The organism is Peribacillus tepidiphilus (genome assembly GCF_009466385.1).
Lineage (GTDB): Bacteria > Bacillota > Bacilli > Bacillales > DSM-1321 > Bacillus_BN > Bacillus_BN tepidiphilus.
Genome location: NZ_WIAQ01000002.1, coordinates 286,720 through 344,390, shown reverse-complemented (window position 1 = coordinate 344,390; position 57,671 = coordinate 286,720). Strand labels below are relative to the sequence as shown.

Sequence of the window (57,671 nt, the reverse complement as noted above, 5' to 3'; positions counted from 1 at the left end):
TGTGGAACCCCCTTTACACAGCCTGCAATTTCAGAGCGCTCGTCCACAATTCCGACTTTTCGCGGTGGAATATCAAGTTTTTCATATCCAGTAGAAACAACTCTAGCTAAATCCCGTAGAAGAGTGGTTTTACCAGTTTGCGGCGGTCCTATGATCATCGTGTGACGCCAATGATTCGTATATAAATAGGGTAAAATGTGATGGGCAACACCAATTTTTTCCCTTGCAATCCGAATATTAAAAGAAGATATTTCCCTGATCGCTTTCACACGCCCATTCTCCAATATAACTTTCCCTGCAAGCCCAACCCGATGACCACCTTGAATGGTGATATATCCTCTTTTCAATTCCTCATCTAATGTATAAAACGAAAACTGACTTAAATTATTGATTAGTTGTAAGGCATCTTCTTCACTTACATACACAGATAAAAAAATAGGCTGCCCTGAAACGGAAACTTCAATAGGTTTTCCGATACGAATTCTAATCTCTTCTATGTTGCTTCGGATATCCGTAGGAAGAATATCAAAAGGCAGAGACAATTTGCGTGGTAAAAAGCGTAAAACGGAATCCATACTGGTTCCTCCTATAGCCTGTCTTTCAATATTTAAATGTATGGCTTGTCACGAAAGAATATGACAGAAACGAATAGAAGGTATGAACGGATCGTACTGCAGATCTAAAAAGGTAAATATTCAGAAAACGGAATGGAAATACAAGATTCAAAACCGAGGCTCATAGCAGAAGATTTAATGAAACAATTAGCAGTTATAAAAGGATGCAAATAAAAATGTGACAACATTGTTCAACTTGAATCGATTGTGACAGGAATATAAAAAAAGGACCGGAAAAAATCCGATCCTTCTTTCATTATGCACGTGATACGTAAGTACCGTCTGTTGTATTGATAATTAATTTGTCTCCTGTATTGACAAAGAAAGGAACTTGTACCACTAGTCCCGTTTCTAATGTTGCAGGCTTGGAACCACCAGAAGCTGTATCTCCTTTAATACCAGGCTCCGTGTCTGTCACTTCAAGTACAACCGTGTTTGGAAGCTCGACACCAATCGTCTCACCTTGGAACATCATAATATAAACTTCCATGTTTTCTTTTAAGAATTTCAATTCGCGTTCGATTTGTGCAGAAGAAAGCTCGATTTGCTCATAGGTTTCGTTATCCATAAAAACATGGTTGTCACCACTAGCATATAAATATTGCATTTTGCGGTTTTCAATGTGTGCTTTGCTAACTTTTTCACCAGCACGGAATGTTTTTTCTTGGATAGCGCCTGTTCTTAAGTTACGTAGCTTTGAACGAACGAAAGCGGCTCCTTTACCTGGCTTAACGTGTTGGAATTCGATCACTTGCCAAATTCCATTGTCCACCTCAATGGTTAGACCTGTACGAAAATCATTTACAGAAATCATGTCTTTTCCTCCTAAAGCTTTTACAAAATGATAAGTTCCTTTGGTGAATGAGTAAGAGATTCGTTGCCCTCTGCCGTTACAATCGTATCATCTTCTATACGGACACCACCAACCCCAGGCAAATAGATGCCAGGCTCAACCGTTACAATCATACCTGGTTCTAATACAGTATCAGATTTATAGGAAAGAGCTGGACCTTCATGAACCTCTAATCCAATACCGTGACCAGTGGAATGCCCAAAGTATGAACCGTACCCTTTTTCCTCAATGTATTTACGAGTTAAAGCATCCGCTTCTTTTCCAGTCATTCCAGCTTTAATTCCAGCCATCCCGCGAAGCTGAGCTTCCAATACGATGTTATATATTTTTTTTAATTCATCGCTCGGTTCACCAACAGCAATCGTACGAGTGATGTCTGAAACATATCCGTTGAAATAAGCACCATAGTCCATGGTTACAAAATCACCTTTTTCAATGACTTTGTCACTCGCAACACCGTGTGGAAGAGCTGAACGATATCCTGAAGCGACGATAATATCAAATGAAGACGAGGTTGCTCCCTGTTTTCTCATAAAAAACTCAAGCTCATTAGAAACTTCAAGCTCTGTTAAGCCCGGTTTGATAAATTCGAGAATGTGCTTAAATGCTGCATCGGCAATTTGGGCAGCTTCCTTTAATATCTTAATCTCTGAATTAGTCTTAATCAAGCGTAAATTCTCTATTAGACCGGATAACGGAACGAATTCACCCTCAAATACCTTCTCGTAGCTCTTATATGCCGCAAATGAGAGATGATCTTGCTCAAATCCAAGTTTTTGTACTCTCATTTGCTTAGCCTGCTTTGCTACTTCTTCTTGGATTGTGCCAACATGTTGGATGATTTCATACCCTTCACATTGCTTTTGGGCTTGTTCTACATATCGGAAATCCGTAATAAATTTCGCCTCAGATTTAGAAATAAGTACAACTCCCGCAGAGCCCGTAAAACCTGTCATATATCGTCGATTGTATGTATTTGTTATTAATAGTGCATCTACATTAACCTTTTCAAGTGAAGCACGCAGTCTCTCTAGCTTTTCCATTATCCTTTCCCCTTTTCCATTCTATCAATTGCTTGAAGTGCAAGCTCGTATCCGTGAAAACCTAAACCTACGATTTGCCCTTTTGTCACAGGTGCGGTAACTGAGTGATGACGAAACGTTTCTCGTGCATGAACATTTGAGATATGAACTTCAATCACAGGGACCGAAATACTAGCTATTGCATCACGAAGCGCATAGCTATAATGCGTAAATGCCCCTGGGTTTAAGATGATCCCGCAAAATCCTTCATCTTCGCACCGATGGAGCTCATCAATCAATTCTCCCTCGTGATTGCTTTGAAAACAAGCGACTTCATACCCTAAAAGATTTCCTGCTGACTTGATTTTTTCTTCTAAATCCAAAAGTGTTTCAGTACCGTATAAATGTGGTTCCCTTTTTCCTAATCGATTTAGGTTAGGACCATTCAACAGCATGATTTTTTTCATAGCCATCACCATATAAGAATTTTTTTTATAAAACTAATATGAACATTCTATCATATTCCGAAAAATTCTTACTACTTTTTTAGGCGATTCTTATGATTGTGCTTCAGCGTTTTGATTCCCCTCTTCCTGCTTATTTGTCTGATTTTGTTCTTTCCGTTCACTTTCTTCATAGGAAATACTGTAACCGACAAAAACACCATACAATATGTATAAGCAAACAGTCGTTATAATAGTATTCCTATCAAGTTCTTTAAATGGTTTTATTTCTGAAAAAATGGGATTTAAAGCAAACATGACAATTGCCCACAATGCTAATCCAAAAAGGATTCCTGCAAAAATTCCATTCACCTTTCTAAGCGTCAGGTAATATACTAATGCTACAATAATAGAAAGTACACTCAAAAGCAGGATACTAATTAATGCACCGGTCCAGCCTTGACGGACATTCTCTGTTGTCCATGTTGACAGAATAACTGTTGGACTAAATTCAGAAAAATTGAAGTAAAATAGAAATAATCCAAATGTACTCCAGATCAATCCTCCAAAAAAACCAATTAATGCAACATTTCCAATAAATGAAATAGGCTTCTCCCTTTGATTTTGTTCCAATTTTTGAGAATCGTTTTCTTCCTTTTGATTTGTCGTTTTATTTTGTTCTGCCAAATTGGACACCTCCTACTATTAAGTATGTCCTTTTTTGAAGGGAATATTTTTCAATTGAAAAGAAATGCTGAAAGCGCTTAAATCTGGACAATACAAAAGCAAATTCATAACTGTGATCGGTTTCATGTAGAGCTTTTCTTAAAATTTCTGTAAAATATTTATATCGACACAGCAGCTTATTTATTTTTTGGTTAGATTTTAAAAGATTCGCATCATTTTTCAATTGTTTCTTAAATATAGTATTCTAATCACGAATTTCGAAAAGCTTGCCGTGAATAACAGCATAGGTTGGTGTAATACATGTCTAAGGAAGTAAAACCAGTATACGGTGGTCAAGCCGTAGTAGAAGGTGTAATGTTTGGAGGAAAAAAACATACCGTTACTGCAATTAGGAGAAAGGATGGGACTATTGAATACTTTGAGCTACCGAGGCAATCATCAAAGGCCATAGCTTCGCTTAAAAAGATTCCTTTTTTAAGGGGGATTATTGCTATTATTGAAGCGAGTGCAAACGGCTCTAAGCACCTGACTTTTTCCACTGAAAGATATGAGGTAGATCCGTCTGAAGACCATGCCATAGAGGAGCAAGAGCCCTCTAAATTGGCTTTAATACTAGGGGTAGCTACAATAGGGATTTTGTCGTTCTTATTTGGAAAATTCGTATTTACATTAATTCCTGTTTTTTTAGCAGAGCTTACACGTCCATTATTTAAAAGCGATCTTGCTCAAATCTTGATTGAAGGTTTGTTCAAGTTGCTCTTATTACTAACATACATATACTTTGTATCTCTGACTCCGATGATTAAGCGGGTTTTTCAGTATCATGGTGCAGAGCACAAGGTTATTAATGCTTTTGAAAACGGTTATGAATTGACTGTTCAAAATGTTCAAGCCGCTTCAAGACTGCATTATCGCTGCGGCAGCAGCTTCATCTTATTTACGGTAATTGTCGGCATATTCGTTTATATGCTGGTGCCAACAGAACCGTTATGGGCACGTGTGTTGAATAGATTAGCCCTCATACCTGTCGTGCTTGGAATTTCCTTTGAGGTCCTGCAGCTTACGAATAAATTAAGAGATTTTCCGGTGCTAAAGTATTTAGGATATCCTGGTCTATGGCTTCAGCTTTTGACAACTAAAGAACCGAGTGATGACCAGGTTGAAGTTGCGATTGCATCGTTTAATAAACTATTGGAAATAGAAAAGGTAGCAGAGGAAGATGTAGAAGCTGAAGAAATTGTGTGAAAAATAGAGACCTTCCAAAGTATGAAAAGCTCTCATTTTGTTTACAATTACAATAAAATGCTCAGGATGCTTTTAAGGAGGTGGCTTTGTTGAATCGTTCATTTTCATATATCTTTTATGGCATTGTAATATTGGGTGTTATTGGTATGGTTAGTAGATTGTTTGCCGACCCCGTCGGAGTTCTTAGGAACTTACTGATCTTTGCTGCTGTAGCGGGAATTATCTTTTTTGCATTCAAACGATTAACAAAGAATCAACCAGGAAAAAGAGATCAAAGAGCTTATGTAAAGGCTGCAAAAGAATCGAAGAAACGGTTCAAGCAGCGTAATCAATCCAAGGCCTCAGGAGATAAAGTGGCAAGCTTTTCTGTAGCTCAAAATGTAAAAAAAAGTAAAAACCGAAAAAATTCGGATATTCATTTAAAGGTAATTGAAGGAAAAAAAGGCAAAAAGAAAAATCGGGCTTAAAACTAAGTCCGATTTTTTATGTTTTCCCCCTTTAATAAAAAGCTCTTGATCAGTACGTCCATCTTCTTAGAAAGGCTTGGGTACTCTTTCGCCCTCTGTCTATAAGCAGCTTCTTTTTTTCATCAGTCAGCTGAAACTCTGTTGCTAATACACCGTTCATTGGTATAAAAACAATATTTCTTTCATGCTTTCTGGAAATATATCTTGAATCATGGGCATCCTTCATCGTTTCAAACAGTGCCGCAAACATTTCAATTGCATTGTCTACTTCCTTTTTTGGCCGCAAATCGTCTTCAGCACTGAGTTTAATTCCAATAACCGGCCTAACCTTTTTTACGTTCTCTTGATCAAAAAGCCACATTGGAAAATTACTTAATACTCCTCCATCAACAATCAGATTTGTATGTTTATGCATTCTTACTTTTACTGGTTCAAAAAAGTATGGAATACTGCAGCTCATCCGGACTGCTTTTGCTATGGAGAACGATTTTGCATCCAGCCCGTACTTTTCCAAATCATCTGGTAGAACCACGAGCTTACCGTTGGTAATATCGGATGCAACTACTCGAAGAGCATCTTTTGGTAAATCACCGAATGTTGTTATTCCTTTTTCAGCAAGCTTACTTGCTATCCAAAACTCAAAAAAATCACCTTTAAATAATCCCATCTTCCAATACAGCATAAGCCATTTGATAATTGGTAGCTTGAATACAGATCGTGAATCTAAAAATGCTTCTATATCTACTTCATTCATGATTTTTTCGATTTCTTTACTGGTGTATCCTGCTGAAATAAATGCTGCGATAAGTGAACCTGCGCTTGTTCCTGCTGTTCTCTTGAAGGAAAAACCATTCTCCTCTAACACTTGATATGCTCCAATCAGCGCAAAACCTTTGATGCCTCCTCCGGAAAAAACGCCATCTATTAACATGAAAGCCCTCCCCTATTTTCCGGTATCTTTTACATATTTAATCGTGAAGGAAGGTTTTTATTACTATTATTAATGGCTGTTGTTCTTTACCTGAGTTGTTTAATCGGCATGAGGATTTTTACATATGAAAGTCTTTCCTTTATAGGCGATTTGCTACTTGTCCTGTCCGAATAACCTTCGTATTCGGACCCCCTTAGGCGATTTGCTACTTGTCCTGTCCAAATAACCTTCGTATTCGGACCCCCTTAGGCGATTTGCTACTTGTCCTGTCCGAATAGCCTTCGTATTCGGACACCTGCAGGTTATTTTTTGCAAGTCCTGTCCGAATACCCCTTTTATTCGGACACCCCAAGGCGATTTGCTACTTGTCCTGTCCGAATAACCTTCGTATTCGGACACCCTTAGGCAATTTCCTACATGTCCTGTCCGAATAACCACCGTATTCGGACCCCCTCAGGCGATTTGCTACATGTCCTGTCCGAATAACCTTCGTATTCGGACACCCTCAGGCGATTTGCTACTTGTCCTGTCCGAATAACCTTCGTATTCGGACACCCTTAGGCAATTTCCTACATGTCCTGTCCGAATAACCTTCGTATTCGGACACCCTTAGGCGATTTGCTACTTGTCCTGTCCGAATAACCTTCGTATTCGGACACCCTTAGACAATTTCCTACATGTCCTGTCCGAATAACCTTCGTATTCGGACACCCTTAGGCGATTTGCTACTTGTCCTGTCCGAATAACCTTCGTATTCGGACACTCGCAGTCTAACAATAAAAAGGGTTAACCATCCGTCAAATGACTAGCAGGTTAACCGGTTATCATGTGAAATATTGAATTTCTGCGCTTGGAAAAAAATGTCCAATGTATCCACGAATCGTTTGTTCCAACTCATTAGCCTCTTCATCTTTATATACATATTTTCCGATTCCATATTTTCCCCATTTGTACTTCCGTTTCGACTCATCTAGTTCGAGCTTTGTTTTTGGGTAATGCTTCTGGATGACTTTCTTTGCCGGAGCAGTAAATCGATGCTGAATCAATTCAAATGACAAATGAGGCAAGTCCATGCCCTTTAGTGCTTCTTCAAGGCGCTCAAAAAGTTCAAAATATCCCTCTTTCCATTCCTCATGCATATAGATCGGAGCCACAATAAAACCTAACGGATAGCCAGCATTCGCCACCTTTCTTGCTGCTTCCAGCCTTTCATCAAAAGAGGAAGTACCAGGCTCGAAATTTTTTATGACATAGCGGGAATTCACACTGAACCTAAATCTTGTTTTCCCATTATGTTTAGCGTCCAATAGATGATCGACATGATGAAATTTCGTTACGAAGCGAAGTCTCCCATACTCACTATTCCCAAAAAATTCAATGGCTTTCTTTAATGAGTGGGTTAAATGATCGATTCCTACAATATCAGACGTACAGGCCGCTTCAAACCTTGTAATTTCCGGCTTCCTTTCATCCATGTATTTTTGAGCTTGATCAAAAATCTCATCTACGTTTACGTAAGTTCTAATATAGGGCTTACTCCCCAAGGTCGTCTGCAAATAGCAATAATGACAATGCCCCATACAGCCTGTAGCGAGTGGGATTGCATATTCAGCAGATGGCTTAGACGTATCGAATTTAAGGGTACGTCGCACACCTACAACAAGTGTTGATTTAGCTATACGATATTTCTGTAAATCAGTCTCACCCGGCAGCCCTCGAATTTGATTATGAGAAGTTGTTTCCCTTATCTCAATATTCATATCCTCAAACTTTTTCTTTAACTCACGACCGAGTGGATATTCAAGAGCTCTCGGCTCAATATATACCAATTGTGGAATAAAAGGCTCCATAATGATCACCATTCTATCAGTTATTTGCTCTTGTTTAGTATTCCAAAACTTGTGATTTACCATGAAAAAAATATCTGGAAATCAACTTTAGTAAAAATTCAACGAGTAGAATAGTATGTGTTTATTAATCACTACAGCTTTAAAAAAGACCTGGCTAGGCCAGGTCTTTACAATCCGCATTTTAATTGGGCGCCGCAGTTTGTACAAGTGTTACAGCCGCCGATTTCTTTTACTTCACCTTTCCGGCATACTGGACAAGTGTTACCTACTTCAGAACCAATTTTTACATTAGTTGAGCGAAGTTCATGAATCGTATCTACTAATACAACTTTTTTCTTCTCAGTTGTTTGTGTTTCTACTATGTCATCTTCAAAGCTGTTTTCTTCTGCTTTCAAAGTTAAGACTTGGGAGTCACGGCTACCATCGACATAAACTGTTCCACCTTTTGCTCCGCCTTTGTAAAGACGTTCGTACACTTTTTCCACCTGTTCAACCGTATACCCTTTAGGGGCATTCACCGTTTTACTGATCGAGCTGTCAATCCAGCGTTGGATGATGCATTGTACATCTGCATGGGCTTCTGGTGATAATTCCATAGCAGAAACGAACCAATGCGGAAGATTATTTGGATCAGCATCCGGATTTCGATCTAAATATTCTTGAACAATATCTGCTTTTACTTCAATAAATTTCCCTAAGCGACCGCTACGGAAATAAGTAAAGGAGAAGTAAGGCTCTAAACCTGTTGAAACACCAACCATCGTTCCTGTACTTCCTGTTGGTGCAACTGTTAATAGGTGTGAGTTACGGATTCCGTATTTCTTAATATCTTCACGAATATCCTCAGGCATTTTTTTCATAAATCCTGTATTAATAAATCGTTCACGAAGTGTAGCTGTTTCTTCTTCTGTTTCACCTACTAAGAATGGGAAGCTGCCCTTTTCCTTCGCCAATTCGATGGAAGCTTTATAGGCAGAAGTAGCGATTACTTCAAAAACTTGGTCAACCAACTTGTTTCCTTCTTCACTGCCGTACTCTGTTTCACAATAAATGAGCAAATCATGAAGCCCCATAACGCCTAATCCTACACGGCGCTCCCCTAGGGCTTGCTTTTTATTCTCTTCTAAAAAGTACGGTGTCGCATCGATGACGTTATCTTGCATACGCACACCCACTTCAACGGTGCGTCGTAGCTTCTCAAAATTAACTGTTTTTGTTTCTTTATCCGCCATCTGAGCTAAGTTGACCGCGGCCAAGTTACAAACAGAATAAGGTGCTAGCGGCTGCTCTCCACAAGGGTTGGTCGCAACCACTTGCTGTCCGTATGCTTTGGCGTTTGTCATGTCATTAGCATTGTCAATAAAGAATATACCAGGCTCTGCAGAATATGTTGCACAAATGTTGATCAAGTTCCAAAGCTCTCTAGCCTTAATTTTACGATAAACACGAACTCTGTTTCCTTGTTTTTCCCATTCACGTACATCCCCAACTTTATGCCAGTTTTCATTATAATGTTTCATTTCTTCGGCATTATAGCTCTCAACATCCGGGAAGCGAAGTTCATACTCACTGTCATTTTCTACAGCTTCCATGAATTCCTTCGTCAAGCAAACCGAAATATTTGCGCCTGTTAAAAATTCAGGGTTATGAACACTGTAATTTCCACCTGTACGCAGCTTTTCTTCTGCTTCTTTTATAATTTTATCGTTGAATCCGCCTTGTCCAGGAATGTTTTTATAATTAATGATCCCTTGATACATCGCTTTTTCCTGCTCCGTCAGCGGAGTAAATTTCAATTTTTCAGTTGCATGCTTTTTGATGCTTTCGTCTTTTGTATTTTCTATAAGGTAACGAAGAATGCGTGGATTTTGCATTTTTGAAATGATGAACTCCACAATATCTGGATGCCAGTCGGCAAGCATGATCATTTGGGCACCGCGTCTTGAGCCCCCTTGTTCAACTAGATGAGTCAGCTTTGCGATATCATCTAGCCACGATACGGAACCGGAGGATTTTCCGTTTACTCCCTTTGCAAGTGTATTACGCGGTCTTAATGTAGAACCGTTCGTACCAACACCGCCTCCACGGCTCATAATTTCCATGACCTGCTTTCTATGCTCTGAAATCCCTTCACGAGAATCCTGCACAAACGGCATGACATAACAGTTAAAATACGTTACGTCAGTATCAGCACCTGCACCGTATAATACACGACCAGCCGGAACAAAGTTCATGGATACAAGTTCTTCATAGAACTTTTGGAACCATTCTTGCCTTTTTTCTTCCGTCTTTTCAACGGAAGCCAAACCCGTCGCGTTCCGTTTAGCGATTTGTTCATAAAAAATTTCAAGCGGTTTCTCAATGACATCTAAGGATCGGTTAACAATCCCTGTTTCCACTTCTTCCTGCTTGTCCAATACGCCTCGATATTCTTCCTCGACAAGAACTTTAGCTTTTTTGTTTTCCCAATCAATTTCAACAATGTATCCAAGTCCACGAGCAGGAAATTTCGGATCTTCTTTAATCGTTAGGACAACAAAATCCCCATTCGTTAAAGTAATTTTCTCTGTGTCTTTAAAAGAATACCTGTCAATCATAACGAGTCTTGATACACCCTTATGAGTAATCTTCATATCAGGTGTGATCGGATGTACCTGTGGAAACAACTTAATATCCTTATTTAGCCTATCAATGTTTAGTTTCATTGTTTGCTTAAACGCAACAGACATGTTATACCTCTCCTTTATATCTAATCCCCTAAATAAACCTATATGTAGTGCCTGGTGTGAAGCATCATTTAACAAAGTACCCTTAACTTAACACACTAAACCCTCAAAATCAATATATAGTATTAGAATTATTTTCGAAAACACTATATATTGTGTTTTTGTAAAAATAAATATGATTTTGTCAAACTGCAAATATGTGGAATAAATGAGAAAAATGGAGATAAATACTGATTTCTTTCGATTAATTGCCAATAATCGACTATTTTCAGACTTGCATTTTTTGGCTTTAGAAAAAGTCCTTTTCTTTTAAGGCTTGAAGAAGAATCAATCAAAAAAGTTAAAAAAATTTTTTTATAGAAAAGGGGCTGACTCAGTGAATCAGACACCCTTTTTGTTTACTTTTATTTTGAATAATCGTAACTATCGGCTATTCACTTACTTTCTACCAACAAAATCTAGCGCATAAAATTCCATTCGTCACTTTCATATTTTTGGGCAGCAAGTTGCTTTATTTCATCCATTTGTGCATCTGTCAATTGAAAGGGCTCCAATTGGATGTTTAAGCCCTCTTCAAAACCTGTCTTGAAAGCCATTTTTGCTTCGTCCAGATGAATTGTTCGACTCGAAACATCATTGATGGCTACAGCTTTATTTTTAAAAGCTTGCATCATTCTTTCTTTTATCCGATCATTGGAGAATGTAAAAAGACTAAACAACTTTTCTTCATCTAGATCTAATAGGATCGATCCGTGCTGAAGGATCACTCCCTTTTGTCGGGTTTGGGCGCTTCCTGCAACCTTCCGTCCTTCTACCACAAGCTCGTACCAGCTAGGGGCATCAAAACAGACAGAAGAACGTGGAGCCTTTAATGCAGCCCTGTCTTCTTCTGTTTTCGGTACAGCAAAATATGCATCTAAACCTAAATTTTGAAATCCTTTTAAAATACCCTCTGAAATGACGCGATAAGCTTCAGTCACATTTTTTGGCATATCCGGATGTTCTTCAGAAACAATTACACTGTACGTAAGCTCATGTTCATGTAATACTGCTCTACCGCCTGTAGCTCTTCGTACAAAACCAAGACCTCTTTTTTTTACTTCTTCTAAATTGATTTCTTTTTCAGCTTTTTGAAAATAGCCAATCGACAAGGTGGCTGGATTCCAACCATAAAAACGGATCGTAGGAGGAATAAGACCTTCGCTATGCCAGATCATCAGCAGCTCGTCCATCGCCATGTTGAAAGATGGTGAGCAATCACCTGAATCGATAAATGCCCATGTTTCTTTTTTCATATATAGATCCTTTCTTTAATAACTTTTTGATTACACTTTTTTTAGAATAACAAAAATACTAAAAAAGAAAAAGAATAAAGGCACCTAGAAAATGTAAGAAAAATGTCAACCATTCATACAAAAGAAACACAAAAAATTTTTTGATATTATAACGAAGGAATACTATAATAAATAATGCTTGTATTGTTTTTGGAGAGGAGAATTCTACTGTGCTTTATTACTTTTTGGTGATCGTTTTTGCAATATTGGCTTATTCAGCATTCACATGGTGGCAGCAGCGCCGCGTTGTGAAAACATTGACTCAAGAAGAGTTTATTGAAGGATACCGAAAAGCTCAGCTCATTGATGTGAGGGAGCCAAATGAATATAATGCCGGTCATATTTTAGGTGCAAGAAACATCCCACTTTCACAATTGAAATCGAGATTAAAAGAAATCCGTCCTGACAAACCCGTATATCTTTACTGCCAAAGCGGTATACGAAGCGGACGAGCAGCCCAGATGCTTCACAGAAAAGGCTATCGTCAGCTTTACCATCTAAAAGGTGGTTTTAAGCAATGGACTGGAAAAATTAAGGTGAAATAATTAGGAATCTCTTCATAGCGTTATAAAAATATACGATAAATGTATAAAGGAAAAAGAAAACGAATCCCAAATAAAAAAGCATATGCCTACAGGAATTTTGAATTCCCGTCATGCATATGCTTTTTTATTATTTTGTTGATTCGAATGTTTCTTCTTTTACGTAGCGAAGAATCGGCTTTCTTGCTGCCATCGTTTCATCCAAACGTTTAATAACCGTCGTGTGAGGAGCCTCTTGAACGATTTCAGGATGTTCTTCTGCTTCCTTTGCAATTTGAATCATCGCATCTATAAAGGCATCCAATGTTTCTTTTGATTCGGTTTCCGTCGGCTCGATCATGATACATTCTTCCACATTAAGAGGAAAATAGATAGTAGGTGGATGATACCCGAAATCTAAGAGACGCTTTGCAATATCGAGCGTACGTACACCAAGCTTTTTCTGGCGCTTTCCACTTAAAACAAATTCGTGCTTACAATGTCTGTCGAATGGCAGATCATAATATGGCGCAAGCTTTCTCATCATATAATTTGCATTTAGCACAGCGAATTCCGTAACGGCCTTTAACCCTTCAGGACCCATCGAGCGGATGTACGTGTAGGCACGAACGTTAATACCAAAGTTCCCATAAAATGGTTTTACACGCCCGATCGATTGCGGACGATTGTAATCCAAAGTAAAAGTGTCACCATCTTTTGTGATAACCGGTGATGGAAGAAACGGAATCAGGTCTGCCTTTACTCCTACAGGACCAGAACCAGGACCTCCTCCTCCATGAGGACCGGTAAAGGTTTTGTGAAGATTCAAATGCACAACATCAAATCCCATGTCCCCTGGTCGAGCTTTTGATAAAACAGCATTTAGGTTGGCTCCGTCATAATATAGCTTTCCACCCGCTTCATGCACAATTTGTGCCATTTCTAAAATATTTTCTTCAAATAAACCTAAAGTGTTCGGGTTAGTAAGCATAAGAGCTGCCGTATCCGATCCGACTACTCTTCTTAAATCGTCTAAATCTACTAATCCATTTTCATTTGACTTAACCGTTACCGTTTCAAGACCGGCTACAGTGGCAGATGCAGGATTTGTGCCGTGTGCGGAGTCAGGTACGATTACCTTAGTTCTATTAAAGTCACCGTTCGCTTCATGAAACGCACGGATCATCATTAGACCTGTCCACTCACCGTGAGCCCCTGCTGCAGGCTGAAGCGTCACTTCATCCATACCAATAATTTCCTTCAAATGCTCTTGAAGATCATACATTAATTCCAATGCACCCTGCACTGTGCTTTCATCCTGATACGGATGAATATGGGCAAATCCATTAAAACGAGCGACAGTTTCATTGATTTTCGGATTATACTTCATTGTACAAGAACCAAGTGGATAAAAGCCTGAATCAACACCATGGTTTCTTTTTGAAAGAGCTGTATAATGCCTCATAATATCCAGCTCTGAAACTTCCGGTAAATCCGCTTCCTCCTCACGAATGTAATCATTTGGGAGGATTTCCGATAAGTCTATATCTTCTATGTCCAATTCAGGAAGGCTGAAGCCGATTCTTCCAGGAGTACTAAGTTCAAAAATTAACGGTTGGTCTTGCTTATTCATGGCCATCCCCCAATTCTTTCACGAACATATCGATTTCTTCTTTTGTACGTAATTCTGTAACAGCAACAAGCATGTGCTTTTCTAATTCAGGATAGGTTAGACCTAAATCATACCCTCCAATGATTCCTTTTTTAATAAGCTTTTCGTTCACTTTCTTTACAGGGTTCGCTAACTTAATGACAAATTCATTAAAGGAAGGTCCGTTAAAAACAACTTCAATTCCTGCGTTCTGAAGAGCTCTCTTCGCATAGTAGGCTTTTTTTATATTTTGTGCCGCCATTTCTTTTACACCTTTTTTGCCAAGAGCTGTCATCGCCACAGATGCTGCAAGTGCGTTTAACGCTTGGTTGGAACAAATGTTGGAGGTAGCTTTTTCACGACGAATATGTTGCTCACGGGCTTGAAGTGTGAGAACGAATCCACGTTTTCCATCTTCATCCACTGTTTGACCAACAAGGCGGCCAGGAAGCTTTCTCATTAAATGATTTGTAACAGCAAAATAACCACAATGAGGTCCTCCAAAGCTTTGAGGAATTCCAAACGGCTGAACATCACCAACAACAATATCCGCTCCAAATTTTCCTGGCGGTGTCAAGGCCCCGAGTGATAATGGATTGCTTGAAACAATCAACATCGCCTTCTGCTCGTGCGCAATTTTTTCAATCGCTTGCAAATTTTCAATACGGCCAAAGAAGTTTGGATATTGTATGATCACACCGGCTACGTCAGGTCCCGTCTCTGTTTGTAGCTTTTCAAGATCTGTTATTCCATCACGGTAAGGTATTTCAACTACTTCAATATATTGTCCGTCCGCATAAGTTTTTAGAACATCTCTTGATTCAGGATGTACAGTTGCTGAAACAAGAATTTTCTTACGTCTCGTTTGACCTGCACTTAACATCGCTGCTTCAGCGAGAGCTGTCCCTCCATCATACATAGATGAGTTTGCCACATCCATTCCCGTTAATTCACAAATCATCGTCTGGAATTCAAAGATCGCTTGCAGCTCTCCCTGAGATATTTCTGGTTGATAGGGTGTATAAGCTGTATAAAACTCAGATCTTGAAATAACATGATCTACAATGGTAGGAATATAGTGGTCATATACACCTGCACCTAAAAAAGAAGTATATTGCTTAGTATCTGCATTCTTATTAGCTAATTGAGAAAGTTCTTTAAGTAGAGCAGACTCGGATTTAGCCGGTTTAATAGTATATTCCCCTTTGAAACGAACGCTTTCTGGAATATCAACAAACAAGTCATCTATACTTTTAACGCCGATTGTCTGAAGCATTTCTTTTTGATCTTCTTCAGTCATCGGTAAATAACGATGCTTCATCATGCAGGAATCCCCTTTCTATTTTTTCGCTCTTTTATAAAATGGAGTAGCGATCACTTTAGCTTTTAATTTTTTTGACCGGACCTCTACATCAACCTCGGTTCCCAGTTCGGAAAACTCTTTCTTCAACAACGCTAACCCGATATTTTTCTTGAGTGTAGGGGATTGAGTTCCTGATGTTACCTCTCCAACTCTTTCCTCGCCTACATAAACAGGATATCCGTGTCTAGGAATACCGCGATCAATCATTTCAATACCGACAAGCTTTCGATCAGGACCATTTTCTTTTTGTTGCTTCAATACACTTTTACCGATAAAATCTATTTCTTTATCCGTTTTCACAGCGAAGCCGATACCCGCTTCAATTGGTGTAATGTCCGGTGCAAGCTCCTGACCGTATAGTGGAAGTGTTGCTTCAAATCTCAACGTATCACGTGCCCCAAGACCGATTGGCAACAAGCCTTCTTCTTTACCGGCATCTAGAATTTCTTTCCAAAGATGAATGACATCCTGAGACTCACAGTAGATTTCAAAACCATCTTCTCCTGTATACCCTGTTCTTGATACAAGTGCTTTTATACCGTTTAACTCAACATTTTCTTTAAATTTAAAAAATCCAATTTCTTTTAAATCCAAATTTCTAGATAACTTTTGAAGAATTTTCTCGGAAAGAGGCCCCTGAAGAGCCAACTGAGCCACTTCATTCGAAATATTCTTTATTTCAACATCTTCTGTCTGATGTTGTTTCAACCATTCAAAATCTTTCTCAGTATTAGCAGCATTTACTACTAGTAAGAAGTCTTCATTATTTCGTTTATAAATGATCAAATCATCGACTGTACCACCATTTTCATAGCAAAGGGCAGTGTATTGAGCTCCTCCGTTTTTCAACTTGGATACATCATTTGTGACCAGCCTTTGTAGAAAAGCTTCACTGCCTTTTCCTTTGACAGTAATTTCACCCATATGAGATACATCAAATAAGCCTGCTTTGGTTCTCACAGTTTCGTGTTCTTCCCTAATGCCTGAAAATTGAACAGGAAGCTCCCAGCCACCAAAGTCAATCGTTTTTGCCCCATAATCTTTGTACACTTCAAAAAGCGGAGTTCTTTTTAATTCAACCAACATAATACCCCCTTTACTTTTTAGAAAACCTTTTACGCTTTCAAAAGAATCAAAAATACCCCATATTGTTTGAGTACCACGCGCCACATATTTCTTACCATTTCCAAAGAAAACATAAAAAAGGACAGAGATGCTCCATATAAAAAGAGCAATCTCTGTCCTGGTACCTGAAAGTTTACCTAAATAAGGCTTTCCCCTTTGGTGGTCCGCGAAAAACGAACACTCTCCAGAGCTGCGTCCGGTAAGAGTTCTTTTGCCTGAGAGATTCGCAGCAGTCTACTTGCTCCTTCGGCGCTACACAATGTAGTCTCTCCCCTTACCTTCATTCGCTTATATAAAATTTGAAAATGGTCATACTATTACAAACTGATGAGAACTAGCTAATTTGAAAGCTATTTTCATCCTATCATTAATTCAGATTTCTCTGCAATCTTTTTTTATTCAAAAAAATAATAAAAACTTTATTATTTTATTTATTCAAAACAATAATTTTCGTCTTTTAAGCATTTTCTAATAAAAAATCCACTAAAAAACTGCAAATTATTGGTTAAATCCGATTTTCAAAAGAAGGAGATGCATTCAATGAATATCTCAATCGAATTCAAATCTGACTGGGAGGAAGGATTGCTTGAACGAATTGATCATGATGGACCATGGGGAAGCTGGGATCTTTATAAGCTGGCTGTTCAAGTAGAAAAAAACTTACTGGTTCCAGAATTTGAAGGTCTTCAGGCACCGAAGCATCTTCCACATTTGACTCCTTTGCCTCATCAGCTCGAAGCTGCAAAAGAGGTTGTAGAAAATATGAACGGTAAGGCCATTTTGGCAGATGAAGTGGGCCTTGGTAAAACGATAGAAGCGGGTCTGATCTTAAAAGAATACATGATTCGTGGTTTAGTAAAAAAGGTTTTAATCCTTGTCCCTGCTTCACTAGTTTCTCAATGGACGTTCGAACTAAATAGTAAGTTTTTCATTCCCGCTGTCGCCCAAAGAAAAAGCTATGTCTGGGAATCTTGCGATGTAGTCGTCTCTTCCATTGATACTGCAAAACGTTCTCCACATCGGGAAATTATTTACTCCCAAAATTATGATTTTATTATTATTGATGAGGCTCATAAATTAAAAAATAATAAAACAAAGAACTATGAATTTGTGCAGAATCTCAAAAAAAGGTTTTGTTTATTGCTCACAGCCACACCGATCCAAAATAAGGTTGAAGAAATTTTTCACCTTGTGTCTTTACTAAAACCCGGTCAATTAGGAAATGCCACATATTTTTCCGAAAAATTTAAAGGCAAAGGTAGAAACATTAATGAAGACAACTATCTAAAAGAACTTGTAAATAAAGTGATGATTCGAAATAGACGTGGAGATACGGGGATCGAGTGGACGAAACGAAAGGTTCAGACGGTTGTTATCGATTTTTCTGATGATGAAAGAGAACTCTACGACGCTGTTTCTAAATTTAAGCCATACGGGGGTGAATCAATCGGGAGTGTATTTTCCACTTTAACTTTACAGAGGGAAGCCTGTAGCAGCCGCGAAGCAGTCTTTCAAACTTTGAAAAATATGCTAGAAAAAACGGACACTCCATCTCACAGCATAAAAGAGAAGGTTCATTTTCTAGCAAAAAAAGTTGAAGGCGTTACCTGTAATTCCAAAGCAGAAAAAGCATTGGAACTCATCAAGCAAATCAATGACAAAGTGATTATTTTCACCGAATACAGAGCAACACAGCTCTATCTGCAATGTTTTTTAAAACAGAATGGTATTACGTCCGTCCCATTCCGGGGGGGCTTTAAGCGTGGGAAAAAAGATTGGATGAGAGAGCTTTTTCAGAAGCATGCACAGGTTCTGATCGCAACAGAGGCTGGTGGTGAAGGAATTAATCTGCAATTTTGTAACCATATTATCAATTTCGACCTTCCTTGGAATCCAATGAGGCTCGAGCAACGAATAGGACGTGTTCATCGTTTAGGACAGGAAAAAGATGTGAACATCTATAATTTTGCTGTAAGAAACACTATTGAAGAACACATTTTAAAGCTGTTATATGAAAAAATCAACTTATTTGAGAGAGTTGTCGGTGAGCTTGACGAGATTCTAACAAGATTGGATATCGGAAATTTGGAAGAATACCTAATAGATGTTGTCGGACTTTCCAAAAGTGAAGGAGAGATGAAAATTAAAATGGAAAATTTGTCATCTATCATCCAACTTGCTCAAGAAATGAAGGGAGAGGGCACTCGTGCAGCAACGTGAAATCCATCAATTCCTTTTGAAATATTTTCAATCAAACGGGTGTGAAATCCTTTGTAATGCCCCTTCTTATCTCATTGTCCAGTTAACAGCAGAATTAGATAAGCTTTTGATGAATCGCCCTTTTTATTGGCACTACTTAGAAAAGACTGGTGGAACGCCAAATCCTATGAAATTGACACTCATTACAGATCATGAAAATGTACCGGAAGGCATCCAAGGAGAATTTATCCACTTTGGCTCTCCTCGTCTACATCAAATCTTCCAATCCACAAAAAACTTAGCAAGCTATATACGGTTATACGAAAATACAATGCCAAGTCATAATCCTTTATTCCCTTGGCTTAGTGCGAACATTAAAGTGTCCTTTGTATGTGACCGAAAAAAAGAAATGTTTTTCTCACTCGGAGTCAATTTAATAACTGGGCAAATAGCCAATCATTTTCACGATAAAATTTTAGCATTGAGAGTTACACCGAAAATCCCAGATTACTCATTTACCCTTTCACCACTCATTATGCCGAAAAGCGGATTGAGAAGATTAGACCGGTATGTACGTTTGCAGCTGGAAGAAGAGAATCACGATTGGGCAATTAGGGCAGTAGAACGATGGGAAAATGATTTACTGCTTTTGGAGCATTTTTACGGAGAATCGGATGAAAAAGGCGAAAGTTATGAAACAGAAAAAGAAGCGCTTCGGGAACAATATGAACCAAAAATCAAAATAGCCGTTATTAACGGAGGAATGTTTTATCTGTCAGAGAAAGCGATTTAATGCAAAACAAGTCATAAAGCTAACCAAACGTTTTTAAAAAAAAAACAGACTGGGATTTTACGGACCTTTATTGCATATGATTCGTCCATCCTAGTCTGCTTCATCTCATATTTATTTTTTTATAAACAGCATCATAATCGCAAAGGGGATCACCCCAAACCATTCACTAATAAAATCCGTTCGATTTTCTTTTCTTTCTAATCTATGCTTTTTGCGCTGTTCCTTTGGTTGATTATAATATTGAACAAATTGCTGTGTTAAAAACTTTACATAATCATTTGTATTCATATTCATACCACCCATTAGCAGTATGAACATATCTATACAATGATATACCTAGGTCTTCATAATATCTTGGAAGCACTCTCAATCTGTAAAGCATTTAGGATTTCTTCTACAACTTCCTGTGTAGATTTATTTGTGGTATCAACTTGTATCGGTGCCTCTCTGTATAAAGGTAACCGTTCCTCAAAGATCGACCTTAAATTGGCTCTTTTCTCTCCTGCTAATAACGGTCTAGACGTGTCATTTACTAATCTATGCTCAATCTCTTCCGGATCGCAATGCAAATAAACCCAGTAGCCATTTTTCCGGATCCATTCCCTATTTTCTTTTGCTAATATAATGCCGCCACCGGTTGTCACGATCCTATTCTCTCCGTTTAATGCTCGTAAAATTTCTGATTCCCGCTCTCTGAAATACGCTTCACCTTCTTGTAAAAAAATATCCTTGATGCTTTTGCCTTCTTTTTCTTCAACTAAAACATCTGTATCAAATACTGGCAAGCCACTTGCTTTTGAAAGCAATTTACCGATTGTTGTCTTCCCACTGCCCATAAACCCCGTTAAATAGATCGCCCTCACGTTTTCACCTCAATACTCATTCCATTTTGTAATTTTCCTTTTTGTTACATTATAATCATACAACGCCTTTGCTTTTCCATTATAAATGGAAGTAGCATAAAGCAAAAAACTGACAGTATCTCCTCTTCGTTCTATTATTTTATAATATACATCTCCTCGCGGATAGAAAAAAATACCTTCCATACCTGAAAATATTTCACTTAATGAAAGCTCCGCCGTGTCCTTCTGTGCCAATAAGAGCAAATGCTCTAAAATTAATCGACTTTCGGTTTCCCTGTAAAATTTTTTGTCAGAAATAAATTCTTCTGCCCTATAAGCAATCATGAAACAGAAAATGGAAAAAATAATCAAGACGCTTAGAAAAACCGATCCCTTTTCATTCGTAAACATACGGTTTAACTTCCCCTTTGAAAGAACGTTTGTTTTGATCTGTCACTACTATTACGATCAGTCGTCCATTTTTTATAAACTCAAGACCCGTTATTTTTTGCAGCATCACTTCATGACCTTGGTTATTTACCCTTCTTCTAATTTTATCCTGGTATTTTTCAATGGTGATGACATCGCTGTTTTGATAGAGCAACAATTTTCCGTTACTCATTTCTTGTCTCTGAGAATTAGTAATCTCTCGTTTGAATTGTGCATAAAAAATTTCCCACTCTCGAGGATGAATGAAATTTCCTTCACGCTCATACCGTTGTAAAACAATCATGGAATGTAAAATCAAAGAACAAATGATTAAAACGATACTAAGTGCAATTAACATTTCAATGAGAGTAAATCCAGCTTCCTGATTATTTAATGTCACATATTTCCTGTACACGATTTTTTGCATCTGTATACTGAATACACCCCTTTTGCCAGCTTGGATTTGTCTCATGATGGGATATGCTAAATGTGTAGATTTTCCCCTCATGTAGAATTTGTTTTGTAGCGATGGATTGAAGATCCTCCTTTTGTAATTGCTCATATAATAGATGATTTGCCATGATCTTATATAAAACATTTTGTTTCTCCTGTTTAAGGTTCACTAACATCGGAACCAATAAGAATACCAATAAGAAACACGGAGCTAACGCACCTAAAACATCAACGAGAATCGATCCTTTTTTGTTCAATGTAGTAAAATCTCCCTTTACCAATTAATAAAACAAATTCAAACAGTTGTTTGTCTGTCTGAATATACCAATTGCCAACTTTAGAAGAATTTCCATTTGGTCTTATATAAAAGTTGAGGTCGAGTGAACCTTTTTCTACTTTTATATTTGCCGGAATATCCCTTACCAGGAGTACGCCTGATTCCTCTGAACCAGCATAATATTTCCCCATCGGTGTATTCATTGTAAAATACAGTGATATATTATGACTGATTGCATACTGTTGAATATAATACAAATCATTTTCAAGCTGCTTCATAAAAGGCTCTGCGCGATCTTTTACCCTTGCAGTGGGAATTGCAGCCCATCCAATAAACTGAATTATCATAAAAATCAGTAATACGACCAATATTTCTACCATGGTAAAACCATTTATAGACTTATTTTGGGACAATGGTTACTTCTCCTTCAGTACTTAATGCAACTGAATCTCCGTTAGGACAAGAGGTTTCTTTTAAATAGCCTTCCGTTTTTAATTCTTCAATGCTATCAGGCCATTTATTTTTATCTATCTGATAAGACTGAACTTGTGCTTGCACCATTTTGGCAAAAGCTTCACAGCCTTTATGTTGAATGGAAGCCTGCTGTTTAACGATATTAGGAATTGTTATAATTAATAGTATTGAAATAACCAATAGCACAATGAGCATTTCTATTAATGTAAATCCTTTATCATTCATTTTAATTCCTCCCTAGATTTTATCCATGATTGAGAACATCGGCAGCAATACAGCTAAATATATAGAAATGACCATTAAGCCGATTATTCCAAACATAACCGGCTGAACGATCTTGATATAAGAAGAAATCTGTTCTTCTAAATTTTGCAGCAAAAATCTACTGTAGTGATATAGTTCTCGATCTAAGCTGCCATGCTTTTGTCCACTGGCAATAACCACACTCAAATTATCAACAAAAAATGGAAAGTCTTTGAATATATCTTCTAAAGCAAGTCCTTCTGTAAGTTTTCCAAAAATATGACGGCAAATCTCTTGATAAAACGGTTGTCGGTTATGGCTAGAAAAAAGAGAAATGCTATCATTAATTGAAAGTCCTCCCGATAACAAACTACTAAGCTGACAAGTAAAAAAGTACGTATCTAAAATTTTTAGCAAGGGCCCAAAGAATGGAATTTTAAGCAACAGCCTCTTCTTAGTAATCGGATCAAGCTTAGTAAACCACAAAAAATAAATGGTAACCCCCGCAATACATACAAGGGCTGCAGCATATGGAAAATACGATAGAATCTTTAGGAACATTAAAAAATGGAAGACAAAAGAGGTCTGTTCTACCTGGAAATTTTGTATGAGTTCCATAAATTTAGGAAGGAGAATATTTTGAAGAAATATAAAAAGAAGGCTCATAAAAAGAAGCATAAACAGAGGATACATGAACACTTTTTTTAACCTTTCCAAATCATCGATTCTTTTTTTCCAAAACGATCCTCCTTCTTTTAATGCAAATGAAAGATCACCATAATGCTCAGCATAGTAAATATAATCCACCATTTTATTATGGAAACCAACTTCTACAAGCATTTCTTGAAGTGAATTTCCCGCTTTTAGAAAATTCAATCCTGCTTCTAATGTTTCGCGGCGCCCTTCTTTTTCTTGAGATTTTATGAACTCTATCGCATCAGAGAGTGTATACCCATTCTCCAGCAATTCACCCAATCTTAACATGAAAAGAGATTGATCTTTAAGCGTCCACTTAACTATTTTCATTATTATAGATCCACCTATCATATTCATCTGGAGGGACAAAACCTAGAGCAACAGCCTTGTTCATTTCATCCTTCAAACGTTTCCAATTTACTGGACGCTCTACTTCTGATCTAGTTAAGAGTTTGGCTAATGATTTTCCATGTAGGAGCTCGTAGATTCCTGCTCTTTTCCCTCTATTATTAAAGCTACAGTAATGCGAACAGTGTTCTCCGCATAAGGGACAATATAATTCGACCAAACGCTGGGCTGTCACAGCAATCAAGGTTTGTTCGATCTCAAGCTTGCTCACTCCGAATTCTAACAGCCTGTATATGGCTCCTTCTGCGTCTCTTGTATGCATAGTTGTTAATATCAGATGTCCCGTAAGCGCTGCTCTAACTGCAATTTTTGCTGTTTCCGCATCCCTAATTTCACCAATCATAATAATGTCTGGATCATGTCTTAAGGCCGCTTTCAAGCCTACGGAATAGGTAATACCTGCTTTCTCATTTATTTGGACCTGAACTGCATCTTCTGTTTGATTTTCAATTGGATCCTCTAGGGTAATGATATTGCGTTGGATGTGCTCTTTAGCGTAATGTAGTAATGAATATAAGGTAGTGGTCTTTCCTGATCCAGTAGGTCCTGTAAAAATAATCAAACCGTGAGAATGCTGCATTAAGGCCATTAATTTTTTTGCTGTCCTAGGAAACAGTGAGAGTTGTGTGAGAGGCAGAATGTTTTGCTGTGGAATGAGCCGGATTACGAGACTTTCTGAGTTTAAGGCTGGAAGTGTGGATAATCGTAAGCCGATCGCCTGACCGTTGTAATAGTGGGTAAAGGAACCCGTTTGAGGTCTCCGTTTTTCTCCAATATCCATAGAAGCCAAAAACTTAAAATGGGATATAAGCTTGTCTAGATGAGAAATTTTCAAAAATTCAAGAGGGATTAGACGGTTTTCAACCCGAAATTGGATCATCGGGTCATCTTTTCGTGGAAAAATGTGGACGTCGGAAGCAGAAAATTTCATGGCATATGTGAGAATTTTTTCTGCTGTCTTTTCAACTGAAATCAATAAACATCACCTCATTTTATTTTTCTACATCAACATTTCGACGAATATTTACAAAATCCTTCAAAATTCTTTAAAAATTTTTTGGACCATTTCGGCAACAATCATAACGAAAAATCTATTGGTTGGTTAACTTATACATAGGGTATGGTTCTATTAATCTAGCCTCTCATTTGTAAACCTTTTTTCATATTTTCCACATTGTGCATAAATTGTATAGTATTTGTATAATAATTCATACATAAATTTTATCATATTTGTGAACATTCACTAATCTGGAACATTTACTTCTGTTATCAACGTTCCAATGTTTTTACAACTGTATTATAATGGAATTAACAATTGAAGTCTGAGGTGAAAGGGATGGAACAAACTTTAAAAATTACAAATGTATTGAGTGATCCGACTAGATATTATATTTATCAGTACATCACAAAACGACATAATGAAGTAACTGTGCAGGAGGTTGCCGATTCCTTCAATATCCATCCTAACGTAGCACGTTTACATCTATCCAAGCTAGAGGATGTGAACATGCTTGTATCGGAAACGAAAAAGACAGGAAAAGGCGGAAGACCTAGCAGACTTTACCGTTTATCAGACGATGTGATACAGCTTCATTTTCCATATCGTGATTATCAACTGCTTTCGAAAATTGCTATTCAAACCATGATAAAAATGGGCGATGCAGGTAAAAAAGCTTTGTTTGAAACTGGAAAAATGTTCGGTCAGGAACTAATTGAACAACAATTAACTTCCGGTCAAAATGATCCTAGAGAACTATCATTTGATCAAAAATTAAATATTCTAAAAAGCGCTGCTACCGTAGCTGGCTTCTATCCGGAATTTCATGCAAGTGAAGATCAAACGAAAATTTACTTTCAAATTTTCAACTGTCCGTTTAAAGAAATTGCTATGAATCAAGCAGATCCTATTTGCTCCATGCATTACGCTTTCTTAAAAGGTATGTTTGAATCACTTTTTCAGTCCGTTGAGCTGATTGAAAAAGAAAACATGACTTCAGGATGCGAAACCTGTACATACCAAGCTTATGTCACAAAGTAGAAACAAACGATCCTTTACATTGGCTAACTTTGTCATTTATAATTATTTAGTGATGAATACAACGGGGAACAAAGGAGGGATACATAGTGGAGCGCATGTACAGAGTTCTTGGTTTTTGGACAGGGATTTTTGCGGTGATGTTTTATCTTGGTCATATGCATACAACATCATTAATTTTCTTTGGACAAACAGGATTTTTTATTCTTCTTAGCTATCTAAAATTGTCTGAACGTATGTACATATACGTTTTTGGTGCGTATTTAACCATCTTCTTCGCCGGATTTACTTATTGGACAACATTTATGATGGTGCCTGGTGCCGGCGGACATTAATTTACATAAAAAACCCTTGAAACAAAAGTTTCAAGGGTTTTTTTATAAGAAAGGACACATTCCTATAGAATCAAACACTCTACACCTTTTCTGGAAAAAGATTTCTGTCACAACCCTTTACATTTTTACATTGAACCAATGCCCTGAAATACGAACTGATCCCTCCAGGCATAAGGAGGCTTCTGATTGCACGGTTCCGTTTGCTTGCTTCTGAAAAAGGATTTGGGTCAAATGTTTCTTCCAAATCTTTTAATATTCCACATGAAATCAAGAATTCCGTTTGCTCCATTAATAGGTTATATTGAAATCCATAATTTAGACCACATTGCATAAGACTGTCCCAATGGATATGGTGTGTAATGTCCATTTCTCCCGGATGCTTAAGTACATCTCTTATCATTTTATGCTGGTAATAACCTCTTAAACTGCCCTCTCGATGGAGAGAATCGTTCCATTCTTCGTTTGTATACCCATAATCCACACTTAATAAGATTCCCCTCTCAAGCTTTTGTACAAGTGATTCGTAAAAATCCATCATTGGAAGAGGAATTTCAAGTCTTTGATTGTTCTTAAGCTTGATATCATATGTTTTTAAATAGTCTAATATCCCCTTATCAGATAGGGGCTCAAGGTGTTCTTCTAATCCATTCTCTCCTTTTACAATCCATACTTCATAATAAATATTTTGCCGTTTTTCAATAACATGGACAGGAAAGGCGTCAAACAATTCATTTGAGAAAATAATGCCATTTAGCTCTCCTAATGACTCGATATTCGTGTAAAATTCAACTTGATTCCATTTTGAAAGCAGTTGCTTTTGAATATTTTGATGATGCTGGCTTTTCTCAACAATGATATATTTCAATTTCTCTAATAGTGTTGGATGATGTGTTTTCATAAAAGAGAGTATATTTTGAGCAATCTTTCCTGTGCCTCCTCCCAGTTCAACGATCACCGGTTCAATTGAAAAATTTCCAAGGCAATATGCAAACCATCTTCCTAGTGTCCGGCCAAATACATCCCCCACGTTGCTGCTGGTATAAAAATCCCCGTTTTTTCCAATTTTAATGACATTACGTTGATAATAGCCTTTAGTAGGATGATAGAGTGCAGTTTCGATGAATTCTTTATAATGTATTTTCTTTGAACTCTTACTTTCTATTAAATCAAATAAGATTTTTTCCATTTTTTCTCCTAACATATGTATTTACTATTGACATAGTGTTAATTTTATTATAAAGTACTGTTATATAGTAGCTTAACTATATCCCCTCCCATTATATGAATAGAACATCCCCCAGAAAAACCCTTCTCACTGGAGAAGGGTTTTTCTATTTTTCCAAATTGTTCCTCTTTTTTAAAAACCATTTAAGAACGGATTGTGATCCATTTCCTGACCAACCGTCGTAACTGGTCCGTGTCCTGGTAAAACAATCGTTTCCTCTGGAAGTGTTAACAGCTTAGTATGGATGCTTTCGATCAGTTCTGCCTGGTTTCCTTTAGGTAAGTCTGTTCTCCCAATACTGCCTTGAAATAAGGCATCTCCGGAAAAAACAGTGCTTGACTCTTGGTGATAAAACGACACGCTCCCTGGTGAGTGACCGGGAGTTTCAAGCACTTGAAATGAAAATGAACCGATTTTTAAGCTACCTTCTTCTTTTAAATGATTCTCGGCTTTTCTTTGAATAATTTGTTTATTAGGCATAAAGAGTTGAGAAAGATTTTGTGATGGATCACTAAGCCAGGAGGCTTCTTTTTGATGGAGATACGCCTCTATCTTAAATTCATCCCTGATTGAATCTAATGCACCAATATGGTCAAAATGTGCGTGCGTTAACAGAACCGCTATTGGAACTAGGTTATTTTCTTTCACAAACTTTTTTATTCGTTCCGGCTGATCTCCTGGGTCAAAGATTATGCATTCTCTTTTTTCATTCCATAAAATATAGCAATTTGTCTGCAAAGGGCCAAGTGGAATCTGCTTCCATTCCATTCATTTCATCTCCTAAGTTCGTATCAAATTGGGAATCCTAACAAAAATATAATCTAATTGAATAACATTGTCATTTATCTTTGTTTTCAATAATCATTTTATGACATAGAAGTGTCATTTTTAAACCTCGACAAAATTTGAAAAAAACTATAAAATATTAACGAATGCAATCTTTTACTACATATTTTAGAAGATTATTCTGAATTGCACAAATGATGTGCAAAAGAAACGTTTATTTCATATGTAAGGGGGCTAGAGCATGGGATTAGTTTTTATTTTCGGTCTTGTATCTCTTCTTGCCGTATTTGCTGCATTTAGTGCACTTAAAAACAAGAATTTCCTTGGACTGTTTTTTGCCGCTGGCACGGTAGCAGTATTTGGCTGGTTCACAATTATGACTGTGATCCATCACGGATATCCAGTTGCCCATTAATAGAAAAACGACCGCCTAAAGGAACGTCAACGACCTGATGAAGCATTGTTCTTCAACTTAAGAAGTCCTAAACACTTCTCAGGAGGATGGTTATTTTCCCTGAAGAGCTGGCGCTTGAGGCAAGACAAAGAAAATTAGGAAGCGCTTTAGAATAAAGCATAAAAAATCCTTGGAGAATCTTCAAGGATTTTTTATTTGAAGAAAATGAAAGTATTTTTGTCACTTCCTAGCTAGATGAGATGTTCAAGGTGATTTCCTAACTAGTATTTTGTCCCTTCACCAAGTTTATGAGATTTCCATTTATACATGAACTCAGATGCTGGAATCAAGATGCGTCCTTGAACATTGCATAAAAGCCATCCTTTTGCCTACAAGTATATACCGGCATACAAAATCGGAGCAGTGTCACAATAAATGTCATCAAATTGAGAGAGTGGCAATGGATTAATTCCTTTCCCTAGCTCCAAAGTAAAACCTGGTTTTCTGTATGCTTGGATAAACCAATCCTTGAAGCCAGCATGACTATCCACATATTGTATCGCCTTATATCCGCTCATTTTTTCAAAACATTGTGCAATAAAACAAGCATGGGAAGGTTCATACCCTTCATAACCCCAATATATTTCTTTCCCTTGGGAATGAAGTGCAATGACCTTATCAAAATGATTCTCTTTTACAAGGTCATGCATAGCAATAGCTTCTGGCTCAGTTAATGGTTGATCCCCAGGATAGTCCCTAAAATATGGCTCTTTCGGGATTTTTCTTTCCTTCTCAATATCCCAGTTAGCAGGAAATTGGTTGTTTAAATCCACACCACGTATATTTGCTTTCCAATGTGTGAACTCATCTTTTCCATCATTCATTAGCTTAACGTCATACTTATTGTCGCTTGCCTGTATTCCGTTTAAGACTAAGTTAACACCATCCGGATTTACCATGGGAACAACGGAGATTCTTTTTTGTAAATATAAATTAAAGTAGGAATGATCGTCACTGTTCGATTCCTCATTTAGTTGCAACAACCATTCATTTAACCATTTCATTAATATGGCTGACGTAATCCATTCATTGGCATGAAAAGCTGCGTTATAATGAGTACAGTTCATTCCTTTTCCAGCTTGAATCTCATAAATTTCTTTACCCAATACACTTCTTCCAATTATATTGATTTTAATAAATGGAAATTGCTCTTTAAGCTCCTGTAAGTCATTACATAATTGTTCATACGTATATGCCTTTTTATAAATCAAAGGCTTCTTTATTTTTTTGGGAATAGAAATTGATTGTTCGATTTTTTTGCCGATTAGCTTATTATTTACTAATAAAAGCGCATCTGTTGAGATATTGTATTTACTTGATATTTCAGATATTGAATCATTACGATCCTTATTCACAGTAATTGTAGTGTATCCAGGTATTTTTACCCTTTTTTCGTTGAGGTCATCGTTTGATTGAATGTGTGGATTCGAATCTAAAATTAGTCTGTAAGGTATAGTGAAAAGTTGACTGTAGTATTGCAGCGTATCTCCTTTTCTACCATGAACTTCCATCCTTTTGCCCCCTCTCAACATCCTGTTATCACCATATGATTAGGGGGGAAAAATGATGTTTCAGACTGCCTGGAAACGCTCGCATTCATCGTCACGAACCCTACTCCGGTGCTCATTACCATTTGGGATAACTCCGCTCCTCGCACGGTTTTGTTCCTCGACTGACAAAAAATAAAAGATTGGCCTGTCGGCCAATCTTTTATTTTTTTACCTGATTCGATTTATCGTTATAATAGAAGCGGAGCAAGTCTCCGTAAATAATTTTGTCTGAGTACTCAAGCTCCTGCTTAGCTTTTTCCATGAATGGCCCACATGCCTTATCATCAGTCGGCTGTCCTGTAGCTTTATCATAGCAAATGTCTCTTGTATACACATAGTCCTTTGTAATAAAGCTACCATCACGGAGAACTGCAAAATCCATTTTTTCTTTAGAGAAAATATCTGCACCGAATTCAATGTTATTCTTATTATCGATTCCTAATAAATGAAGAAGAGTAGGTTTTACATCAATTTGTCCTGAAACTGTATGAATGGTTTGCCCTTTTTGACCAGGAACATGAATGATCAATGGCACCCTTTGAAGCTGAACAGACTCAAATGGTGTAATTTCTTTGCCTAAATATTGAGCCATTGCTTCATTGTGATTTTCTGAAATTCCATAATGGTCACCCATGATGACAATAACAGAATCTTCATATAAACCTTCTTCTTTCAAACGGTTAATAAACTGCTCAATTGCTTCATCTGTATAGCGTACTGTCGGGAAATAACGATTCAACGTTTTTGAGTTTGAATTGTACTCATCAATTGAACGATCTTCTTCATCAAGAATGAACGGGAAGTGGTTCGTTAGCGTAATGAATTTCGCATAGAACGGTTTGTTCATTGCTTTCATTTCTTTTAAATGAGCAATAGATTGCTCAAAGAATTCTTTATCTTTTAAACCCCAGTTAACAGAGTTTTCATCGTTTACATCATAATAGTCCATATCATAGAACTTTTGATATCCAAGAGATTTGTACATGATATCTCGGTTCCAGAAGCTTCTATTATTCGCATGAAGCGAAGCAGTGAAATAGCCGTGTTCATTTAAAATTTCCGGCAAAGCTTTGTATTCATTCTGAGAATGAGTAAAGAATACTGCCCCGCGACTTAATGGGTAAAGAGAATTTTCCACTAGAAACTCAGAGTCAGACGTTTTTCCTTGACCTGTCTGATGATAGAAGTTATCAAAGTAATAACTTTCTTTAATAAACTTATTTAAGAATGGTGTAATCTCCTGCCCATTAACCTTCTGATTAATAACAAAGTTTTGGGTGGATTCCATTGAGATAAAAATCAAGTTTTTACCTTTTGCAATCCCAAATAATTCATCATTTGGCTTTTTATAATTTGCACGAATGTAGTTTTCAATATCCGCAAGTTCGCTGCCATCTGCCAAAGCTCTTTGTGCTGATGATTTGGATTGTAAGAACGCATCGTATATATGGTAGTTATACGTACCGATATTTTTCACGAGCATCTCACGGTCAAACGTTCTTGTTAATAACTGCGGACGCTCTGTTTCAGCTAATCCAAGGTTAAAGAACGCAATCGCAATGGCAACTAGGAAGAAAGCTCTTCTGCTAACTTTTGTATAGTCACGATTTACAATGAAAGAAGGCTTCCATTTCATCAATGCATACAATACGAACAAATCGGCAAAAAATAAAATATCCGTTGGCTCTAACAATTCATGTACACTTCCACCCAAGTCACTCATATTGCTTGTTTGGAATAATACAGGAATGGTTAAAAAGTCATTAAAAAATCGATAAAAAACTACGTTTGCAAACAATACAAACGATACAATAAAGCTTGTAATCATAATATATCGGTTTCGATTTTTTTCTTTAAAGAACAAACCAATTCCTAAAAAGAATAACAGGAAGCTTAATGGGTTAATAAAAAGTATGAATTCTTGCTTCCAGTTTTCAATTTTAATATCAAAACTAGTTTTATAGGCTATATAAGTCTTGAACCATAAAAGCACAATTGCTACTGCAATGATTGAAATTTTTCTTGAAGAAAAATATTTTTTCAATTGGTTCACTTGTCGTTCCTCCTCATTTCATCAAGTCATCCCTTTTATATGGGAGCTTGATCTCTATATTGTGTATATGTGAGCAAGGTTTATAGTCGGTTTATCTACAATCAATGATAAAATCTTAATACTTTTTTTACAAAAAAGCAAACTGAAAATGACAATAAGAAGGTAAAATGGTATTTTCATTGTTATTCTCTTTACCCTATTATTAGACGAGCTAAACCTGAAAAAGTTTCAAAAAAAATAAATTCGTAAAATTACGAATCATCCTTTCTGAAATATCATGATATAAGGCAGCACATCTATATTTTCGAGACATAACAAGGAGCTTTCCTCTAAAAAAAGAAAAGCTCCAATCGCTATAATACCATCTTTCATTTAAAAATCAATCACCAAAATTTGTCTTTACCAGCCACCCTGCTCCAATCACTCCTGCGTCATTTCCCAGTGTCGCAATGGCCAGTTCTGTCGATTTCCTTACACGAGGAAAAGTAAGTTCCTCAAAATATTTTTTAACAGGAATAAGCAACGCATCTCCTGCTTTAGAAACTCCACCGCCAATTACAATTTTTTCAGGGTTAAGGGCATTGGCCAAGTTAGAAAGAGCGAAGCCTAAATAATAGGCAACCTTGTCTAGTACTTCTTTAGCGAGATGATCCTCATCTTTGGCACTATCGAAAACGTCCTTAGCAGTGATGAACCCGTTTCTACTTAGTTTTTTAGCAAGTGAAGAATGATTATTTCCCTTGATAGCCTCCATAGCTTGTCGGACAATCCCAGTGGCTGATGCAACTGTTTCTAAACAGCCTTTTTTACCGCAGTTACAGGGTGCGCCGTTTTCGGTCACAACTGTGATGTGCCCAATTTCCCCGGCTGCCCCGCTTATTCCGTGTAAGAGGTGTCCATTAGCAATGATACCTCCTCCAACACCTGTACCAAGTGTGACACAGATTAAATCTTTCGCTCCGTTCCCTGCACCTTTCCACATCTCTCCGAGAGCAGCAAGATTGGCATCATTATCAATGATTGCCGGCAATCCGGTTTCCATCTCAAGAAGATCTTTCAAAGGATAATCTTTCCAACCAAGATTTACCGCTTCATAAATTGCGCCGTTGATCATATTTACCGGTCCGGGAGCTCCCATTCCAATACCGAGCAAGCGGCTTTTTGGTTCACCAAGCTCTTCTAACTTTGCATCAATCGCTTTTGCAATATTGGTTGTAATGTTTTTTCCGCTATTTGAAGTGTCTGTGGGTATTTCCCATTTGTGTTTGATTTCTCCATAAAGACTGATGAAAGCCAGTTTTGTTGTAGTGCCGCCTAAATCAACACCCATTAGCCATTTTTCCATGTATCTCACCTTTTATATTTTAATGCAAGTTTCAATTCCCCTGTTTTCTAATGAACATTCAATTTGTCCCGTTCGATTTGTATTTCTTGTCTTAATAGCAACAGCGCAGTCTGAAAATCCCTGCTTTCAATAAGCTGAGATTTATAAAGCTCAATCAATTCCTCTTCCATCAACTCTAAATCAGCCAAACGCTCACCAACATATATAATTGTACCGAATTTTTTTAAAAGCTGTTGGACATCATAAATCGTTTTCATAGTTTCCCTCATCCGTATGTATTCCATTACTTAAGTATAATTCAAAGGAAATAAACACTCAAGGACGAAGAAAATTTTTAAAAAATCCTTATCTTATCTGTCTGGATCTTTCGGATGCAAAAATTTCGGGCGCCTGTTTTTTAATGGAATCGGGGACCGTACAAGGACGTCTCTAAATGCACGGTAGGAGAATGGGATAAACGGCCACATATAAGGGACTCCGAAAGATTTCATTCTTGACAAGAAAACAATCCATACTGTCATACCAATTATGAAGCCATAAAGGTTAAAGATAGCCGTTAACAACAATAACATCAGACGGACAAGACGATTGGCAAGACCAAGTTCATAGCTTGGAGTAGCGAAGGTTCCAATCGCTGCCAATGATAAATAAAGAATGACTTCGTTAGTAAGTAAGCCTACCTCCACTGCTACTCCTCCAATCATTAGTGCAGCTACGAGACCAAGCGCAGTTGCAAGTGCAGACGGAGTATGAATAGCAGCCATCCTTAGCATATCTAAGCCAATTTCAATGATTAGAAATTGAATAATGAGAGGAATATTTCCTTCTTCATTCGGACCGATAAAACGTAAAGTGGAGGGTAATAATTCTGGGTTAGTCGTAAAAAGGTACCATAACGGCAAAATAAAAACAGATGCAAAAACCGCCAAAAATCGTACCCAGCGCAAGTAAGCTCCAATAATCGGCTTATTCCTGTATTCTTCGGCATGCTGCAGGTGGTGCCAAAAGGTAGTAGGAGCTATAATCGCACTTGGAGAGCCATCTACAAAAACCACAACATGTCCTTCATATAAGTGAGAAGCTGCAGTATCTGGTCTTTCTGTATATCGAACAGTAGGATATGGGTTCCAATGTTGCCCTGAAATAAACTCTTCAATAGTCTTCTCAGCCATCGGTAGTCCGTCTGTATCTATTTTTACAATGGAATCTTTCACCTTTTGCACAATTTCATGATTGGCAATGTCGTCTATATAACAAACGACGACATCCGTTTTCGAACGTCTTCCAACTTGCATATACTCCATTCGCAAAGTACGATCGCGAATCCTTCTTCTTGTCAAAGCCGTGTTAAACACAATCGTTTCAACGAAGCCATCACGAGCCCCTCTTACCACTCTCTCAATATCCGGCTCTTGTGGCCCTCTCACAGGGTATGTTCTTGCATCAATCAGTATTGCTTTATTTACACCGTCTACGACCAAAGCGGTTGGTCCAGCTAAAACAGTATCTGCCACTTTATCTAAGTCATCTGTTGCCTCGATCTCTATGTATGGAATGTAGGTTTTTAACAGCTTTTCAAGCGGTTCATCAGATAATTGTTCTTCCGATAGTTTCAATAGCACCTTCATTAAAAAAAGTAGTATATCGTCCTTTGCAAAACCGTCTATAAGAAACAAAGCCATTTTTCTTTTGGCATATTCCACATCAAGCCTGATGACATCAAAGCTTTTTTCTACAGCTAGCGTCTCATTTAAATAGGCAAGATTCTCTTCCAATTTTGTAGATACCATTTTTTTTGTCTGGTTCATGTAATGTATACACCTCTTATCAAAATCTTCCAAAATGCTATCTAACAGCTTTGACATAATAAATGGCAAACATACATGATCGATGGACTTGAAACCTTGTCTATCCCCTTTTAGGCATACTTGTCTACATTTCCTCATATGATGATACAACGATTATGTAAGGGGATGTTGTGTATGCGAAATTGGAAAAAAACAGTTCTTCTTGTCGTAATGTTAGCAGCTGGACTGACCATTTTCTTTACCTATAAACCTGTAAAAGAAACGATCATTTATTTTCCCATTGATCCATCTGTTACGTTTTTGAAAAGCAAGACTCATTTAGCCGCTGAGGAAAAAAAAGATCAATATCGAGTAGATTGGACCGTATCATCCCAACTGGACAAAAATGCTTTTTTACGTCAGGATATAGGATTACTTTATTTAAACGGAAAACTAATCGGGATCCAAAAAGATTGGGAGCAGAATAAACAATCTTTAAATCAAGAGCAAGCTTTCACCCTATCAAATGATGGTGTCTTAGAAGGGATTAGCTTTCATTATGCTGAGTTACATCCTACACAGGAGACCTATAGGAGTGCACAATCACTATCAGATGCATTTCTGTATGTGATGGATTCAAGCGGGGCAGATTTTCATGCGTTTTCAAGGCCATTTACAGACGAAGAGGTGAAGTTTAAAAACAGAACAGATTCTATGGTTCAACAATTGCAGGAGCAAACACTCCAAAAAGCCGCAGATTCCTTTTCCTTGAATCTACAGCATTATAAAGTTCTCCCGCTTACTAAACTTAAGAATCAGGAAGCTGTATTTTTTTCCGGCTTAACTGAATCCAAACGTGCTGAGACAATTGGACAGCTTTGGGAAGGTCTTTATAAAAACTACGTAATCAACATAAAAAAAGAGAACGGCACTGTTCTAAATCCAATAAACAGCACGGTTCCCTTATTGCTTCTAAATAAAAATTTAAAAGAGCTGCTTGTTGTGACACTTGCTGAAGACGGAAGCCCTATCCTTCTTGCCCAGTTACTATAAGTTCATCTATTTGTGTTTTCAATTTTTTATAGATTGGTTCTGAAGGTTTTAATTCATGGGCTCTATCTGCATGATAATGTTTTTCCATGTTTTTTTCTTCGAGATAAACTAGAGCAACATGATAATGAGCCTGATGAAATGATTCCTTTTGCTGAATGGCTTTTAAATAAAGCTCTTTTGCTCTAGATCGATTTTTGTTGTCGATTTCAATATTCCCAAGTAAAAAATAGGATGTAGGAGCATAATCCTCTTCCTTTACAAGGGCTAGTCTATACAGTAGGAAAAGAAAAGCGACAAGCTGTAACCCTATAGTGGGATATGCAATGTCGCCATGAAAAATCTATTCATATCTAAATATGCTTTCAAGCATCTTATCTTTCAAGAAGGGTAAATTCATAGAAGATGCTACAACACTCCTTCTAATAAAAGGAACACTCAAAATCATATTTACTAAACGATACCTGTATTGATAGCCAAAGTAGGTAATGAATCCAATGAACATCAATTTCAACAGCATTTTTATCATATAAAAAATCCCTCCTTTCCTTATTTTGCTGAAAGAAGGGACTTTTTATGAATTTATTTAATGGATTCCAACACTGGTTTCATTGTTTTCTTTAGTACTTCAACAGAATGGGAGAATTTCTGTTTTTCTTCCTCATTTAAGTTTAATTCAACAATTTCGCGAATACCTTGTCGATTTACAATACAAGGTACCCCAATATAAATATCTTCATGTCCGTATTGACCTTCTAATAAAGCGGATACTGTTAGAATACAGTTTTCATCTTGTAAGATTGCTTTTGTGATTCGGACAAGTCCCATTGCAATCCCATAGAAGGTTGCACCTTTTCGTTGAATAATTTGATAGGCAGCATCTCGAACATTGACAAATATTTCTTCAAGATCTTCTTGTTTATAATCCTCTTTCTGTTCAAGTGCTTCAGCAAGTGGCTTTGCTCCAATATTTGCATGACTCCAAACTGGAAGCTCGGTATCACCGTGTTCGCCAATAATATAAGCATGAACATTACGAGTATCAACGTTAAAATACTCACCTAGCTCATAACGTAAACGTGCCGTATCTAAAATCGTTCCAGACCCGATGACACGTTCTTTTGGAAGACCAGAGAACTTCCAAGTAGCATATGTCAAGATATCTACCGGATTCGTCGCAATTAAGAAAATGCCATCAAATCCGCTAGCCATTACTTGATCAACGATCCCCTTAAAAATTCTTGTGTTTTTCTCGACTAAATCCAAACGTGTTTCACCTGGCTTTTGGTTTGCTCCTGCGGTTAATACAACAATGTCTGCATCTTTACATTCTGAATAATCACCAAACCAAATTCTCGTTCTAGAAGGGGCAAATGGAAGTCCATGGTTTAAATCCATCGCATCCCCCTCGGATTTTTCTTTATTTAGATCAATTAGAACAAGCTCTTCTGTTACTCCTTGATTTAATAAAGCGAAAGCATAGCTGCTTCCTACAAAGCCTGTTCCAACCAATACGACACGATTCACTTTCTTTTTCATCATAAAACCGCCTTTCTTGATTACAACTTTATAATCCCCTTGAATTGTAATATAGGCTCAAGCATTTTTGGACTTAGGTAAGCGTTTTATATGTTGAGATTTTGTTACAAAGTTCATAAAAACAGGAAAGATCTGCCATTTATTTACGAAATAATGATAAGGAAAACAATAGAAAAGAGAGCTGCAAAAGTAATAGACAGAAAATTAACCATATCATTATTCATCATGACAAGTCCTTTGATATGTATGGTTTTTTCTTGGCAATGAAGCGTTTTCTCCGTTTTGAGACCACATTTCACACATTGATATTCTACCTGAATCATCGACCCTAATAGTGTGTCCAAAACATTCCCGATAAATCCAAATACAGCAATAAAAAACAACCAAAAATCTACAGGAAGCCTTAAAAGATAAACGGAACATACAGCGATCACCATTGCTCCCCCAAAAGCTGCTACGGTTCCTAAAGGTGATATAGCACCTGATGTGCCTGGGTCTGCCTTTTTTCCTGTTAGGATAAAAATGGGCTTTTGTTTACTTAAAACACCAATTTCAGATGCCCATGTATCGGAGTTAGCTGCGGCAATAGCTACAAGAAAACCAGCTAAAAAAAAGTCATGAGGAAATAAGAAATAAGCAAAAGCAAAGAATGCTGACGTACTTCCGTTTGCAAATACTTGGATCCAATCTCTTCTTCCGCTTTTTTCATTTATTTCATCCACTCGATCTTTTTGTCGTTTTTTATATTTTGACCAAAAGCTTGAACTTGCAAAAAATAATCCTAATATGAGCAGCCCCTTCCATCCGAAGCCTATCGCGGTGAACGCACCGATCAACACTGTGGCAATAGCACCAGAGAGCGTCAACGATTTGACTAAATAACCTGCAAAAGCTGTGATCAAAATAAGGACCGCATATAAAAGATTTTCAATGTTCACAAACAATTACCTCATTCGGAGTGATAATTTTATCAACTGGCAAATCATGACTTTCGACCGGTATATGATCTAACAGTTGATCAGAAAATGCCAAAGATACTGTTTTACCGCTATATTTGGATAGATATCGGTCATAATATCCACCTCCAAATCCTAGTCGGTACCCTTTACGGTTAAATGCCAATCCTGGTACGAACATTAAATCAATGTCAGTATCTTCTACAAGCTCCGTTTTTTCTAAAATAGGTTCCCATAATCCGAAAAATACACGTTCTAGCTGCTCAAAACTTTCCAGTTTCCGAAAATGCATCGTTTTGGATTTTGGTTCGCATTTTGGTACTGCTACCTTTTTCCCATCCATCCAAGCATTCTCGATCATACGGCGAGTATCGACTTCAGGAAAATTCGAAATGGTAATAGCGATTAACTTTGCTTCTTCCCATTCTTTCAAATTTCTAACATTTTGTGCAATCAGAGAGGATCGCTTTTCATAGGATGACTTGGACATACTATGTAATTTTTGCCGGATTTGGTTACGAACAATTTTTTTCTCTTCCATTTATATATATGCCATCTCCCTATATCTATTTATAAAAAAAAACAACAGGATACCTCCTGTTGTTTACTTTGTTTCACGATGTAAAGTCGTGCGTTTTTCTCTAGAGCAGTATTTTTTAAGCTCTAAGCGATCTGGATTGTTACGTTTATTTTTTGTTGAAATATAGTTACGATCTCCGCACTCTGTGCAAGCTAACGTAATATTAACGCGCATTGTATTTCCCTCCAAACATCATGTCTTCTTCACATAGGACTTTTCTATAATATCACTTTTCATTATGAAATGCTAGTCTTTTTTAGAGAAGTCATCATCATATAAAACACTGTTTATATTAAAACATATTAAGTAATCTGGCTTCGATTTCGTTTATTTTCTCATTTGTATCCGCACCAATCGTCCAAATCATCCCTTCTACCGAGCTTTCAGGCGCTAACTCTGTTTCCAGGGTAAAAACACTGCAAAGGTTACCGCTTGCAAGAGGTGATATTGGTAAAAAACCCTCTTCTATACAGCGAAAGATTGGTTGGTTTTGGTCTTGATTATAATCTCTTATACAATACTGGGTTAGTCCTTTTCCATTTAATAATCCGCCAAGCATAACCACTCCACTTTGTGAATAATGAAGGATTGCATTTTTCGCCGGACTATAAAAGGCCAGACTTTTCTCATTTGATTGATGCTTATATTGAACAATCACTTTAAACAACCTTCTTGTAGCACTTGAATTATATAACCTAAACTTCAATTCCTCATGGTCTTTGCCTTTTTTATTCGAATAAACCGAAAAAGTAGAAGAAAGATCCTCATTTTTATTGGAAGAAGGGAACTTCCATGTGAAAGAACAATGGCTCCACACTCCAACTCTCCATGTGCACTTTTCGTCTATGAATGGTTCTAAAGAATGACATGTCCATTCATGATTAGGATTTTGTCGGTTGATGGCAGAGTGTACGTTCATTGGCTTCACCTCTTTGAATGCTTTCTTTTAAACTTAGATCATTAAAAATTCGTTCTGTTTCTAAGGCGACTCTTTCCCAACTGAATAATTTCAAAGCAACCTTTTTCCCGCTTGCAGCCATTGAACTTGCTTTTTTCGGATTAGATAGTAAATAGATCAGTGAATGTGCTAAATCACTTGCATCTCCTGGCTTACACAGCATTCCGGTTATTCCTGGCTGTATAATCGCTTTTAATCCACCCGTTTCCGATACGATTACAGGTTTTTGGGCGACCATTGCTTCCAAAGCCACAACACCAAAAGGCTCATAAAGACTTGGGAATACAGCCGTATAACATTCCTTTAATATAGAATTTCTCGTTTTATCATTGACAAACCCAATGAAATGAAAATACTCTTCCATTCCCTCTTCAGCTACTTTACGTCTGTATGTTTCTAGAAGTGGTCCTTTACCAGCAACTAAAAACAATATGTCTTTATAGCTTTCGTGAACTTTTTTCGCTGCACCTATTAAAATATCAAAACCTTTTTCTGGTACCATTCTTCCCCATGAAAAAATCATTTTCCGTTCTTGAAATTGTGACCCTTCATCTTCCAAGAGCATTTCTTCAGGAAAAATACCATTTGGAATAATAGAAATCTTCCCATCCTCACAAGAAAAAAGTTCCTTCACTTCATTTTTCATATATTCACTGCAAACAATAATGTGATCCGATTGCTCAACCAACATTTGCTCCTGCCCATGGATGAACCTGTGCATGGCTGTATGGATCCCGTTATTCCTTCCCGATTCGGTTGCATGGATTGTTGAAATTAGTGGAATAGCAAAATGTTCTTTCACCGTAATAGCAGAGGCTGCAACAAGCCAATCATGTGCGTGTAAAAGAGCAGGCTTGCTATACTCCGTAATTTCCTTGATCTTTTCCACTATTTGAAGATTAAGTCCTGATACCCAGTGGATAAAGTCTTCTTCAGATGGATAATAGGGCTGGACACGATGGACGTGTACGCCGTTCATTAATTCATATTCTTTTAAATCATATTTACCGGCAGTTATTACGTGAACCTCATTTCCTTTTGACGCCAGTGTAGTAGCCAGTCCATTCACATGTCTTGAAAGACCTCCAATCATGTTAGGAGGATACTCCCAAGTAAGCATAATCAACTTCATTTTGGAATCTTGCTTTGTTGGTTCTACAATTCGTCTGCTAGTAACAGCAGGCAAATAGTCTACTAGGCGATGATCCTTGTCTAAATAGGAATCTTCAAGTTCATGGATTGCTCGATTGACAGAGCCCCATTGCTTGAAGGCATGAATTCGCATGTAAAAAGAGTGTAAACATTCTTCTTTCTCTTCTGCTGAAGATTTTTCATGTATAAAATGAGCCCAATCTCTTGTTATAGCATAAAAGAGGTCAGACAGCTCTGAAGGTTTTTTTGCAGTACTCACATCCGATAGGAAATGCTGAATGTCTTTTTCCATATCCCATATTTGTTTGATCCATGTACTTTCCTTTTCTGAAAATAACTGACTTTTTTTATCCCCAATTCCCCAATAAGAAAAATCTAGATGAACTGTTTGTCTTTCATGTATGTTTTCTGACAGCTGACACCCCAATGTTCTGTCACTCATTTGTTGAATAAAATCAAAAGTAAGGAGGGTGTTTGCTAGAGAAATATCTGCAATAATAGAAAAGTCTTTCGATACTGGGAGATCTATTTCAGCTGGTGAAGAAATATAAATACCAGGAGCACAAACAATTCCATGTGGAGAAAATACGGGTTGATCAATCCGGTTGGCATGAGGATCACTGTATATAAAGGAATGTTGATCTAATAAGGTGCTATCGTACCCTGCGTGAAAAATGATCTTATCCAATCCTGGCTGGAATGCTCCTTTCGGAAAAATAAACAAGGTCGGTCTTTTCTTAAAATGTTGTTCATAGAGCTTTTGTGCCTCACGTACCTGTATATGTACAGCACAAGAAGTCTGGTGCATTGTAAGAGGAAAATAAGCAAGACTTGTAGCAGCAAGAATGATTTTTTTATTCGATATAAAATGATTGATCACTTCAATGAGGTTAGATCCACAAGACTCTATAATGGGAGATTTTCTTTCTATTGCCATATTTTTGAATTTAACTTGTACCTCTCTGTCTGCTAGCAACTCGACAGTAGTACCAGCCAATGCCAAGTAAATGGATTTTCCGACAGGTAGTGAATCCACTTTTTCAAATAAATCAATAAAAGTATTAAAAACATTTTGAATATATTTATGCTTTTTCAATCTATATAAGGAATAATTCGCAATGAAAATAACCTGCATGCATTTCCCTCCTCTCAATTGCTTCCCCTATGATAATAGGAATAGGTACTTACGTGTTCAATCCAATTAGGCTTTTCTCCTTTTCCAAGCTTCCAATCATCGATATCTTGAGACAATCTGTTACATTCCGAAAAATCATCTCTCGGTGTTTGAATAGGATTTGAACGGATCAAAGGAATGAAACTTCCATTTTCAAAGATCATACCGTAGTCAGCTAAGTAGGAACGACCGGATTTCAAACCACTTACATGCCAATGATTTCTGTCTTCGACATAGAAATCCCAATATATTTGGGCATTATGTCCATTAAAAAGCGTATGGGTTACGTCATATACCCTTACTATTGGCTTGAATTGTCCAAAGGAAACACTATAATATTTTTCTAGCACGGATTTTCTTAATTCAGAAATCACCCAATATAGCAAACCAGTTTCTTCATTAATTAGTGTGAAGAACATATTACTTTCCATGGAATAGGATGGTTCAGGTTTGACATGTAGGTTTGCAGTAGAAACAACAATAGCTTTTGATTTTCGCTTGATCTTTTTTTCTGCAGACTTCGCTAAAATATCTACATCTTGTTCTTTTATATATTTGTTCCATTTGTATTGAACTTTTCCAACCGTTGAATCGAGCTGAGCTGCAATTTTCCGGAATGATAGCCCTTCATCTCTTAACTTAATAATTTGTTCAATCATCGTTACACCTCCAAAAGCAAACTTAACATTATATGCAAATTTTTTTAAATAATTCGTCATTTCTTCTATTATTATGGTAGCATTGAACATTTACTGACACAATAAACGCAATTTGTCGAGTTCTGCTGAAGCAGACAGGATATAGTAAACTTCCGAAAAAAATTTTTTCTAGTTTTAGAATTTGCTTTCTTTAACAATTTTTCGACATTCTTCATCGCTTTGGTTACGACAGAAAGCAACATGATATCCTGTTTTCTGTAAGAATGATGTAAAAAAATATATATTTTTTCATTTGTTTTCCCAGAAAACGAAAAAAATGTGTATGATAGACTTATAGTAGATGCATCTTTGATACAAGTTTTAGAGGTGAGAAAGTGAAAATTATCTTTATTGGACTATTATGCTTTTCCATTGTATTGCTTATTATTTCTTTCTTTAAGAAGGACCGGGTTTCAAAGCTTGAAGAGGATCTTGAGCAGCTGTCCCTTACATATATGCAGGATCTTTATCAATTAAAAAGGAAAATCAAAGTGCTAGAAGAGGAAATGCTCATTGATGGAGATTTGTCCACAAGCGATGATTTTTCCATGATTAAACCTATACCTGTCAAAAGACCTGTTAACGAAATTTTAAAAAACCAAGTCTTATCCCTATACAATCAAGGATTATCACTCGACCAAATTGCAAAGCAATCAACATTATCAAAAGATGAAATCATCGGAATCATTGAAAATTCCAGGGTGAAAGGGTACTGAACATGAATAGAGGAAGTATTCAAGGATTTTCGGCAGGGATTATTTTCGCAACTTCTATTATTGGAGGCTATTATTTTTTGTCTGCAAAAGATGACGGGCTGTCCTTTCATACTGCCAAACAAGTCATTGAGCAGGAAGGCTATACAGTTGTGAAAAAAAACAATCAAAAAATCAAACAACCCGAGAAAGCACCTGAAAATTTAGGGTCAACACAAATAAATAAAGAAACGAGCATGGAAGATCCTAGCAAGCAAACGAAAGTAGATTCTTCTCAAAATGATCCAACGAAAAAGACCAATAATCAAAACCAAAATCAACCAACTAGCAGTCCTTCTTATACATTAACCATCAAATCCGGTATGACGTCAGAAACAATCGCAGACCTTCTTGTAAAAAATGGGATTATTAAAGATGATAAAGCGTTTATGCAATACTTGGACAGAAACAATTTAAACACAAGAATCCAAATCGGATCATTTGTATTAACAAAAGAAATGAGCATTGAGCAAATCGCAAAGACCATTGCGAAATAAAACTGAAAAAAGGATAAAACCAAAGGCCCATCCTTTGGTTTTATCCTTTTCTTAATTATTCAAATCAAAATGACGTCCTCTTACAAGGTAATAGATGCTTTCTGCCACATTTGTAGCGTGGTCTGCAGTTCTTTCTAAATATCGAGCCACGAATGAAAATTGTGTGACTTGCTGTTGATTATCATTTGAATGCTTGAGGAGATTTACAATGATTTCTCCATAAAGGGCATCAACCTCGTCATCCATTTCAGCAATTTTTTTGGCTAGCAGTACATCTTCATCATTAAAAGCCCTGAGCGATAGTTCTAGCATTTCCAAAGTGAGTTCATGCATCTTTTTCAAACGGTCGAGGGATGTGATAAACGATTCTTTTCCTATCCTAATGGCTGACTTCGCAATGTTCACTCCAAAATCAGCCATTCTCTCGATATCAGAAGCAATTTTGATCGCCACAATAATTCTTCTTAAGTCAATAGCAACCGGCTGTTGTTTTGCAATTAAGAGAATAGCAAAATCATTAATTTCTTCTTCAAGCATATCTGCTTCTGTATCGTCCTCAATTATTTTTAATGCTAAGTCAATATCTTGTTTTTCTAATGCTTCGAAGGAAAGCTTTAATGATTTTGTAGCTAAGTTGCCAAGATCCATTAATTTTTGCTTAAGCTCTTTTAGTTCGAAGTCAAATTTTTCACGAACAGGCATACAAATTCCCCTTTCCGATTATCCGAAGCGTCCTGTAATATAATCTTCTGTTCTTTTGTCTCCAGGATTGGAGAAAATAATATTTGTATCATTAAATTCTACGATTTCCCCGTTTAAGAAAAACGCAGTTTTGTCGGAAATCCTTGCAGCCTGCTGCATGTTATGGGTCACGATGATAATACTGAAGTTTTTCTTCAATTCTTGAACAAGCTCTTCCACTTTTAATGTTGAAATTGGATCAAGAGCTGAGGTCGGTTCATCCATTAAAATGACATCTGGTTCAATAGCTAGACAGCGTGCAATACACAAGCGCTGCTGCTGACCTCCGGATAATCCGTATGCATTTTGATGAAGACGGTCTTTTACTTCATCCCAAAGCGCAGCCCCTTTTAAGCTTCTTTCAACGATTTCATCTAAAATCTTTTTATCTCGGATCCCATGAATTTTCGGTCCATAAACAACATTTTCATAAATGGATTTTGGGAAAGGATTTGGTTTTTGGAATACCATCCCTACTTTTGTTCTTAATTCTTCTACTTTATAGGAACGATCTAAAATATTTCGTCCTCTATATTTGATCTCACCAGAAGTCTTTACACCAGGGACAAGCTCAATCATTCTGTTTAAGGTCTTAATATAAGTGGATTTTCCACATCCAGATGGTCCTATGATCGCCGTTACTTCATTTTCATAAATATCTAAATTAATGTTCTTTAAAGCATGATTTTCTCCGTACCAGAGATTTAGCTGAGACGTTTCATAAACGATCTCTTTTTTGTTATTTGTTTGATTAAAATGATTCGTTACAAGATTTGTCTTGTTTTCTAATGTAGCATTCATGTTTGAATAGCCTCCTTCATCCTAATACAGAAATGGAAATAAAGACTAACCCCATTTAATATCTCTTCTGATATTTATTTCTGATCAATACAGCAATTGAGTTCATAATAATGAGAAGTCCGAGTAAAACGATAATTCCAGATGCCGCAACATTATGGAATTCTTCTTGTGGTCTTGATGTCCAGTTATAGATTTGCATTGGAAGAACTGTAAATGTGTCAAACACTGTCTTCGGTAAGAAAGCAATGAACATCGGAATACCTACCACAACAAGTGGAGCTGTTTCACCAATTGCACGTGACAGAGCTAAGATGCCTCCAGTGAGAATTCCTGGAATAGCAGCTGGAAGTACGACTTTTACGATGGTTTGCCATTTTGTTGCACCCATGCCATAGGATGCCTCTCTTAATTCCTTTGGAACGGAACGAATCGCTTCTTGTGCTGCTACAATAATGACCGGTAGTACTAAAAGACTCATGGTTAGTCCAGCTGCAAGAACAGAACGGTCCAGGGCAAGGGCACGAACAAAGATCGTTAATCCCAATAATCCGAAAACAATAGAAGGGACACCAGCTAAGTTCGAAATGTTCAGCTGTATAAAGTTCGTAAATCTGTTCTTCTTGGCGTATTCTTCTAGATAAACAGCCGTACCCACACCAAGAATCAATGAAATAGGCGCCACAACAGCCATTAACCAAATCGAACCGATTAAAGCAGCTTTAATCCCTGCTTGCTCCGGTCTTCTTGAAGCAAAGTTTTGAAAGAATTCTAAATCTAAATGTCCAAGTCCTTGAGTGAATATCCGATATAGTAGAATGGCTAGTATCAATAATCCAAAAAGGGTCGAACCGAAAAATAAAATTTTAAACACATTGTTTCGAAGCAAACGCCCCGACATATTCCCAATGATTTTTTTTTCATCAATAAGTCTCATCGTTAATATTCCTCCCTAAATTTACGAGAGATGAATTGTGCAAGTAAGTTCATTCCAAGCGTAAATACGAATAACGTCATACCGACAGCATATATACTGTAATAAACGGTTGTTCCATACCCAGCGTCACCCGTGCTTACTTGAACAATATAAGCCGTCATCGTTTGAATGGATGAAGTGACATCCCAGCTTAAATTTGGTGTTGAACCACCTGCAACTGTAACAATCATTGTCTCCCCAATCGCACGTGACAGAGCTAAAACGATCGATGCCATGATCCCTGAAACCGCTGCAGGCAATATGACCTTAAAGGTGGTTTCAAGTTTTGTAGCTCCCAATGCAAATGCGCCTTCACGAATCGAATTCGGAACGGAAGACATCGCATCCTCAGATAGAGAAGCGATCATTGGTGTGATCATAATTCCGACGACAATACCTGGACTTAAGGCATTGAAGATTTCTAATGACGGAATCATCTCTCTTAAAACTGGAGTGACAAAAGTTAAAGCGAAAAAACCGTATACAATAGTTGGAATACCAGCTAAAACCTCTAATATCGGTTTAATAATTCTTCTTGTTTTATCAGATGCATACTCACTCAAAAATATGGCGGAAGCAAGACCAATCGGTACAGCTACCAATGATGCAATAAACGTAACCTTCAATGTTCCGGATATTAATGGCAATATACCGTAGGATGCATTCGTTGTTGAAAATGGATACCATTTTTCAGCAGTGAAAAATTCTTTCACTGAAACACGAGTAAAAAACTCAAAGGTTTCAAAGATTAATGTAAATAGAATTCCTATTGTGGTTAAAACGGAAATAATTGCAGTAAGCAATAACAAAGAAGGAATAATTTTTTCAAAAGTAAACCCCGAACGCTTTTGTTTCTTCTCTTCAATTAATTTTTGCACAGAAATGTTTTCTGCCTTTCCAAGTGCCAAAATGATAACCCCTTTCCATTTCCAAGCATGGCAAGGCGAGAAGCAATCATTGCTTCCCACCCAACCATCAACAGCCAATTATTTTTTCAAACCTTCAAGAGTTTCTAGAGCTTTATTGTATTCTTCATCAGGAAGTTTTACGTAACCAACCTCTTCAGCTAGTGCACCGGCATTTTCAAGAACGAATGTCATAAAATCAGCCACTTGTTCTTTTTCAGCCACAGATTTGTTTGCTACATAAGTGAAGAGTGGACGAGATAATGGAGCATATTTTCCGCTTTCAATGGTTTCATTGGTTGGTTCAACCGGACCTTCTCCACCATCAATCGGAACAACTTTTAGCTTATCTTTGTTTTCTTCATAGTATGCATATCCGAAGAATCCGATTGCATTCTTGTCACCTGTTACACCTTGAACCAAAACATTGTCATCTTCAGAAAGAGTAGCATTAGATACAATTGGTTGTTCTTCAAGAATCACTTCGTTGAAGTAATCGTACGTACCAGAATCTGTTCCAGGAGAATAGAACTTAATTTCTTCTTTTGGCCATTCTGGACGGATATCAGACCACATTTTTGGTTTTCCTGTATCTACCCACATTTTCTTAAGCTCGTCTACTGTTAAATGATCCACCCAATCATTATCTTTGTTTACAACAATGGAAAGACCATCGTATGCAAGCTTAAATTCTGTATAATCAATTCCGTTTTTCTCTAGTTCAGCTTTTTCTTCGTCTTTAATAGGGCGAGAAGCGTTACTCATGTCCGTTTCACCGGCGATGAATTTCTTAAATCCGCCACCTGTTCCAGAAAATCCAACAGACACTTTAACTTCTGGTTGTTCTAACATATATTCTTCTGAGATAGCTTCCATAATTGGATACACTGTTGAAGAACCGTCAATGGCAATGTCACCTTGAAGCTGCTTGTCTGCTGCTTCAGTTTGCTCTTCTTTTTTGGCACTGTCAGTTCCACAAGCTGCAGTAAATGCCAGCACTCCACTCATCATTGCTGCTAGTGCCAAGTACTTAAAACTTTTCATTCATTAATCCCCCTACGAAATTAAGTAGTTTTGTCTTACAAGTTATACTTTATAAGATAACCATTAATCAGGTTTAAATGTATTGTAAAGGCTATGTAAATTAGGATTAGAATTGTGTAAATGAGAAACCCTAGAATGATTACAAATAACTTGTTTGAAATGTACGAACAATCTTCTCTAAACTCAAAAAAACCGTCTCACGTGATGAGACGGTTTTTTTGCGGGTGAATTATTCATTTTCAGTAGTTGTTTCCTCTGTATTTTGATCCAATACATTCTGGTTTTCAACGGGATCGGTTGTTTTATTTTGATCTAAATTTTCATTTTGTCGTTTCTTTTTCAATTCAAAGTAAGCATCCAATATTTTTCTTCCAATGTCTTGATTCATGATATGACCGTTGTGTCTACCTTGGTAAGCCCAAGGGACGACAACAGAAAAAGCAACTTCAGGATTGTTATATGGTGCATAGCCAACCAGAGTTAGGTTCATCGTTTCAACAGGATGATCAAATTTCTTTCTTAACGGACCATCGTAAAATGCTTGGGCAGTTCCGGTTTTCCCAGCTGGTTTATAAGGAGCATTTCTAAATTTAGCTGCAGCTGTTCCACCAGACTCCTGCATAACCTGTCTAAACCCTTCCTGTACCCGTTTAATCCATTCTGGTTTCATATCAAGTCGATTTAAAACGACAGGAGGAATTTCTTTTATTACAGGTCCTAGTTGTTTGTTATCGTCAATTGGTTCTCTTATTTCTTTTACAATATGTGGCTTTATTCTATAACCACCATTTGCAATAGTAGAAACATATTGTGCTAATTGCATCGGTGTGTACGTATCATACTGTCCAATTGATAAGTCAAGTAGCTTACCAGGACCTCTCTCCGATCCTTTAAATCCAGCCATTTCATTTGGTAAATCAATACCTGTTCGTACACCTAGTCCAAACTGACTATAATAATTCCTCATTATATCATAGGCTTTAGGATTAAGGCGCAGTGACTGGCCTGGAACATAGTGTCCTCCTCCAATTCGAATTGCCGTCTGGAACATGTATACGTTTGAAGATCTTTTTAGTGCTGTCAGATCATTAATCAGTCCCATGTTTTTATAAGAACCTTTATCAGGTGTACCTTTAATGCGAAGCTTGGTATCATAAATCATGGTTCCTGGTGATATCGCGCCTGTTTGATATCCTGTCAGCACGGTCGCACCCTTAATAGAGGATCCCATTGAATAAGAGGTTGTAAAAGTTCCTAAAGCAAAATCATTGAATTTCACTTTTCCGGTTTTTTTGTCTCTTTCGTACTGCTTACCTGCCATTGCCAAAATTTCACCTGTATAAGGGTCCATCATGACAACAAATGCACGATCAAGAAGGGAAGTGTTTCCTCTGGCCTTTTTTTCCAATAGCTCTTGTTCGATAATTTTTTCAACCGCTATTTGAAGGTCCATATCAATGGTCAGAACGAGATCTTTTCCCCTTTTTCCTTTCGTCACTTCTATTGTTTCTAATATATTTCCAGCTTTATCGGTCACATTCTTCACTTTGGCCTTTTGACCGTGGAGAACATCTTCATATGCGTATTCGATATAACTTTTTCCGACACGGTCGTTACGGCTGTAATCCCTGGAAAGATAATAATCCAACTGCTCACTTGGAAGACCTTCATCGGAAGAAGACACATTTCCAAGTACACTTTTTAAAGTATTTTCAAAAGCATAGGTTCTTTCCCAGTCGGTCGTAATATCAACACCTGGTAAAGACTCGAGATTCTCACTGACAACCGCAAACTCTTCCTTTGTCACATCTTTATTTTTTACAATCTGCGGGGTAAGAGCATATCCACTGTTGAATTCTCGGAAAATAGCCAATACTTCCATGTCTTCAGGTGTCAGTTCCTTTAATTCCTCTTCGGTAATTCTTTCAAGCTGACGTTTATATAGCTCCTTATCGGTGATTTCCTCGTTCTCAAGCATTTTCCTTTCTTTTTCCGTAATCTTTTTTTCTGCTCTTTCCTTATTTTTCAGGATCCAGAAATCCTTCATATCACGTTCTGTCACTTTATCTGGTTTTTTATCGATCAGCTTAGCCAATTTTTCAGCTGTTTCAAGCATTTCATCTGTTTTTGTTCCTTGATATCTCGTATAGGTAATGCTATCAAGGGGTTTATTGTCTACAATCACCTTGTGATGACGATCAAATATTTTCCCGCGAGGCACTGGATTGTTTACTGTAACATCCTCAGTCCTCTCGATTTCCCTTCGGTAATCATCCCCATAAACAATTTGCACAACTCCTAAACGTAAAATTAGGACGGAAAACAGCACAAATACCACAAAAAATAACAAATTTAAGCGAAAGGGCACATGCGTCTTCTTTTTCTTATTTTTTTTCAACGCAACCTTCACATCCTTATATTAATAAAATGCTTCCTTACTATTTTATATAAAGATGCTTTCTTTTTCTACCTTTTCACATAGTTAACTTTTTGTTTAGAATGATTAAAATCCTTATGAAGTTTGAAATTGAAGATTCATTTTTCTTATAAAGAAATAGATACAGGTGTGACCAGCTCCAAGGATTAGCAATAGGATTGGAATAATTTTTTCCTCATGAAAGAAGGAAATGGCAACGAGAAAAACGATAATGGAAACAGCCCTTCCCAAATTTAAAAATAGCTCCCTGATTACGATATACTCAACCCGCATTTCTCCTGCATTTTTTGAACGTCCAATGACATCATAGGTTAACGAAATATAGGGGACAAGAAGCAACGGATAGAATACTGCAATTGAAGCAGCATAAAGAAGGAGCTTTACATAAGATAAGTTAAAAACAATCAATAAAATAGACAAATATAATCCTACCCCACCAATCAAAATAGCTTTCTTTCTATATTGATTTTTAATTAATCGGGACGCGATATAATACACTAAAAAGGACACGCCTGAATTAATGAGACCAAATGTGCCAAGAGCCAATTCACTACCTGTTGTAATATACACAAATACTGAAATGATGAAAACAAAAGTACCTTCTCTAAGTCCTTGAAAAAAATGAGCATTTGTTATTAAGCGCCAATTGGCATTATTATTTCTTTCACGGTAAACCTCCATAAATACATACCGTCCATGAGCTGGTCTTCTCTTTAAAGAGAAGCTTAGGATTACTGCAATCGCAAATAAAAAAAGCGAAATGCCAAAAACGATAAAATATCCTGTGAATTTGTCCAATCTACTAATGATCCATCCAGCAACAAAAGGACCAATCATTCCTCCTAAAGAATTCATAATACCAAGAAAGCCATTGAAAAAATCTCTTGTTTCCGGCTCGGTCACTTCAAAAGTTAAAACATTATACGCTAGCCAATAAAAACCGTAACCGATTCCTAGTAAAGCTCCTAATAGAATAAGAAAATCAGTAGCTTTTGTACCTACAAGAAGGACCGTTAAATAATAAGTTGTCAAAAAAATGACACCAAGCCTCAAAACAACGATTCGATCTACCTTTTTGGCTATTCTTCCAGCCAATATAAACGTAAAGAGCTGAAAAACGACAATGGATAAATTGTAAATACCCAAATCTACAAATTTCCCTGACTGCTTCCATAAATATACATTCACGAATGTATTGGAAAGAGCCACGCTTAAGCTATATAATCCGCCGATGCATAACAAAAGAATTAAATCTTTTGTAAGCTCCACTTCTCCTATCAACTTTTTTACTCGCATTTTCTACTCTCCTTTGATTACGTTTAGCTTTTGATTTTTGGAAAGTAACTATGCGAAGAAATTGTATGTTTGAACATTCTGTATTTTTTCATAATAAAACAAAAAGGCCCTTCTTTTTGAAAGGACCTTTTTAATAAATACTATTTTGCTTCTTTATAGCGTTTTGCAACCTCATCCCAGTTTACAACGTTCCAGAAGGAATTGATGTAGTCAGGACGACGGTTTTGGTATTTTAAGTAGTAAGCATGCTCCCAAACGTCTAATCCTAAAATTGGAGTTTTTCCTTCCATTAAAGGAGAATCTTGGTTAGGAGTGCTTGTTACTTCAAGTTCACCGTTGTTTACAACTAACCATGCCCAACCGGATCCAAAACGAGTAGTTGCTGCTTTTGTAAATTCTTCTTTAAAGATTTCAAAGCTGCCAAATTTAGCGTTAATCGCTTCTGCTAACTCACCTGATGGTTCCCCACCACCATTTGGAGAAAGAATTTGCCAGAATAAAGTGTGGTTGGCATGACCGCCACCATTATTACGTACAGCAGTGCGTACCGCTTCAGGAACTGCATCTAAATTAGAGATCACTTCTTCTACAGATTTGCTTAATAGATCATCGTGACCTTGTAATGCGTTGTTTAAATTTGTTACATATGTGTTATGGTGTTTCGTATGATGAATGTTCATCGTTTCTTTGTCAATATGTGGTTCAAGTGCATCATACTCATAAGGTAATTTTGGTAATTCAAATGCCATTGTTAACTCCTCCTATGTAGAGAATTTGAATGACTTAACAACACAACTGTGGTGTTTAGCCTCTAGTTAAAGATTAGCAAAGTTTACTAATAGATTCAAATAATTTGCTTCTTTATTATATGAATTTTTCCATGATTCATTACAATACAGTCAAAAGAAAATAACCTACCATGAAAGCTTGGATTATACTCTTTGTCAAGACGCTGCTAATAAAACCAATGACTGAACCCATTCCAATTTTTAACGCAGATATAAAATCCTTTTTCTTAAAAATCAGCTCAGCCAATATAGCTCCAACAAAAGGACCGACCAAAATCCCAAAAATAGGAATCACAAAAGGTCCTACAATTAATCCGATCGTACTTCCCCAAATACCAGCCTTCGAGCCCCCATACTTTTTCACCCCTATCATATTTGCCACATAGTCTGCGAGAAATAGGAGCACAACAAGAAGCACCTGAATCGTCCAAAAAACCCAGGAAAAAGGTTCGAAAGAAAAGAATACTCCATAAAGTAATATTCCGCCCAAAATAAATAATATGCTTGGGATCACAGGATACATTAATCCAACAAATCCAATAATGAACATAATGGCTATGATGATCCAATAAACAGTTGTCAATTTAAAAAGCACCCTTTCTTTCCGCTATTCTTATTTATTTCTCTCCGATGACAGCTTCGGCAATATTCACTGCATGGTCACCGATTCTTTCAAGGTTACTGATGATATCGACAAAAACAATTCCTGCCTGTGCACTGCATTGACCCTCACTTAAACGAAGAATATGTTTCTTTCTTAATGAGCGCTCCATTCTGTCGATTTCTTCTTCTTTCTCTACCACTTGTTTTGCAAGAGATACATCATGATGGTCAAGAGCATTCAAAGCTTGATTGACTGTAGAAATGGTTAATGTGAACATTTCTTCAAGATCTTCCATAGCTAAATCTGTCATTTTCACCTTATTGGAAAGCTGATAATCTACAAGCTCTACTATATTTTCAAAATGATCGCCAATTCTTTCGATATCCCTCACCATATCCATCAGTACAGAATGATGTTCAGATTCTGCAGTAGATAAAGAATTGGAAGAAAGGGTAACCAAATAATCAGTGATTTTTCGGTCGAGATTATTAATAGCATCTTCGATTTGATAAGCCGCTTCTCCATGTTTTAGCTGCTTAGTTTTTAAATAATTTCTCGATTCTTCTAACCCTTTTATTGCAAATTTCCCCATGCGAACCACTTCTTCCTTTGCTTGTCCAATTGCAATGGAAGGAAATTGTTCAATAAAAACTGGATCAAGAAACTTTGATTTATATTCGACCAAAGATTCCTCGCCAGTAATGAGCCTTGTAGCAATATAAGACAACCAAGTAATAAAAGGAATTTGAATGATTGTATTGGTCGTATTGAAAACCCCATGGGCTATAGCAATCGTCATTTCTTCATTTAAATGAAGTCGATCTCGTAAGAATTCTATATAATGTATAAAAACTGGTAGGATTAATAAAAAAATAAGTGTACCAATCAAATTAAACAAGACATGTGTTGTTGCTACCCGTCTTGCTGCTACAGAAGCACCAATTGAGGCCAAAACAACCGTTATTGTAGTGCCCATGTTATCACCAAAGAGGACTGGAAGAGCGGCTTCTAAATGAATAAGACCTTGTCCGTGTAATTCCTGCAAGATCCCTATTGTTGCAGTTGAACTTTGAACAATGAACGTAAAAAGCGTTCCGATGATAACGCCTAAAAGGGGACTTAAACTCATGTTAACAGTCAGTTCATGGAACGTCTCGAATGAACGAAGCGGCTTCATGCCGTCACCCATTAACTCTAAGCCAAAAAATAACGCACCAAACCCAAACATAATTTGTCCGATAGTTTGAATCTTTTTATTCTTGAAGAAGAATAAAAGAATTGCACCTAATGCAATAATTGGCAAAGAATAGTCTGCAATTTTTATCCCGATGATAAAAGCTGTGACAGTTGTACCGATATTAGCTCCCATAATAATACCGATTGCTTGTTTCAGTGTAAGAAAACCAGCACTTACTAACCCGACGGTAATGACAACCGTACCTGAACTTGTTTGAAGTAAAATCGTTAAAAAGATTCCAGCCAGTACTCCCAAAAAGGGGTTGGTTGTAAAGCGATCTAATATTACTCTCAGCTTATCCCCTGCTGATTTTTGTAAACCATCACCCATATATTTTATTCCAAAAAGAAATATTCCGAGTCCGCCTAAAAATTGGAATGGCATTTCTTGAATGTACAATTCCACTATACTTCAACCCCTCAATTTTTTCAAAAAACGCGCTATTCTAACCCCCTACCATTATGAACAAATCTATTTTTTTATGTAAAGAATTCTTGATTAGATTTTACAATAGCTTTACAAAGCTTCTTAATATTACATTACCATTACAAATGTTACAAGTGTTACAATCCCCATGATCTTTTTTAAAATGGGTTGTATTATGAGATTTGGAAAGATAAAATGAACACGAAAACTTTACATAATACGAGGGTTATAAACATGAATATTTTCAAGCAACTAATTGTGAGTCTTTATTCACCGAAAGACATTTCCAAATTCCGGTTTCAAGGGATTGGAAAAACCATTCTTTTTGTTTTTTTCATCACTTTGATTTCTATGTTACCGTCGTTCCTTTATTTAAGTAGCGCCATAATAAAAGGGATTGATACATCCATTACAACCTTAAATGAGGACTTTCCGAACTTTGAAATTAAAGACGGGAAGCTATTTATGGATGCTGAAAAGCCCATCGAAAAGTCGAAGAACGGTTTTTTGTTTATCATGGATGATTCGGGTAATGTGACATCAGAGGACTTTGGAAAACGAACCAATAATGGCTTTGCGATCCTCCATCATGAATTTGCTTTTGTGGGTGGCGGAACCCTACAAACCTATCCATATTCTATGCTGGAAGGAATTGAGATATCTAAAAGTGATTTAAGCTCCTTTTTACATGATATCGATAATATGCTAGTCATTTTTCTTCCTATTTTAGGGGTTGTTACCTACATTTTTTCAGCAGGCATGAAGTTTATTGAAATTTCAATTCTGGCTGTAATCGGATTATTGGTGAATAACAGCTTAAAACGAAATATTTCGTACCGACATGTATGGAGACTTACCTCCTACAGTGTCACACTTCCGACAGTCTTCTTTACCATTATGGCATTATTCAATACAAGCGTTGTTGGCGGCATTTTTATTCATTGGTTTGTTACCATCGTTATGCTTTATTTAGCCATTAAAGAAATTCCAAAACCTAAAAAAAATCCCGCATAAATCATGCTGGATTTAGAGTGTAGACAAAGTATATTTCATGCACTTTCAGACTGATTGAAAACGCTTGTCAGTCGAGGAACGAACCCGTGCGAGGAGCGGAGTTACCATAGACGGTAATGAGCACCGGAGGAGGGTTCGTGACGAAGAATGCGAGCGTTTGTCAACAGTCTGAATCCCGCATAAATCATGCGGGATTTTGCTTACCTTAATTCGAATTTTTGTGTTTGCTTAGTCAGTCTTGCTGACAGTTCGTTTAATTTTACACCTATGACATGTGATTTTTTTACTTCTTCAAAATGTTCCACAGAATGTAGCATAATTTGTTCAGCACTGGCACTCATTTGTTGTGAGAGAGAAACATATTTCTCTGCTGCATCCTCCATTTCCGGCAGGCTATCGTGTAATCCATTCAACTTGGTTTGTATCATCCTCAACATGTCACACACTTGATTCACATGGTCAGTTAAAGTGGTTAAGGATTCTTTACTTTGTTTAGCTGCCCCCATATTTTCTTTCATAGAATCAGACATTTTTTCAAATTCATCTGCTGCATGAAATGAGATATTCTCCATTTGAAGGATCGTACCAGCTATCTCTTCTGCCGCAGAAGATGATTGATCTGCTAACTTCCTAACTTCTTCTGCAACCACGCTAAAGCCCTTCCCTGCTTCTCCCGCTCGAGCAGCTTCAATGGTAGCATTTAATGCAAGGAGTTTTGTTTGTTCAGATATGCTGCTAATAAGCTGCACGATAGAGGAGATGGAACCGGAATGATTTTTTATATCCATAATAATTTCCTGCATCCTCTTCATCTCTGTTTCATATGTTTCCAT

59 protein-coding genes and 2 riboswitches (2 of these 61 only partly in view) are annotated in these 57,671 nt (G+C 37.1%); of the genes, 12 read left to right on the top strand and 47 right to left on the bottom strand.

The features are described 5' to 3' along the window. The 5 genes from spoIIIAA to GD441_RS03065 all read right to left on the bottom strand — a co-directional run. On the bottom strand, nucleotides 1-575 hold the 5' portion of the coding sequence (gene spoIIIAA, locus GD441_RS03085) for a stage III sporulation protein AA (RefSeq protein WP_153123555.1). The gene continues 349 nt to the left of window position 1, outside the view; only the first 575 of its 924 coding nucleotides appear in the window; its start codon is at nucleotides 573-575; its stop codon lies beyond the left edge, outside the window. Nucleotides 576-870: 295 nt separating this feature from the next. Beyond that, a complete protein-coding gene (gene efp / locus GD441_RS03080) occupies nucleotides 871-1,428 on the bottom strand; it encodes an elongation factor P (RefSeq protein WP_153123553.1) in 558 nt (185 codons plus the stop codon). A gap of 20 nt (nucleotides 1,429-1,448) precedes the next feature. After that, a complete protein-coding gene (locus GD441_RS03075; protein ID WP_153123551.1) occupies nucleotides 1,449-2,510 on the bottom strand; it encodes a M24 family metallopeptidase in 1,062 nt (353 codons plus the stop codon). Continuing rightward, nucleotides 2,510-2,956, bottom strand: a complete 447-nt coding sequence (gene aroQ / locus GD441_RS03070; protein WP_153123550.1) for a type II 3-dehydroquinate dehydratase — start codon at nucleotides 2,954-2,956, stop codon at nucleotides 2,510-2,512. Before aroQ ends, GD441_RS03075 begins: the two co-directional genes overlap by 1 nt. Nucleotides 2,957-3,046: 90 nt before the next feature. Continuing rightward, nucleotides 3,047-3,619: a YqhR family membrane protein gene (locus GD441_RS03065; RefSeq protein WP_153123548.1), complete on the bottom strand. Its 573-nt coding sequence runs from the start codon at nucleotides 3,617-3,619 to the stop codon at nucleotides 3,047-3,049. Nucleotides 3,620-3,919: 300 nt separating this feature from the next. On the opposite strand from GD441_RS03065, the gene GD441_RS03060 reads away from it, so the two are divergent. Next, the gene (locus tag GD441_RS03060) at nucleotides 3,920-4,864 is read left to right on the top strand and encodes a DUF1385 domain-containing protein (RefSeq protein ID WP_153123546.1); all 945 of its coding nucleotides are present in this window, start codon (nucleotides 3,920-3,922) and stop codon (nucleotides 4,862-4,864) included. An 89-nt stretch (nucleotides 4,865-4,953) separates the two neighbouring features. After that, nucleotides 4,954-5,331 (top strand): SA1362 family protein, encoded by a 378-nt coding sequence (locus tag GD441_RS03055; protein ID WP_153123544.1) that lies wholly within the window; start codon nucleotides 4,954-4,956, stop codon nucleotides 5,329-5,331. A gap of 49 nt (nucleotides 5,332-5,380) precedes the next feature. Here the strand turns inward: GD441_RS03055 and GD441_RS03050 are convergent, their stop codons facing one another. The 4 genes from GD441_RS03050 to GD441_RS03035 all read right to left on the bottom strand — a co-directional run bounded on the left by GD441_RS03050 (nucleotide 5,381) and on the right by GD441_RS03035 (nucleotide 12,133). Then, entirely contained in the window at nucleotides 5,381-6,262 is an 882-nt protein-coding gene (locus GD441_RS03050) for a patatin-like phospholipase family protein (RefSeq protein WP_153123542.1), read from the bottom strand. Between the two features lie 824 nt (nucleotides 6,263-7,086). Continuing rightward, the gene (gene splB, locus GD441_RS03045) at nucleotides 7,087-8,112 is read right to left on the bottom strand and encodes a spore photoproduct lyase (RefSeq protein ID WP_153123631.1); all 1,026 of its coding nucleotides are present in this window, start codon (nucleotides 8,110-8,112) and stop codon (nucleotides 7,087-7,089) included. A gap of 167 nt (nucleotides 8,113-8,279) precedes the next feature. Further along, nucleotides 8,280-10,841: a vitamin B12-dependent ribonucleotide reductase gene (locus GD441_RS03040; RefSeq protein WP_153123540.1), complete on the bottom strand. Its 2,562-nt coding sequence runs from the start codon at nucleotides 10,839-10,841 to the stop codon at nucleotides 8,280-8,282. 455 nt (nucleotides 10,842-11,296) lie between these two features. After that, nucleotides 11,297-12,133: a lipoate--protein ligase family protein gene (locus GD441_RS03035; RefSeq protein ID WP_153123538.1), complete on the bottom strand. Its 837-nt coding sequence runs from the start codon at nucleotides 12,131-12,133 to the stop codon at nucleotides 11,297-11,299. Nucleotides 12,134-12,342: 209 nt separating this feature from the next. Here GD441_RS03035 and GD441_RS03030 point away from each other — a divergent pair, with 209 nt between their 5' ends. Next, nucleotides 12,343-12,717 (top strand): rhodanese-like domain-containing protein, encoded by a 375-nt coding sequence (locus tag GD441_RS03030; protein WP_153123536.1) that lies wholly within the window; start codon nucleotides 12,343-12,345, stop codon nucleotides 12,715-12,717. Between the two features lie 127 nt (nucleotides 12,718-12,844). Here GD441_RS03030 and gcvPB read toward each other — a convergent pair whose 3' ends face one another. The 3 genes from gcvPB to gcvT are packed head-to-tail and all read right to left on the bottom strand — an operon-like array spanning nucleotide 12,845 to nucleotide 16,790. After that, on the bottom strand, nucleotides 12,845-14,326 hold the full coding sequence (gcvPB, locus tag GD441_RS03025; protein ID WP_153123534.1) for an aminomethyl-transferring glycine dehydrogenase subunit GcvPB: 1,482 nt from the start codon (nucleotides 14,324-14,326) through the stop codon (nucleotides 12,845-12,847). Continuing rightward, complete coding sequence (gene gcvPA / locus GD441_RS03020; protein WP_153123629.1) at nucleotides 14,319-15,665, bottom strand: aminomethyl-transferring glycine dehydrogenase subunit GcvPA; 1,347 nt, start codon at nucleotides 15,663-15,665, stop codon at nucleotides 14,319-14,321. The genes gcvPB and gcvPA overlap by 8 nt, the downstream gene beginning before the upstream one ends. 18 nt (nucleotides 15,666-15,683) lie before the next feature. Beyond that, a complete protein-coding gene (gene gcvT / locus GD441_RS03015) occupies nucleotides 15,684-16,790 on the bottom strand; it encodes a glycine cleavage system aminomethyltransferase GcvT (protein WP_153123532.1) in 1,107 nt (368 codons plus the stop codon). A gap of 153 nt (nucleotides 16,791-16,943) precedes the next feature. After that, a riboswitch (glycine riboswitch) is annotated at nucleotides 16,944-17,022 on the bottom strand. Nucleotides 17,023-17,025: 3 nt separating this feature from the next. Beyond that, a riboswitch (glycine riboswitch) is annotated at nucleotides 17,026-17,116 on the bottom strand. 256 nt (nucleotides 17,117-17,372) lie between these two features. On the opposite strand from gcvT, the gene GD441_RS03010 reads away from it, so the two are divergent. Both GD441_RS03010 and GD441_RS03005 read left to right on the top strand, forming a co-directional pair. Next, on the top strand, nucleotides 17,373-19,052 hold the full coding sequence (locus GD441_RS03010) for a DEAD/DEAH box helicase (protein WP_153123530.1): 1,680 nt from the start codon (nucleotides 17,373-17,375) through the stop codon (nucleotides 19,050-19,052). Continuing rightward, the gene (locus tag GD441_RS03005) at nucleotides 19,039-19,824 is read left to right on the top strand and encodes a YqhG family protein (RefSeq protein WP_153123528.1); all 786 of its coding nucleotides are present in this window, start codon (nucleotides 19,039-19,041) and stop codon (nucleotides 19,822-19,824) included. Before GD441_RS03010 ends, GD441_RS03005 begins: the two co-directional genes overlap by 14 nt. A gap of 111 nt (nucleotides 19,825-19,935) precedes the next feature. Here GD441_RS03005 and GD441_RS03000 read toward each other — a convergent pair whose 3' ends face one another. Genes GD441_RS03000 through comGA form a run of 9 tightly spaced genes read right to left on the bottom strand, consistent with a single transcriptional unit; the run spans nucleotide 19,936 to nucleotide 24,622 of the window. After that, nucleotides 19,936-20,112: a YqzE family protein gene (locus GD441_RS03000; RefSeq protein ID WP_153123526.1), complete on the bottom strand. Its 177-nt coding sequence runs from the start codon at nucleotides 20,110-20,112 to the stop codon at nucleotides 19,936-19,938. A 56-nt stretch (nucleotides 20,113-20,168) separates the two neighbouring features. After that, a complete protein-coding gene (locus GD441_RS02995; RefSeq protein WP_153123524.1) occupies nucleotides 20,169-20,687 on the bottom strand; it encodes a shikimate kinase in 519 nt (172 codons plus the stop codon). A gap of 9 nt (nucleotides 20,688-20,696) precedes the next feature. Continuing rightward, nucleotides 20,697-21,077, bottom strand: a complete 381-nt coding sequence (gene comGG / locus GD441_RS02990; protein WP_153123522.1) for a competence type IV pilus minor pilin ComGG — start codon at nucleotides 21,075-21,077, stop codon at nucleotides 20,697-20,699. Then, complete coding sequence (comGF, locus tag GD441_RS02985) at nucleotides 21,064-21,522, bottom strand: competence type IV pilus minor pilin ComGF (RefSeq protein WP_191992088.1); 459 nt, start codon at nucleotides 21,520-21,522, stop codon at nucleotides 21,064-21,066. Before comGF ends, comGG begins: the two co-directional genes overlap by 14 nt. Further along, on the bottom strand, nucleotides 21,482-21,805 hold the full coding sequence (locus GD441_RS16960) for a hypothetical protein (protein WP_191992087.1): 324 nt from the start codon (nucleotides 21,803-21,805) through the stop codon (nucleotides 21,482-21,484). Before GD441_RS16960 ends, comGF begins: the two co-directional genes overlap by 41 nt. After that, on the bottom strand, nucleotides 21,777-22,238 hold the full coding sequence (comGD, locus tag GD441_RS02980; RefSeq protein ID WP_153123517.1) for a competence type IV pilus minor pilin ComGD: 462 nt from the start codon (nucleotides 22,236-22,238) through the stop codon (nucleotides 21,777-21,779). Before comGD ends, GD441_RS16960 begins: the two co-directional genes overlap by 29 nt. Further along, nucleotides 22,225-22,524 carry a competence type IV pilus major pilin ComGC gene (gene comGC / locus GD441_RS02975; RefSeq protein WP_153123515.1) on the bottom strand — a complete coding sequence of 100 codons (300 nt, stop codon included), beginning with the start codon at nucleotides 22,522-22,524 and terminating at the stop codon, nucleotides 22,225-22,227. The genes comGD and comGC overlap by 14 nt, the downstream gene beginning before the upstream one ends. Nucleotides 22,525-22,536: 12 nt before the next feature. Continuing rightward, on the bottom strand, nucleotides 22,537-23,568 hold the full coding sequence (comGB, locus tag GD441_RS02970) for a competence type IV pilus assembly protein ComGB (RefSeq protein WP_191992086.1): 1,032 nt from the start codon (nucleotides 23,566-23,568) through the stop codon (nucleotides 22,537-22,539). Continuing rightward, nucleotides 23,555-24,622: a competence type IV pilus ATPase ComGA gene (comGA, locus tag GD441_RS02965; protein WP_153123511.1), complete on the bottom strand. Its 1,068-nt coding sequence runs from the start codon at nucleotides 24,620-24,622 to the stop codon at nucleotides 23,555-23,557. The genes comGB and comGA overlap by 14 nt, the downstream gene beginning before the upstream one ends. A 360-nt stretch (nucleotides 24,623-24,982) precedes the next feature. Between comGA and GD441_RS02960 the strand changes: the two genes are divergently transcribed. Both GD441_RS02960 and GD441_RS02955 read left to right on the top strand, forming a co-directional pair. Continuing rightward, nucleotides 24,983-25,684, top strand: a complete 702-nt coding sequence (locus GD441_RS02960; protein ID WP_153123509.1) for a helix-turn-helix transcriptional regulator — start codon at nucleotides 24,983-24,985, stop codon at nucleotides 25,682-25,684. Nucleotides 25,685-25,770: 86 nt separating this feature from the next. Further along, complete coding sequence (locus GD441_RS02955; RefSeq protein WP_153123507.1) at nucleotides 25,771-26,016, top strand: DUF2626 domain-containing protein; 246 nt, start codon at nucleotides 25,771-25,773, stop codon at nucleotides 26,014-26,016. A gap of 79 nt (nucleotides 26,017-26,095) precedes the next feature. Here the strand turns inward: GD441_RS02955 and GD441_RS02950 are convergent, their stop codons facing one another. Both GD441_RS02950 and GD441_RS02945 read right to left on the bottom strand, forming a co-directional pair. Further along, the gene (locus GD441_RS02950) at nucleotides 26,096-27,202 is read right to left on the bottom strand and encodes a class I SAM-dependent methyltransferase (protein ID WP_191992085.1); all 1,107 of its coding nucleotides are present in this window, start codon (nucleotides 27,200-27,202) and stop codon (nucleotides 26,096-26,098) included. Nucleotides 27,203-27,373: 171 nt separating this feature from the next. Further along, entirely contained in the window at nucleotides 27,374-28,009 is a 636-nt protein-coding gene (locus tag GD441_RS02945; protein ID WP_153123503.1) for an MBL fold metallo-hydrolase, read from the bottom strand. A gap of 259 nt (nucleotides 28,010-28,268) precedes the next feature. Between GD441_RS02945 and GD441_RS02940 the strand changes: the two genes are divergently transcribed. Then, nucleotides 28,269-28,442 (top strand): DUF2759 domain-containing protein, encoded by a 174-nt coding sequence (locus GD441_RS02940; RefSeq protein ID WP_153123501.1) that lies wholly within the window; start codon nucleotides 28,269-28,271, stop codon nucleotides 28,440-28,442. 368 nt (nucleotides 28,443-28,810) lie between these two features. Here GD441_RS02940 and GD441_RS02935 read toward each other — a convergent pair whose 3' ends face one another. From GD441_RS02935 to GD441_RS02915, 5 genes are all read right to left on the bottom strand, one after another. After that, complete coding sequence (locus tag GD441_RS02935) at nucleotides 28,811-29,992, bottom strand: M14 family metallopeptidase (RefSeq protein ID WP_153123499.1); 1,182 nt, start codon at nucleotides 29,990-29,992, stop codon at nucleotides 28,811-28,813. 199 nt (nucleotides 29,993-30,191) lie between these two features. Further along, a complete protein-coding gene (locus GD441_RS02930) occupies nucleotides 30,192-32,084 on the bottom strand; it encodes an LTA synthase family protein (RefSeq protein ID WP_225434117.1) in 1,893 nt (630 codons plus the stop codon). A 379-nt stretch (nucleotides 32,085-32,463) separates the two neighbouring features. Beyond that, nucleotides 32,464-33,429, bottom strand: coding sequence for an ROK family glucokinase (locus tag GD441_RS02925; protein WP_153123497.1), 966 nt, complete (start codon nucleotides 33,427-33,429; stop codon nucleotides 32,464-32,466). A 47-nt stretch (nucleotides 33,430-33,476) separates the two neighbouring features. Further along, nucleotides 33,477-33,686, bottom strand: a complete 210-nt coding sequence (locus tag GD441_RS02920; protein ID WP_153123494.1) for a YqgQ family protein — start codon at nucleotides 33,684-33,686, stop codon at nucleotides 33,477-33,479. A 93-nt stretch (nucleotides 33,687-33,779) separates the two neighbouring features. Then, a complete protein-coding gene (locus tag GD441_RS02915; RefSeq protein WP_153123492.1) occupies nucleotides 33,780-35,237 on the bottom strand; it encodes a spore germination protein in 1,458 nt (485 codons plus the stop codon). Between the two features lie 174 nt (nucleotides 35,238-35,411). On the opposite strand from GD441_RS02915, the gene GD441_RS02910 reads away from it, so the two are divergent. Then, nucleotides 35,412-36,269 carry a hypothetical protein gene (locus GD441_RS02910; protein WP_153123489.1) on the top strand — a complete coding sequence of 286 codons (858 nt, stop codon included), beginning with the start codon at nucleotides 35,412-35,414 and terminating at the stop codon, nucleotides 36,267-36,269. 340 nt (nucleotides 36,270-36,609) lie between these two features. Here the strand turns inward: GD441_RS02910 and GD441_RS02905 are convergent, their stop codons facing one another. The 8 genes from GD441_RS02905 to GD441_RS02870 all read right to left on the bottom strand — a co-directional run bounded on the left by GD441_RS02905 (nucleotide 36,610) and on the right by GD441_RS02870 (nucleotide 43,284). Then, nucleotides 36,610-36,795, bottom strand: coding sequence for a hypothetical protein (locus GD441_RS02905; protein ID WP_153123487.1), 186 nt, complete (start codon nucleotides 36,793-36,795; stop codon nucleotides 36,610-36,612). Nucleotides 36,796-36,848: 53 nt separating this feature from the next. Then, nucleotides 36,849-37,805 carry an L-lactate dehydrogenase gene (locus tag GD441_RS02900; RefSeq protein ID WP_153123485.1) on the bottom strand — a complete coding sequence of 319 codons (957 nt, stop codon included), beginning with the start codon at nucleotides 37,803-37,805 and terminating at the stop codon, nucleotides 36,849-36,851. 143 nt (nucleotides 37,806-37,948) lie between these two features. Next, a complete protein-coding gene (locus GD441_RS02895; RefSeq protein WP_153123483.1) occupies nucleotides 37,949-38,743 on the bottom strand; it encodes a DUF92 domain-containing protein in 795 nt (264 codons plus the stop codon). Next, nucleotides 38,733-39,302: a 5-formyltetrahydrofolate cyclo-ligase gene (locus GD441_RS02890; RefSeq protein ID WP_153123481.1), complete on the bottom strand. Its 570-nt coding sequence runs from the start codon at nucleotides 39,300-39,302 to the stop codon at nucleotides 38,733-38,735. The genes GD441_RS02895 and GD441_RS02890 overlap by 11 nt, the downstream gene beginning before the upstream one ends. Nucleotides 39,303-39,365: 63 nt before the next feature. Further along, a complete protein-coding gene (gene rpmG, locus GD441_RS02885) occupies nucleotides 39,366-39,515 on the bottom strand; it encodes a 50S ribosomal protein L33 (RefSeq protein WP_153123479.1) in 150 nt (49 codons plus the stop codon). Nucleotides 39,516-39,633: 118 nt separating this feature from the next. Continuing rightward, nucleotides 39,634-40,260, bottom strand: coding sequence for a hypothetical protein (locus tag GD441_RS02880; protein WP_153123477.1), 627 nt, complete (start codon nucleotides 40,258-40,260; stop codon nucleotides 39,634-39,636). Next, the gene (locus GD441_RS02875) at nucleotides 40,223-42,586 is read right to left on the bottom strand and encodes a glycosyltransferase (RefSeq protein ID WP_153123475.1); all 2,364 of its coding nucleotides are present in this window, start codon (nucleotides 42,584-42,586) and stop codon (nucleotides 40,223-40,225) included. Before GD441_RS02875 ends, GD441_RS02880 begins: the two co-directional genes overlap by 38 nt. Before the next feature lie 14 nt (nucleotides 42,587-42,600). Continuing rightward, a complete protein-coding gene (locus GD441_RS02870) occupies nucleotides 42,601-43,284 on the bottom strand; it encodes a DUF4912 domain-containing protein (RefSeq protein WP_191992084.1) in 684 nt (227 codons plus the stop codon). A 374-nt stretch (nucleotides 43,285-43,658) separates the two neighbouring features. Between GD441_RS02870 and GD441_RS02865 the strand changes: the two genes are divergently transcribed. After that, nucleotides 43,659-44,039, top strand: a complete 381-nt coding sequence (locus tag GD441_RS02865) for a hypothetical protein (RefSeq protein WP_153123471.1) — start codon at nucleotides 43,659-43,661, stop codon at nucleotides 44,037-44,039. A gap of 2 nt (nucleotides 44,040-44,041) precedes the next feature. After that, nucleotides 44,042-44,572: an endolytic transglycosylase MltG gene (locus tag GD441_RS02860; RefSeq protein WP_153123469.1), complete on the top strand. Its 531-nt coding sequence runs from the start codon at nucleotides 44,042-44,044 to the stop codon at nucleotides 44,570-44,572. A 51-nt stretch (nucleotides 44,573-44,623) separates the two neighbouring features. Here GD441_RS02860 and phoU read toward each other — a convergent pair whose 3' ends face one another. The 10 genes from phoU to GD441_RS02810 all read right to left on the bottom strand — a co-directional run bounded on the left by phoU (nucleotide 44,624) and on the right by GD441_RS02810 (nucleotide 55,782). Further along, a complete protein-coding gene (gene phoU, locus GD441_RS02855) occupies nucleotides 44,624-45,274 on the bottom strand; it encodes a phosphate signaling complex protein PhoU (protein ID WP_153123467.1) in 651 nt (216 codons plus the stop codon). 18 nt (nucleotides 45,275-45,292) lie between these two features. Further along, on the bottom strand, nucleotides 45,293-46,114 hold the full coding sequence (gene pstB / locus GD441_RS02850; RefSeq protein WP_153123465.1) for a phosphate ABC transporter ATP-binding protein PstB: 822 nt from the start codon (nucleotides 46,112-46,114) through the stop codon (nucleotides 45,293-45,295). A gap of 55 nt (nucleotides 46,115-46,169) precedes the next feature. Further along, nucleotides 46,170-47,048 (bottom strand): phosphate ABC transporter permease PstA, encoded by an 879-nt coding sequence (pstA, locus tag GD441_RS02845; RefSeq protein WP_153123464.1) that lies wholly within the window; start codon nucleotides 47,046-47,048, stop codon nucleotides 46,170-46,172. 2 nt (nucleotides 47,049-47,050) lie between these two features. After that, on the bottom strand, nucleotides 47,051-47,995 hold the full coding sequence (gene pstC, locus GD441_RS02840) for a phosphate ABC transporter permease subunit PstC (RefSeq protein ID WP_420849637.1): 945 nt from the start codon (nucleotides 47,993-47,995) through the stop codon (nucleotides 47,051-47,053). Nucleotides 47,996-48,073: 78 nt separating this feature from the next. Next, complete coding sequence (locus GD441_RS02835) at nucleotides 48,074-49,036, bottom strand: PstS family phosphate ABC transporter substrate-binding protein (protein WP_153123462.1); 963 nt, start codon at nucleotides 49,034-49,036, stop codon at nucleotides 48,074-48,076. A 229-nt stretch (nucleotides 49,037-49,265) separates the two neighbouring features. Then, the gene (locus tag GD441_RS02830; RefSeq protein ID WP_153123460.1) at nucleotides 49,266-51,434 is read right to left on the bottom strand and encodes a peptidoglycan D,D-transpeptidase FtsI family protein; all 2,169 of its coding nucleotides are present in this window, start codon (nucleotides 51,432-51,434) and stop codon (nucleotides 49,266-49,268) included. Between the two features lie 114 nt (nucleotides 51,435-51,548). Continuing rightward, nucleotides 51,549-52,769: an MFS transporter gene (locus GD441_RS02825; RefSeq protein WP_153123458.1), complete on the bottom strand. Its 1,221-nt coding sequence runs from the start codon at nucleotides 52,767-52,769 to the stop codon at nucleotides 51,549-51,551. Between the two features lie 140 nt (nucleotides 52,770-52,909). Next, a complete protein-coding gene (locus GD441_RS02820) occupies nucleotides 52,910-53,518 on the bottom strand; it encodes a superoxide dismutase (protein ID WP_153123457.1) in 609 nt (202 codons plus the stop codon). A gap of 139 nt (nucleotides 53,519-53,657) precedes the next feature. Further along, on the bottom strand, nucleotides 53,658-54,140 hold the full coding sequence (locus GD441_RS02815) for a DUF456 domain-containing protein (protein WP_153123455.1): 483 nt from the start codon (nucleotides 54,138-54,140) through the stop codon (nucleotides 53,658-53,660). Between the two features lie 34 nt (nucleotides 54,141-54,174). Next, on the bottom strand, nucleotides 54,175-55,782 hold the full coding sequence (locus GD441_RS02810; protein ID WP_420849639.1) for a Na/Pi cotransporter family protein: 1,608 nt from the start codon (nucleotides 55,780-55,782) through the stop codon (nucleotides 54,175-54,177). A 276-nt stretch (nucleotides 55,783-56,058) separates the two neighbouring features. On the opposite strand from GD441_RS02810, the gene GD441_RS02805 reads away from it, so the two are divergent. Beyond that, nucleotides 56,059-56,838, top strand: coding sequence for a DUF1189 domain-containing protein (locus tag GD441_RS02805; RefSeq protein WP_153123451.1), 780 nt, complete (start codon nucleotides 56,059-56,061; stop codon nucleotides 56,836-56,838). Between the two features lie 200 nt (nucleotides 56,839-57,038). On the opposite strand, the gene GD441_RS02800 is transcribed toward GD441_RS02805, so the two are convergent. Beyond that, a protein-coding gene (locus GD441_RS02800) for a methyl-accepting chemotaxis protein (protein ID WP_153123449.1) crosses the window boundary here: on the bottom strand, nucleotides 57,039-57,671 show its end. 1,068 nt of this gene lie beyond the right edge of the window; only the last 633 of its 1,701 coding nucleotides appear in the window; the start codon falls outside the window, past its right edge — the gene reads right to left on this strand; its stop codon occupies nucleotides 57,039-57,041.

Excerpts from the sequence above, each read along its gene's own strand:
- efp (WP_153123553.1), bottom strand. The coding sequence starts at position 1,428 with ATGATTTCTGTAAATGATTTTCGTACAGGTCTAACCATTGAGGTGGAC.
- GD441_RS03075 (WP_153123551.1), bottom strand. The coding sequence starts at position 2,510 with ATGGAAAAGCTAGAGAGACTGCGTGCTTCACTTGAAAAGGTTAATGTA.
- aroQ (WP_153123550.1), bottom strand. The coding sequence starts at position 2,956 with ATGAAAAAAATCATGCTGTTGAATGGTCCTAACCTAAATCGATTAGGA.
- GD441_RS03060 (WP_153123546.1), top strand. The coding sequence starts at position 3,920 with ATGTCTAAGGAAGTAAAACCAGTATACGGTGGTCAAGCCGTAGTAGAA.
- GD441_RS03050 (WP_153123542.1), bottom strand. The coding sequence starts at position 6,262 with ATGTTAATAGATGGCGTTTTTTCCGGAGGAGGCATCAAAGGTTTTGCG.
- splB (WP_153123631.1), bottom strand. The coding sequence starts at position 8,112 with ATGGAGCCTTTTATTCCACAATTGGTATATATTGAGCCGAGAGCTCTT.
- GD441_RS03040 (WP_153123540.1), bottom strand. The coding sequence starts at position 10,841 with ATGTCTGTTGCGTTTAAGCAAACAATGAAACTAAACATTGATAGGCTA.
- GD441_RS03035 (WP_153123538.1), bottom strand. The coding sequence starts at position 12,133 with ATGAAAAAAGAAACATGGGCATTTATCGATTCAGGTGATTGCTCACCA.
- gcvPB (WP_153123534.1), bottom strand. The coding sequence starts at position 14,326 with ATGAATAAGCAAGACCAACCGTTAATTTTTGAACTTAGTACTCCTGGA.
- gcvPA (WP_153123629.1), bottom strand. The coding sequence starts at position 15,665 with ATGAAGCATCGTTATTTACCGATGACTGAAGAAGATCAAAAAGAAATG.
- GD441_RS03010 (WP_153123530.1), top strand. The coding sequence starts at position 17,373 with ATGAATATCTCAATCGAATTCAAATCTGACTGGGAGGAAGGATTGCTT.
- GD441_RS03000 (WP_153123526.1), bottom strand. The coding sequence starts at position 20,112 with ATGAATACAAATGATTATGTAAAGTTTTTAACACAGCAATTTGTTCAA.
- comGG (WP_153123522.1), bottom strand. The coding sequence starts at position 21,077 with ATGTTTACGAATGAAAAGGGATCGGTTTTTCTAAGCGTCTTGATTATT.
- comGF (WP_191992088.1), bottom strand. The coding sequence starts at position 21,522 with ATGCAAAAAATCGTGTACAGGAAATATGTGACATTAAATAATCAGGAA.
- comGC (WP_153123515.1), bottom strand. The coding sequence starts at position 22,524 with ATGAATGATAAAGGATTTACATTAATAGAAATGCTCATTGTGCTATTG.
- comGB (WP_191992086.1), bottom strand. The coding sequence starts at position 23,568 with ATGAAAATAGTTAAGTGGACGCTTAAAGATCAATCTCTTTTCATGTTA.
- GD441_RS02960 (WP_153123509.1), top strand. The coding sequence starts at position 24,983 with ATGGAACAAACTTTAAAAATTACAAATGTATTGAGTGATCCGACTAGA.
- GD441_RS02950 (WP_191992085.1), bottom strand. The coding sequence starts at position 27,202 with ATGGAAAAAATCTTATTTGATTTAATAGAAAGTAAGAGTTCAAAGAAA.
- GD441_RS02945 (WP_153123503.1), bottom strand. The coding sequence starts at position 28,009 with ATGGAATGGAAGCAGATTCCACTTGGCCCTTTGCAGACAAATTGCTAT.
- GD441_RS02940 (WP_153123501.1), top strand. The coding sequence starts at position 28,269 with ATGGGATTAGTTTTTATTTTCGGTCTTGTATCTCTTCTTGCCGTATTT.
- GD441_RS02935 (WP_153123499.1), bottom strand. The coding sequence starts at position 29,992 with ATGGAAGTTCATGGTAGAAAAGGAGATACGCTGCAATACTACAGTCAA.
- GD441_RS02925 (WP_153123497.1), bottom strand. The coding sequence starts at position 33,429 with ATGGAAAAATGGCTAATGGGTGTTGATTTAGGCGGCACTACAACAAAA.
- GD441_RS02920 (WP_153123494.1), bottom strand. The coding sequence starts at position 33,686 with ATGAAAACGATTTATGATGTCCAACAGCTTTTAAAAAAATTCGGTACA.
- GD441_RS02915 (WP_153123492.1), bottom strand. The coding sequence starts at position 35,237 with ATGAACCAGACAAAAAAAATGGTATCTACAAAATTGGAAGAGAATCTT.
- GD441_RS02910 (WP_153123489.1), top strand. The coding sequence starts at position 35,412 with ATGCGAAATTGGAAAAAAACAGTTCTTCTTGTCGTAATGTTAGCAGCT.
- GD441_RS02905 (WP_153123487.1), bottom strand. The coding sequence starts at position 36,795 with ATGATAAAAATGCTGTTGAAATTGATGTTCATTGGATTCATTACCTAC.
- GD441_RS02900 (WP_153123485.1), bottom strand. The coding sequence starts at position 37,805 with ATGAAAAAGAAAGTGAATCGTGTCGTATTGGTTGGAACAGGCTTTGTA.
- GD441_RS02890 (WP_153123481.1), bottom strand. The coding sequence starts at position 39,302 with ATGGAAGAGAAAAAAATTGTTCGTAACCAAATCCGGCAAAAATTACAT.
- rpmG (WP_153123479.1), bottom strand. The coding sequence starts at position 39,515 with ATGCGCGTTAATATTACGTTAGCTTGCACAGAGTGCGGAGATCGTAAC.
- GD441_RS02880 (WP_153123477.1), bottom strand. The coding sequence starts at position 40,260 with ATGAACGTACACTCTGCCATCAACCGACAAAATCCTAATCATGAATGG.
- GD441_RS02875 (WP_153123475.1), bottom strand. The coding sequence starts at position 42,586 with ATGCAGGTTATTTTCATTGCGAATTATTCCTTATATAGATTGAAAAAG.
- GD441_RS02870 (WP_191992084.1), bottom strand. The coding sequence starts at position 43,284 with ATGATTGAACAAATTATTAAGTTAAGAGATGAAGGGCTATCATTCCGG.
- GD441_RS02860 (WP_153123469.1), top strand. The coding sequence starts at position 44,042 with ATGAATAGAGGAAGTATTCAAGGATTTTCGGCAGGGATTATTTTCGCA.
- phoU (WP_153123467.1), bottom strand. The coding sequence starts at position 45,274 with ATGCCTGTTCGTGAAAAATTTGACTTCGAACTAAAAGAGCTTAAGCAA.
- pstB (WP_153123465.1), bottom strand. The coding sequence starts at position 46,114 with ATGAATGCTACATTAGAAAACAAGACAAATCTTGTAACGAATCATTTT.
- pstA (WP_153123464.1), bottom strand. The coding sequence starts at position 47,048 with ATGAGACTTATTGATGAAAAAAAAATCATTGGGAATATGTCGGGGCGT.
- GD441_RS02835 (WP_153123462.1), bottom strand. The coding sequence starts at position 49,036 with ATGAAAAGTTTTAAGTACTTGGCACTAGCAGCAATGATGAGTGGAGTG.
- GD441_RS02825 (WP_153123458.1), bottom strand. The coding sequence starts at position 52,769 with ATGCGAGTAAAAAAGTTGATAGGAGAAGTGGAGCTTACAAAAGATTTA.
- GD441_RS02820 (WP_153123457.1), bottom strand. The coding sequence starts at position 53,518 with ATGGCATTTGAATTACCAAAATTACCTTATGAGTATGATGCACTTGAA.
- GD441_RS02810 (WP_420849639.1), bottom strand. The coding sequence starts at position 55,782 with ATGCCATTCCAATTTTTAGGCGGACTCGGAATATTTCTTTTTGGAATA.
- GD441_RS02805 (WP_153123451.1), top strand. The coding sequence starts at position 56,059 with ATGAATATTTTCAAGCAACTAATTGTGAGTCTTTATTCACCGAAAGAC.